This window comes from Ruegeria sp. TASC047, from assembly GCF_059612445.1.
Genome location: NZ_JBXWQP010000028.1, coordinates 1 through 54,258 on the forward strand (window position 1 = coordinate 1; position 54,258 = coordinate 54,258).

Consider the following 54,258-nt stretch of genomic DNA (forward strand, 5'->3'; position numbering starts at 1 on the left):
CCGCCAATCATGCCGGGAGGATAGCTAAAAGGAGAGTTGCCCGTCAATACGCGGGGCAAATGTCTACTCAGTCCGCATCTTACCAGTTCACGACCCGCGCGGTGAAGGTCAGCTATCACAGATTTGGGGCAAGCGTCGTGGGTCCGCTTCGGGCTGCCTGCGGCCATCTGCCAAACGGGGTTGGGTGCGATCTCGCTGCGAACCCACTGCCGCACCGCCGCAAGTCTGGTCTGAGCCCGTTGCGGACATTCTCCTATCTCTAATTTTGCAGATGCTGCAATCTTGTCGGGAAAGCCAACGGAAGAGAATTTCCCGGTCGCAGCAAGTCAAACAGCCATTGGTAGCTCGGCAGTATGCGGATTGCACGCATGTTTGCACTTCAAGTCAAAAATGCGGAACCAGTACTTCGTTCGAGAAGATCCTGGACCAAGGGGTTCGGGAACCGGCGCCGAAGCGTGATGGCGAAAAAGGTTTCCTTGATCAGAGGGCGCTCTTTGGCTTCCTTGAGCCGACCAGAGTTCAATTCATCTTTCACGACGATCGGCGCTACAAGAGCAAGCCCGATATCCTCTCGTGCCAAAAGACGCATCATGGCCATGTCGTCCACCTCGGCGGCGATTTGCGGGCGCACGGATAACCGGCTGGCCATGGCGTCAAAAGCGGTGCGCACACTGCTGTCGGTCGTGGGCAGAATGAAGGGCTGATCGAGGAGAAGTTCCCTGATCGGACGGTCCGGGTCGAGCCGTTCTGGGGTACCAACGATGCTGACGTCCTGCTCCCCAATCTGGTGCGTTTCATACGGTGTCAGGCTGTCGTCAGGTGGTGGGCGGTTCATGAGCACCAAGTCGAGATTGAGCGTTCCCAATCCTTCAAGCAATTCCGTCGGACTGCCCGAGCGCAGGATCACCTCAACATCGACGCGTGACAGAATCGGTCCCAGAAAACCGATCTGGAAGTTGCGCGACATGGTTGCGAGCGCGCCCACGCGCAACGCCTTGCGGCTTTGAACGGTGCCTGTCAGGGTGGCGACAAGTTCCTGGCCGGTCGAGAAAATCGCATCCGCGTGGTCCAACGCAATACGTCCGGCCTCGGTCAGATGAAGCTGCCGCCCACGCCGTTCGAAAAGAGCATGGCCAAGACGTTCTTCCAATTGCTTGATCTGAACCGACAAGGCCGACTGTGACAGGTTCAACCGCTGTGCCGTGCGCGTCAGGTTCCCGTCATGCGCAACCGCCCAAAAATACCGGAGGTGATGATAGTTCAATGGCATTCCGTTTTATTTAATAGAACGATAACTCAAGAACAATGAATTTTTATTGCAAGAGGTTCTATCCTAACAGGTTCCCAAAGGTCTTTGGCCGCGAAAACTAAAGGATCTCGATCATGGCTTATCTGTTTTTGCCCCTTGTCAGCCCACTCGTCCTGCTGGTGGCGGCACTTCATGCGGCGCGACATCCAGGGAAACGTCCCGGACTGGTGCCGAAATTGACCGAGGCGGCCGCATTTGCCGCCTTCGCGATCGCCGCGGTAGCTGCAACGCTTCTTGTGGTGAAAGGCCCCGGCACGTCGGCAATGATCGGGCTGTACGGTGTTGGCCTGTCCGTGCGGCTCGACGCCGTGAGCGCGGTGATGCTGGTGCTGGTCAGCTTCATCGGCTGGATCGTGCTGCGCTATTCCAGGACCTACATGGATGGAGAAGCCCGACAGGGGGCATTCACCACCTGGATGTCCGCGACGCTGGCCGCGGTCCTGCTCATCGTGATGTCTGGCAATCTGTTTCAGCTTTTCGCGGCCTGGACGCTCACCAGACTGTCACTGAACCGGCTGCTCCTTTTCTACTCCGAACGCGCAACGGCGCGGCGCGGCGCCCGCAAGAAAGCCCTCGTCGCGCGGCTGAGCGAAGGCGCACTGGCGGGGGCTGTCATCCTGCTGATCACCGCAACCGGGACCAGCGACATCGAAACCATCCTTACGACGATCGAGGCCAACTGGCTGACAATGGTGGCGGCCCTGCTGATCGCCGTCTCGGCAGTGTTGGCATCGGCACAATTCCCGGTACATGGCTGGTTGACCGAAGTGATGGAGGCGCCAACGCCGGTATCCGCCCTTCTGCATGCGGGTGTTATCAATGCGGGCGGGTTCCTCTTGATCCGGTTCGCGGACGTGATGCTTCTGGCTCCGGGGGTCATGGCGCTCCTCGTCATGCTCGGCGGTTTCACTGCGCTGTTCGGTGGTCTGGTGATGCTGACCCAGCCGGCGGTCAAGACGTCGCTGGCATGGTCGACCATCGCGCAGATGGCCTTCATGGTCATGCAATGCGGCCTGGCGCTGTTCCCGCTGGCCTTGCTGCATATCGTAGCGCACTCGCTGTACAAGGCGCACGCGTTCCTCAGTTCCGGTGAGGCCGTGCGCAATGTCGCGGCGATCCGCCGCCCCGGAGCGATTGCAGTGCCGAGTGCTCGCAACGTCTTGCAGGCCTTTGCCATTGCCATCGTGATCTACGGTCTCGTCGGCACCATTCTGGGGTTTGATGGGAAATCGATCCAGGCCATAGCCTTGGGCGTGATCCTGATCTTTGGCGTTGCCTATCTGCTGGCGCAGGGCTTTGCCGATGCGGCACCGCGCGCGTTGATGCGGCGCACGGTAATCTATGCCTTGGTGACTTCGGTGAGCTATTTCGCCCTTCAGGTCGTCGCGCAGTCTCTCACCGCCGGTAGCCTGCCCCCGACCCCGAGCCCGGGTCCCCTGGAGTGGGCCCTGATCATCCTCGCGCTTGTGAGCTTTGGCTTTGTCGCCGTGACTCAGGCGACATTTCCGCTGTGGGCATCGCACCCGGCGGCAGCCGGACTTCGCGTTCACCTGACCAACGGCCTCTATGCCAATGCGATCTTCGACAAGCTTCTGGACGGATGGTCCAAGCGCTCAGCAGCCTGAAAGGAACAAACCTCATGTTTGCAAAACTCGAGTCCTACCCCGCCGCCCTGTTGGAACTTGTCGCCGAGGCCAACACCGCCGCCAAGGCGATCCCGCCGCTTTTTCCACTTACCGCGAATGTTGCGGTGAACCCGTTCCTGGGCCAGACAGGTGAGACCCTAGCGGTCACCGCTGCGCGTCTGGCGCGGGTAGGAGGCGCCCGGATTACACCTTCGCGCGCGCACTGGGCCAGTAAATTGGACGCAGGTGAAATCGCCGAAACGGACCTGCTGGATGCATTGACTGCGGTCGAAGGGCGGTTCCATGTACTGAGCCTGCAGGACATCAAAGCCGCTCTGGAGGATGACACACCCGAGCCCAAAGCCCTTCCCACCGTGGCTGAGTTGGCGGCGGACGTTTCGGGCGTTGACTGGCCGGGGCTGATCGAAGACCGCATTGGAGCATGGGCCGCCAGTCATTTTGACCAGGGACAGGCTCTCTGGCAGCAGGCCAGCACCGGCGGACCCTTCAACGCCTGGCGGGATTTCGCCTCGCGCGATCTGACGCCCGAGATCCAAGGCCTGAAGGGCTTTTGTGCCTTTGTCGCTGAAACCAACCGGTCGCATTGGCGCGCCATAGGCCGCGCTTCGGAAAAGCTCGGAGTGACCACCGGTGCCGCGACGACCGCGTTCCACCGTTGGCTGATGACGCTGGGCGGATGGGCCCAATACGGGCGTTATCTTTTGTGGCAGGCAGAACTGGATGGCGAACAGGAAAGCACCGTGACCGAGCTTCTGGCTGTCCGCATGGTGTTCGACGAAGCGCTGTTCGAACTCTATGAAGACCAGATCGCGGCGCGTTGGGCAGAGGCTATCGCGGCCCACCAGGCCCCTGTCACCCCTTCAAGGGACCTTGTCATCGACGCGGTACTCCAGGACGCGGCAGAAAGGTCACAACAGCGTGTTCTGGCGGACAAGCTGCTTCGGGGCAAACCGCGCAAGGCCCAAGGGCGTCCGGATGTGCAAGCGGCCTTCTGTATCGACGTTCGTTCCGAAGTCTTCCGTCGCGCACTGGAAGCGCAGGACGAAAACATCGAGACTATCGGTTTTGCCGGGTTCTTTGGGCTGGCCAGCGCGCACAAGGCCGCCGGCTCGGATGTGACCGAACTGCGCGGCCCGGTGCTCCTGCAACCCGGCGTGGCATCACAGGCGGCCGAACCCAAGAAGGCCGATCTCGACCGCCGCTACACCGCACGGGCCAAGCGGGCCTGGGGCCGGTTCAAGCTGGCAGCTGTCTCGTCTTTCGCCTTTGTGGAGGCCACAGGACCGCTCTACGCCGGCAAACTGGTTCGGGATTCGCTGGGTCTTGGCAGCAAGGCCACGGTAGAACCTGCGCCTGGGATAGACCCGGCGATCGACCTTGAAACGCGTGTTGAACTGGCGAAGTCAGTGCTGACGGCCATGTCGCTTACGGACAATTTTGCACGGATCGTATTGCTAACCGGACACGGCGCCGACGTAACCAACAATCCGCACGAAAGCGCGTTGCACTGTGGCGCCTGTGGCGGTTACGCGGGGGACGTGAATGCCCGGCTTCTGGCGGGCCTTTTGAATGATCGTGACGTGCAGCTTGGGTTGCGTGAAGATGGGATCGAGATCCCTTCGGATACGGTGTTCCTGCCCGCAATGCACCATACGACGACCGACAAGGTGACCCTCTTCGACCGGGATTTGCCGCGTGGCGTAGCTACGGGCGGACTCGCACAGCTGAAAGAGTGGCTGGCCGCAGCAGGGAACCTCGCCCGTGCAGAGCGCGCGCAGCGTCTACCGCGCGCCTCTGGCGCAGCGACCGTCGCAAACCGAGCACGGGACTGGGCCGAAACACGTCCCGAATGGGGGCTGGCCGGGTGCCGTGCCTTTATCGCCGCGCCGCGCCACCGCACCGACGGCGCGGACTTGTCCGGGCAGGCATTCCTTCATGACTACGACTGGCGTCGCGATGATGGGTTCGGCGTTCTTGAATTGGTCATGACCGCCCCCGTGGTCGTCGCCAGCTGGATCAGCCTTCAGTATTACGGCTCGACCGTGGCGCCGACCCTGTTTGGTGGCGGCAACAAGCTGCTGCACAATGTGGTGGGTGGCATCGGAGTTCTGGAAGGTAACAACGGCGCCCCTCGTCCGGGTTTGCCGTGGCAGTCAGTCCATGACGGCAGCGGGTTCCAACACGATCCGCTGCGCCTGTCCGTGATCGTCGAAGCCCCGCGCGAGGCAATGTCCGAGATTCTCAGGCGCCATCCCGGTGTGTGCGAGCTTTTCGATAACGGTTGGCTTCACCTGATCGCCATGGATGACGAAGGCAAGCTGGCCTGGCGCTATCGCGGAAATCTGAAATGGACACGATTCAATGATCAATCCGATGTCACGCGCGCAATAGCAGCGGAATAGTCCGTCTTTCCGCCCGCGTGTATATGTCCGTTGTGTCCGCTGAACCGTCGTTGAGCACTCAGATTGGCTGAAAATCCTGATCGAAAGCGTCAGATGACGGGTTTGAGCCCGAAGCGGACGCACGATTTCTGAACTTGGACGTTTAATCCGACACCAGCAACTTTGGTCTTTCCCCACTATGATCATTGGATTCCGCCGCCCCTTCTGGTTACCGTGGAACGGTCTGGGGTTTTCGCTAATGAAACGTCTTCTATCTACCATTCTTGCTATCGACATGGTCGGATACTCGCGGCTGATGGCAGCAGACGAACGCGGGACGCTATCACGGCTAAAAAATCTCCGCCGCGAGATCATTGACCAGGAGATCGCAAGTGCAGGCGGCGAGATAGTCAAGCTGACTGGCGACGGCATGCTTGCATTATTCGGGTCCGTCGTCGCCGCGGTCGAGGCTGCCGCGACAATTCAAAAAAGTGTTTCTGACGCCGAGGCCGATACCAAGCCGGACACCCGAATCGAATTTCGCATGGGTCTGCACCTCGGCGACATTATCTTGGACGATGGAGATATCTATGGTGAGGGTGTGAACATAGCAGCCCGGCTCGAAGCTCAGGCCGAACCCGGCGGCATCACGCTTTCCGAAGACGCCTACCGTCAGGTCCGCGGCAAGACCGCGCTCACGTTTCAGGACCTTGATGAACTAACGCTCAAGAACATCCCCCAGCCCGTACGCGCCTACAAAGTCAACTTGAGGACGGAGAGCGCAAACGCGCTCGAAATACTCACGGGTACCAAGCCCGAGATACCGAAAAAACCTTCGGTCGCCATCTTGCCTTTCGAGAATATGTCCGCGGACCCGGAGCAAGAATACTTCGCCGACGGCATCACCGAGGATATCATCACCGAGCTCTCGCGCTTTCCCGAGTTGATGGTCATCGCCAGAAACTCGACCTTTGCCTACAAGGGCCAGGCCATCGATCTGCGCGAGCTCAGCCGCGATTTGGGTGTGCGTTTCGCGGTCGAGGGCTCTGTTCGGCGCGCGGGTGACAGGGTCCGCGTGACGGCGCAGTTGATCGATGCCACGAACGGCAACCACCTCTGGGCCGAACGTTATGACCGTGATCTCGAAGACATTTTCGCAGTCCAGGAAGAGATCACCCGCGGCATCGTTGCTTCGGTCGCACCGCAGATCGAGTTGGCCGAGACCGGTCGCGTCCTCGGAAGTTATGGCGTGGACTTCTCGTCTTACGATCTGGCGTTGAAGGCACTTGATCAATCCTACGAGGCGCTCCGGCTCGGCAATTATGAGTTGCTTTCGACCGCAGCTGAAACTGCCGCGCGGGCGATTAATGGTGATCCCCGCTGCGCACTTGCTTACGAAGTTCGCTCACAAGCATTGCTCTACATTTTTCTCTACCGATGGGGAGACGATCCGGACCAAGCGTTGCTCGAGGCAAAAAAGTGTATCGATCAAATCTTCGATGTCGGCACCTCGGACCCCAGAGCATATTCTAGAAGGGGGCTGGTGCTGCATTTTTTTGGCGACCGGGACGAGGCGCTGGGCTATCTGAGGCGTGCAGTGGAACTGAACCCGAACTATGCCCATGGACTTTTCCTGCTTGCATGGGCGGAATCAGTGGATGGGCTTTCGGATGAGGCATTCGAACACGCGCATCTGGGGTTGCGCCTGAGTCCGCGCGAACGTGAGTCGGTTCTGGGCACGGCCTATCTGGCGCTGGCCCAGGCGAGCTTTGCCAGGAGTGACAACGCTGAGACTCAGAAATGGGCACGGCTCGCCATACAGATGCATCCGCGCGCCCCAATCCGCCGGGCCCTGATGATCGCCACCTGCGGACTGGCTGGCGACCTCGGTGAAGCGGATGAACACCGCGAGTTTCTGGCGACATTTTCGCCAGATTTTCTTTCCTCGCTCATGTCGGGGAAAGTCACTCTTTACAAGAATGCTCGGGACAATGCGCGTCTGATAGAAGGGTTGAAACGCGCCTGCGGAGCTCTCGAATGATGGAAGCGAATGACCGGATGTTCAGGGCCGGTTTGCGGATACTAGTGACCAATCCAGAAATGGCCGATATGTCCGCTCTTCTTCAATTCACTTGGTGGAATTGAACGTCCGGACTACGCCGTTTGTGACATGCTGCACCAGCGAGACTGGGCAACCTGACTAACATCCGCAGAGGGCTCTCTATTGACATGCGGGTATTCTTCCGGCGCTTGAAGTATCTTCTTTCTAGTCGCTCATGCGCCGATACCAGCCCTTCATTTTGTCCCAGGGTACGACAGAGTTTTTCAGTGGGAATGTGGGAGAAAACTGGTGTTCTAACACGCAATAATGGAGCAAATCATGAACGCCAAAACGAAAAAACCCGCTGGTCTGCCCTCGAAGAAACATGGCATGAAGTCCGGAAAAAACCGCGACAACAAATCTCCCAAGCCCGGGAAAGCTTCGCGAGTGCCGATGACAACGGAAGCTGTCCGACGCATCGAACAAAGCAAGACGCTCGACAGTGGATTTGTAAACCGCGCCCAAAAAGCGGTTGCTCACGGCTGCCCGAAGCAACCGGCACGTCAGCCCTGATGCTATGACTTGAGCACAGCCTTGCTGAATTGGGATCAGAGGCAAAATTCAGCAAGGCGCTTCCTATGGTTGTCCAATGCGCTATCGTAGATCAGCGGCCAATCCTGCCAAACGTCGTGCAAGTCTTGAAGCAGTGTCGGATTGTCGAGCTTGCGACTTGCGTACTCCCACACACGCTCAATGTAACTCATGAACCCAGCGACGTGCCCGTAGATTCGCAGCCGAAGAAGCTCATTTTCCCACTTTGTATCCCCGTCGGCCGACAAAGCACTCTGAAGTGTCTCGTCGGAAGGCGAATCCTCTGCGGCTTCGATCGTTCGGCAAATGTCCTCAACGATCTTGAATGTAAGCGGTTTTTGACCGGAAAGAACTCCGTTCAACTTTCGAACAATATTTTCGCTTCCATTGGCGCCGTCCGGGTGTTTTACCAAAAGGGTGTGGATCTGGCGGGCAACGCTGGTCGGACCCCGACTGCCCGTTCGTGTAGCACCGTGGTGAACTCGCTCAAATTCAGCGAGGGCAGCAACCCAGGCTGGCCCACTTGACCATCGCTGCCCGCCACTTTCAGTCTGCTGAGGTGTCGGGTTCAGAATTGGGTTGCCCTCCTCGCCGGGCGCGGCCGCTGCCGTCGAAATGAGAGCCAGTTGCCACAGCATACCGGTCAGACACCCCAATTGCCCCAATCGTTCCGCATCGAGGCTTGTTTCGCGTTCCACATACTTTTGCAGAGCTGTTCCTTCGGGCAATCCTTCCAGGAAAGTCTTTATCAGGTTCTTTTCGGGTATCTTGCCTTGTTCCAAAGCGATGCCATTCCGCTCCGGTTCAGAAAAAGCTTCGATGAACGAGGCGGATAAAGCTTGCGACGTGTTCGAACCTGGAACCGATGTGCCAGAACGGTTGGCTGCCATACCCAAAAGAAGTGAAGTTGGTCCGCCGCACCATTTTGCGAACTCGACGAAGGACAAATCGTACTTCTCTTGGAAAGCATTGATAGTGTCATCAAGGTCAGCGAAATTGAATCTTTTTGCTTCTTTTCGACCGGCCCGGTCGGCCCAATGATCAAGGAGCTGCGTAAAAAAAGCCCGCATCTTGTTACTATCGAGGGAGACTGCCTCGGCATCGGGAATACGATCTTTCATTTTGCGGAGACGGTCGGCTTCGCGAGTTTGCGTTTCTGTTAGGTTTCTGTTGCGAGCAAGAAAAGGAACATGCTTCGGTTGAAAATTAGGCTGCGCCGCACCAAGGTCGGCGCAGTACGCATTCATCAGGGGGCCTTTGAAAGGATAACTAATCATCGTGGTAGTCGGTTTTGGGTCTTGTGTTGATTGGAGCTGTTTGGAGGGAAGAGCTATCGACTTGTTGCAGCTAGCCGCCGCTTACGGTTCTACGGACTCTTTGCGAAAACTCTACGTTTGCCCTTCGGACCAGTACTGAGCCCACCATGCAATCGGCAGCGCCGTTTGCCAGGAACTATTCGGGCCTGACATTGGCCGCCGTTACGTGTTTTTGCGCCGCACTTGGGACGTTCTGCCTTGGGCAACGGTTCACCGATCTCATTCAGACCGATCTCTGCCATCCGTTTGCAGTTTGCACCGCGGCACTGTGAGCAATCCCTCCGATAATTTGGGTGCTTGTGCGCCTCTGCTGGGCACGGCCGCCAACGTAATCGAATTTCACGCCAATCAATGGGGTCACCTTGAAAGCGCGCACGGAATTTCTTCTCAAAATTGGTCGGTCGCCCCATCAGAAAACACCAACATTTGTTAACATAGTTGGCAAACCCCATGATGGGCGCGAGGCGAAGGGGGTGCCGCCGGTCCCCTTGCTTTCCATAGAGGCTAGTTTTGACATTGCGCTCATGCTGCACCTTCCCATTTGTGTCTGGGTATTATCTTGGGCTGCGGCTTGGGCAAGGCGCGCGGCTCTGAGGGCTCATGCGCAGCGGCCTCCGCGGCGGCATGGCGGGCTTCGAACTCGGCAACTTTCGCCAACGCAATTGGTTCATCGTAGGTGTCTTTGAGCCAAAAGATAAACGCCGCGCGATAGCGGCGCATTTGGGCTTCACTGACTTTCCCACTTGCCACCAATTCGACAGAAAGACGCCCATAGAGATAGCCATCAGACACCCGCTCACCGGCATGCACTCGGTTTGCGTTCACATCCAGAGGGTCAAACTCGTTGCCCTCGGCAATGCGCCGGGAGGACGGGCCGGTGATTGCCATTGCCGCCGCCTTAATTTCTCCGGCGGTGGGCCATGCGCGGGTCTTGGCGTCCTCGTCAAGCCGATCCTCGAAGTTCGGCCACCAATCCTCGTAACCGTCTTTCGGGGCAAAACGCATGAAACAACGAACCAGTGAGGCCATCTCGTCGGCCTGAGCTTGAGCCCCGAGGCTGCGAGGCGGGGCCTTGCGGTCGAGATAGCCGGTGATCTTGTCGGTCAAGAAGGTTTCCCGCCGCTTGCGGTCGAACATGGTCATCGTCTTGCATTTACCTCCTTCGCCATCGCCATGAGTTCAGCCGTGGTAGGCTGTGCAGGCTTGCCGAGAATTGCGGTGATGTAGGGGATCGGGTCTGCGGTTTTGGCGTGGTAGGCGTCAATGAAGGCCGCCCGAACCTCGCTAACTGAACTCCTCTTCAGCCACTTGCCAATGACACTACGGGCCTGGCGGTCATCGACACCTTGCGAAACCAGCCAATCCTTGCACTTCGACCAAACGACGTCTGTCGCATCGACGGCGTTGCCGTCCATTCCGTCAGGAATGGTAATATTTGGGTTGTTGGGTAGTTGGGTAGGTTTGTCCGTGGGGGTATCCACGGTTGCAACCTCGGATTTTCCCTCGGTTGATAGTGTTCCTTTATTTCCCAATGGGTTACCCGTTTTTTTCCCCGATTTCCGGTCGGATTGAGTCTTGCAATGGCGTTCGACGTAAGCAGCTTCTTTTCGCAACCGGCGGGAAATTAGGACGCCATTGTCGGTTTCAAGGAACTCCCTGATGGCAGGCCCGATGCGTGACCTCCAGAGGCGGAAAGATACCCTGGAGACCGCCGCTAGACGGCGGTCATCATCAGGGAAATCACATGTTTCGCGCACCCACATCGCCATGAGAATAAGCATGTAGGCGCCAACTTCATCGGCTGCGAGGGGTTGAGTATCACGCTGGAATGCGTCTACCCAAAGTGGGCAGGGACGTTTTGTGCGGGCACGTTTGGCGTTGAAATTACTCATCGTGAGTAACCTGCCGCAGCTTTCCAAGTTCCCTTGGGCTTACAGCGTCACAAGTGATGTTAGCTATTGTCGATGTATCGAAGCGATCGACCATAATGGATCCTCCACTGCGCGCGATTAGCATATGTCGCCATCGCGCAGAGCGCGGAGGTGGGAATCGATTTCCTCTTCGATCCACAACAAACGACCACCCAGTTTGACGGGTTTGGGAAGCCGCTCTGCAGCCAGGTCGGCATAAATGGATGAACGAGAACGGTTCCCGAGCTTCTCGCGAAGTTCCATTAGGGTCAGGTATTTTGCGGAAGTTGCCGTGAATGTGCTCATTGTGACAGTCGTCCTTTCTTACTCGGGACGAAAGCCAGAATGATCGCAAACGGCCGCTCGTCCCACCAATGGGTGCCCCGTGTCGGGGAAGACGAGCTGCACATCTTGCGCAGCAACAGTTCCAATGTTAGCGGACTAATTGGTGCAATTCAATATGTAGCTGTTTAGATTTGCTCAGCCACTGTATTTAGAGTGGTCATGGCTAGCGTTAATTACCGTGTTGAGAGGCAAGACACGACTTCCCTAGTTCCACCGCACACGTAGCTCGCCCATTGCTCGCTCAACACCCTACGCTGCTCAAGAAAATCTGTGCGTCTGTAAGCTCGAACGACACCAGAGTCAGTTACGTGTCCCAGCATTGCTTCCGCTACTTCGTGAGGTGCGTCGGTGGCTTCAGCCAGCCAGTCGCGAAGACTGCTGCGGAAGCCATGCGGGCGGGCGTCCAATTTGCGGCGCTCCATCATCCTTGAGAGCGTCATATCAGAGATCACGCCCTGCCGTGTATTCGGAAAAAGGAAACCATTTCTGGAATGCGGTAGGGCAAGGTCGATAACGCGTTGCGCTTCCTGCGAAAGCGGCACACGGAAATCACTTGTTGCCCCTTTTCGACCTTTCATGGCCTCACCGGGTATAGTCCAAACGTGTCCCTCAATCTGTTCGAGCCTGATAAAGCGCAAAGGTTTAGAGCGAACGCCGGTTAGGATGAGCAACCTCATTGCCAAGTTCGAGATAGACGGTTCCTCTAAGCTTGAGTAGAAGACAGGGACATCGCTCCACAGCATCGCTGGGATGTGTTTCGGCTTGTGACGTGACTTTCCCAACAACGCTTTGGCTTTTTCTGTTGCCTGGAGGTCAACGTCCAATCCAAGCGCGGCCGCGTGGCGAAAGACAATGTTTAGCCGGTTCATTGCTTTGCGCGCTGTGTCGGCTTTTGTGTGCCAGATTGGAGCCAGGGTGTCGCGAATGTCGCGCTGGTCAATGTCTGTTATTGGCACCTTTCCAAGCTTGGGCAGTACATGCCCATTTAGCGGTGAGAGCCAACGCCCTGCTTTTCCATCGCCTTTGAGTTCAGCCTTTCGCGCTTCGAATGCATCTGCAGTCAGAACCGCAAGTGAAACATCTTCCCGCCGCGCCGCACGTGCCTCTGCTTCACGCTCCTTGACCGGATCACGGCCTTCCGCAGCGACCGTACGCCATCGCTGTGCAACACTTCGAGCACTTGCAAGAGAAAGAGTTGGATAGCCGCCTAAGCCCATTTCGCGCCTTCGGCCATGCACAGTCACACGAAGCATCCACTGCGCGCCACCGTCGTCTCGTTTAATAAACCAAAGCCCAGCTCCATCGCAGTGTTTACCGACCGGTGCAGATTTTACAAAGGAAGCCGAAAGTCTGTTCGTTGCCCGCATTATTATCCACCCCAATATCCACCTTAACTTATTGGATAGCGCCAAACACGGCAAGACAAGCCCGGACAGTTTATTCACCTAAAACATCGTAATTGAATGGAAATCTGAACAAGAACGAACAACCTCATACAGGTTGCCTGTGCCTCTCCTGGGCACCATTTCTTCCCCAAAAATATATAAATTCCAAGAACTTAGCGGAAAGTTCAGACCTGTAAAGGTGACACAAGAGGTGACGCAATGCCTCTAATCATCTTTGAAGCAGAAGCGATTCTGATCATGGCTAGATACACTGAACAAAAGAACTCCAATGGTGTTTGGTAATTTCGTGGGCGTGTTCCCCAAGACGTTCGAAAGCACTACCCCAAGCTAAGCAAGCGAAACAAACTCAATTTTGCTCTCCAAACGAAAGACCCCAAGGAGGCGACTGTTCTGGCTCAGAGAAAAGTCACCGAACAAGATGGGTTCTGGAAAAGTGTCAGAAGGGCCGAAAGAGTATTTCAGGTTGATGGGAAAAGACCCCGAAAGCAGGCAGGAAATGGTCGCGCTCGAATAGTCTGCCTGACGTCAGACAGAGGTTGAAAATGCCCAGTCCGAGAACAAAAGGAGGCACCATCATGGCGATGGCGGCGGGATTATCGATAAGGGCGGATATATCTTTGATGGCAAAAAGCGGAAACTTTCTTCTCCGTTGTTTTGCGACGGAAAAGTGTGCTCCTCAGCAACAGGTACTTTTGAGCACTGTCATTGGAATGAATGCATACCCGGCAACATTGCAGATCGTTCAGACCTGAGTGGGCAACGCAGAGGTTCGAAATCTGGCAGGCGGTTGCCCGATCTCTTTCTTGAACGCGCGACTGAACGCTGCTTCCGAGGAATACCCACTCAGATCCGCGGCCTCGGCAACACTGACACCTTTCTCTACTAACGCGCTGCGGGCAATCTGCATACGCCATGCAGTCACATATTGCATCGGTGTGATCCCAAGCTTCTCGGAAAACCGCATTGCGAAACTTGTCCGAGACAATGCCGCCCTGTTGGCCAAAGAATCGACACTCCACTGCGCTGTCGGGTCATTGTGGAACGCCGTCAATGCGCGGGTAAGATGAACATCGGCGAAACCTGCGAGTTTTCCCCCTGTTCTGGCGGTATCTTCGATATGGCACCGGATAGCCTGCGCAAAAATCGCCTCTGACATCTTCAGCGCTATCAAATCACCTCCAAAACGGCCGAACCCTGCCTCGGACCCTATCACGCGCAACGTCGCTTCCAGCCAATCGCTGGCCTCGGCGCCATAATCCCGGATGACAATGCTTGGCGGCAATCGGTCAAGCAACAGATGTCTTGATCCTTCGGCTAGTGAAAAATGACCACAAATCAGCTGGTTCTCCATGTTGGGGTCGTTACCGCCATACACCAGAACACCCTTACCATCATAGCCGGACCTTTCCAGCACGTCATCCAGCGGCAAGGCGTCTTCCGGGCCCGAAACACGACAATTCAACGTATGCGCCGCCCCGTGTGGAACCAGGACAAGATCGCCTTTGGTAAGGCGTAGCGCCCGATCTTCTCCTGCGACGCGCACCACGCACTCACCGCGATGTACATAGTGGAACCGGGCCACGTTCTGAAACGCCGGCACCTGGATCCCCCAGGGCTGTTCGCTAAGGCTGGTGCGGAAATACAGTGTCCCCTTGAGCGACAGGCGGGTCAGAATATCACTTAGCAGATCAAGCATGGTTGCTGATATTACCAAGAGTTCGATATCTGTCTACATGTTCGAACGATAGGGCATGTCTTCTGGACGGCAGGTAATTCAAAGACAAGACAAACTGTACGCATATCAGGGCTTCAATCAACTTTGGAGATTCCAGATGAAAACCGCTTTCCTTTCTGCTGCTCTTGTCGTCGTCGGCTATGCTGCTGTTGCAGATGAGAACAAGATGAACGATCTTGAAATCGCGCATACAGCGTATACTGCCGGTGAAATCGACATCCGCTATGCGCATCTTGCTCTTGCTGTGTCCGACAATAACGACGTTCGGGATTTTGCAAACACAATGATCCGTGATCATGCGGCCGTGAACCAAGCTGCAGGGGCGTTGATCCAACAACTGAATGTAACGCCCCAGGACAACGCCCTCAGCCAGGCCCTGGTTAAAGGTTCGGTCGAGAAACGCGATGAGCTGAGCGGGCTGCGCGGCAAAGCCTTTGATTGCGCCTACGCTCAGAATGAGCTCGCCTATCATCAGATCGTGAACAAAACGGTTGAGGACGAGTTCATCCCCAACACCACCGTTGAGCCGCTCACCAACCTGCTGCAGGATGCTCTTGCAACATTCAAACAGCATGAAGGCCACGCCGAACAGATGGTGTCTGGGCTGGATTGCGGCTGATGGCTGTACTGTCACGCAGAAAGTTTGGTGCCGTACTGGGTGCGGCACCGCTTACTCTTCTGGCTGGCGCACAGGTTGCGTCCGCCGGGGCAACCAGCCATCAGGTTTCCATTCGCAAATTCAAGTTCGCGCCTGAGAAACTCGAAGTTTCGGTCGGTGATGAGGTGATCTGGACCAATCTGGACATCGCGCCTCACACCGCAACGGAACAAAAGATGCAAGACTGGGACACCGGACCGCTAGAGCGGAACGAAAAGGCAGCCGTGGTATTCGACAAACCCGGGGTTTATACCTATTTCTGCGTGTTTCACTTGCATATGAAGGGGACTATCATAGTGAAAGATTAATCGGCGGCTACACGCAGGGAACTGAGCGTCGCCGTGCTTTGATTTCTTCATCAGAGTCACCTCATTCATCCGTTAAAAAAACTACTTCCAAACGCCCCAAGTTTTCGGTGAGATTACCACCCCGCGCGTTTGGTGATACGATTACAACAACATCAGACCACACTCATCACTCAGCAATCAGACACCCGCAGAAACGTGCCAGGCAATTGAGTATTTCAATGGCTTTACACCCGGCGCGTCTGCTCAACCCGCGGCCGAATAATACGAAAATCACACCCGCAAGAACGAGGGAGTGTCAGAGGCAGAGTATACGCGCGAAGTTGTCGTGATATTCGGCGGCGGACCAATTCCATTCCTATGATCCTGCTGTTTTGTCACGTTTTCCTTTTGGATTGAAATAACGCGTCGCACCCGAAGAAATCGCACGCCATTATGCACGGCGTTTTCAGTTGCACTGGTTGGTCACCGCAGGGCTATTGTGTTGAATTCGGGCCTTCAGGATGTTTTCTGCTTTGGCCTTCATAAGAGGATTACGGGTCTATTTCCCGGCGATCAGCTGGTGGGTGCGGTCTCTGAAATCACAGATTTGAATCGATGTTTCTGGATGCGTTTTTGCGAAAAACGGCCAAAAGTTCACGGTTGTTTACTCCACCAGCTTGGAACGCGTTGCCGACTTTGGCCCCAAGATTGTGGCCGGAATTGGAGTAAATTTGGTTTATATCTGCGTTTATGCCTCAATTTTGGCGACGGAGAGCGGCCGCTATTCAACTTGTTGTTATATTGAAGAGAAATGTCGATCATAAAGGCGTTATATTTCCGATTTCCGTGGCGGCACCCTTGGTACCTTACGCCCTGTTCAGTGATGTGAATTGTGGCACGGCTTTGAAGCCCAAGCCGTCTATGGCATTTGCCAAGCGAATCCCTATGCCGCCCGCATTCCGAGGAGTGATGGTGTTCGCAAAAGGGCCATTACGGTTCATTCGCCGCAGTTACGTCAGATGGGCCATAAATGCCTCGACCACACGCTCATACACATCGCGCTTGAAGGGCACGATTTCCGCGATCAACCGGTCGGGCTCTTGCCATTTCCAGCGGGTAAATTCCGGGTGATCAGTTTCAATGTTGATCTGATCGTCGGCACCGGTGAAGCGCAGCAGGAACCATTTCTGTTCCTGCCCGCGATAGCGACCTTTCCAAATGTGGGGCACGATGTCATGGGGCAGGTCATAGGGCAGCCAGCCCTCGGTTTCGGCGATGATTTCGACCAGATCAGCCGTGACCCCGGTTTCTTCCCACAGCTCGCGCAGGGCTGCGTCGCGGGGATCTTCGCCCTTGTCCACACCGCCCTGCGGCATTTGCCAGGCGTCCGCATGGCGGTCATTGCGCTGGCCCACGAAGATCTTGCCCTCGGCATTCATCAGCATCAGCCCGACGCAGGGGCGATAGGGCAGTTTGGCGATTTCTTCGGGGGTCATGCGCGGCCTCATCGGGTTGTTCCGCCCACCTCTAGCAATCACCGGCGCCACAGCAAAGAGGGTGACGTGGGGTTTCGCGTGACAAAGTTGACGCGAACGTCAATCTAGCGGGCAAATTCAGGAGGGAGAGTTCCGCCATGACTGCGTACCCGAATATGCTGGCCCCGCTGGATCTGGGCTTTACCACGTTGAAAAACCGCGTGCTGATGGGCTCGATGCATACGGGGCTTGAGGAAACCGGCGACTGGAACCGGGTGGCCGAGTTCTATGCGGATCGGGCGCGGGGCGGCGTAGCCTTGATGGTGACAGGCGGGATAGGTCCGAACCTTGAAGGCTCGGTCCTGCCGGGGGCCTCGATGATGGTGAGTGAAAAGGACGTGGCGCACCATTCCATCGTGACGCAGCGCGTACATGACGCAGGCGGCAAGATCGCGATGCAGATCCTGCACGCAGGTCGTTATGCCTATGGGCCGAAATGCGTGGCACCCAGCCCGGTGAAATCGCCGATCTCTCCGTTCCCGCCCACTGAGCTGGATGAAGAGGGCATCGAGAAGCAGATCAGCGATATCGTCAACGCCGCCGTACTGGCGCAAAAGGCAGGTTATGACGGGGTCGAGATCATGGGGTCGGAAGGGTACTTCCTGAACCAGTTCCTTGTGACCCATACCAACAAGCGCACCGACCGCTGGGGCGGGTCTTATGAGAACCGGATGCGTCTGCCGATCGAAGTTGTGCGCCGCACGCGCGAGGCGGTGGGCACCGATTTCATCATCATCTACCGGCTGTCGATGATCGATCTGGTACCCAACGGATCGACCCATGACGAGGTGGTGCAACTGGCGCAGGAGATCGAAAAGGCCGGGGCCACGATCATCAACACCGGCATTGGCTGGCACGAGGCGCGAATCCCGACCATTGCCACCAGCGTGCCGCGCGCGGCCTTTGCCTGGGTGACCAAGAAGCTTATGGGCAAGGTGGGGATACCGGTGATCACATCGAACCGGATCAACACCCCCGAGGTGGCCGAAGAGGTTCTGTCGACCGGTTGCGCCGACATGGTCTCGCTGGCCCGCCCGATGCTGGCGGATGCGGATTTCGTGGCCAAGGCGATTGCGGGTGAGGCCGCGAAGATCGCTCCCTGCATTGCCTGCAACCAGGCCTGTCTGGATCACACGTTCAGCGGCAAGCTGACCTCGTGCCTCGTGAACCCGCGCGCCTGTCATGAGACCGAACTGGTGATTGAACCGGCCAAAACGCGCAAATCCATTGCCATTGTGGGCGCTGGTCCTGCCGGACTGTCGACCGCAATGATTGCGGCCCAGCGCGGCCACGATGTTACCCTGTTCGACCGCGCTGATGAGGTCGGCGGGCAGCTGAACATGGCCAAGCAGGTGCCGGGGAAAGAGGAATTCTGGGGCCTTGTCGACTGGTACCGTACCATGATGGATGATCTGGGCGTGACTGTCGAACTGAACCGCGAGGTAGGCGCAGATGACCTGACCGGCTTTGACGAGGTGGTCATCGCCACCGGTGTCAGCCCGCGTGATCCGCAGATACTGGGGCAGGATCGGGACAACGTCCTGAGTTACATCGACGTGCTGCGCGGCAAGGCCGTGGTTGGCAAGTCTGCTGCCGTGATCGGGGCCGGTGGCATCGGCTTTGATGTGTCCGAGTTCCTTCTGGAAGAGGGTCACAGCGCCACGACCGACCTGCCGCTATGGATGAAGGAATGGGGCGTGACGGACCCGGCTGAACACCGCGCAGGGTTAGCGCCCGAGGGGCCGCAACCCAGCGCACCCGCGCGGCAGGTCACCCTGTTGCAGCGCAAGAAGCAGGCACATGGCAAGGGTTTGGGCAAAACCACTGGCTGGATTCACCGGGCAACACTAAAGATGAAGAACGTCAATTTCGTGGGCGGCGTGAATTATGAGCGCATCGACGATGACGGTCTGCATGTCAGCTTTGGCGAAGAGCGCGCAGACCCGACGGTGATCGCGGCCGATACCATCGTGTTGTGTGCCGGTCAGGTGTCCGAACGGTCACTGGCGGACGCGCTGATCGAGCGGGGCATCACCCCCCATGTGATTGGGGGTGCGGATGTCGCCGCCGAGCTGGACGCCAAGCGCGCGATCAATCAGGGCACGCGGCTGGCGGCGGAATTCTGATCGCCAAGTTTAGCGTTTCCTAATCGGACAGCGCGAGTTTTGCACCCAGTGCGCCAAAGGCCGTTGCAAAACTCCGCCTGATCCACTTCATCACCGTTGGACGGCTGATCACATAGTCGCGGGCCAGCGCTGCGCAGGCCCCGTATCCGACGAAGACAACAAAGGTCATGGCCATAAAGGCCAGGGCCAGCTGGATCAGCGCACCTCCTGCGTTCGCCGTGTCGGCTGGCAGAAACTGCGGCAGAAACGCCAGAAAGAACAGCGACAGCTTGGGGTTCAGCACGTTGATGAGCGTTCCGGTGATGGCAATCTTGAAACTGCTTTTCGCGGTCTTGTCGGCGGTGACATCCAAGGCGCCGCCACTCCTGAGAATGCCCCACGCCATGTAGAAAAGGTAAATGACACCAAGGTATTTCACGAGCTGAAACGCCACGGCACTGGTGTGCAGCAATGCGGCAAGCCCGATGATACTGGCCACGGCAGCGGGAACGATTCCCACTGTGCATCCGACCGCGGCGGCAACGCTGGCCCGGATACCGCGGCCCAGGCCAACGGCCAGTGTGTAGATGACACCGGTGCCCGGCAGCAGCACGACGATCATGGAAGTGATGAAGAATTCCAGTGACATTCAAACCCCCTGCAAATGCGCGCAGGGTCGCGAACATCCGCGAAGATGTAAATACCGATCGGTCAGGGAACAGGGGTTACGGCCCGGTGTTGCCGTCGGACGGGGTGGTGAAACATGGCTTTGCAAAGGGTTTTCGGGGTTCCGCGCTCCCGGCCAAAAGACCGACAAGGACGGAGACGGAGAAAACGGATTTCCTGACCCCTTCTGTGGTCACAAAAATGCCATTCTAAGATGAACAGAAACGAACGATTGCGCGGAAAATGCAGTATCGCAGGGTTCGGGGCCGGTTTGGAAACCACTGTTTCTGCGTTTCTCATACGCAAACGATCCGATTCAAATCCCTGATATTATCCCATGTATGCCCCGATTCCGCCCAGATTCAGAGCGATAGTCGGGTTGGAAATCAAGATCTGGGGAACGAGAATGGACCGACTGACCGAAATGGAAGCCTTCGCCAATGTGGTGGACCAGGGTGGCTTCACCGATGCGGCCAAGAAGATGGGCATCTCCAAATCGGCCGTGTCCAAACACGTCTCGAGCCTCGAAGCGCGTCTGGGAGCCCGGCTGCTGAACCGCACCACGCGCCGGGTGTCGCCGACAGAAATCGGCCTGGCCTATTATGACCGCGCGCGTCGCGTTCTGAATGATGCGGGTGAAGCGGATTCGCTGGTCACATCGATGCAATCGGCTCCGTCCGGTCTGCTGCGCATCAGCGTTGCCACGGATTTCGGCGTAAATCACCTGTCGCCGGTCCTGTCCGATTTCCTGGCCGTCTACCCCGACATCACCGTGAACATGGTTCTGAACAACCGCTATGTCGAACTGATTTCCGAAGGATTTGACGTGGCCGTGCGCATCGGAGAGCTGGAAGACAGCACGTTGCGCGCCCGCAAGCTGACCGAAACGGTCAAACGCATGGTCGCCGCGCCCAGCTATATCGAACGGTTCGGGCGCCCGCAGAAGATCGACGATCTGAACGAACACAAGTTGCTGCACTATTCCAGCCAGTCGTCAGGCAATGTCTGGAAGCTGACCGCACCGTCCGGTGAAAAGCGTCAGGTGCGCACCGCGGGCTGGCTAAGCGTGAATGACGGCCAGTCGCTGCTGAACGCAGCCATCTCGGGGCTGGGGATCGCATATCTGCCCAGCTATCTTTATGCCGAAGCGTTGAAATCGGGGCGGGTTGTCGATGCCATGCCGTCCCTGCCGGACGAGGTACAGGGCATTTACGCAGTTTATCCGCCCGGCCGCTTCACACAACCCAAAGTACGGGCCTTCATCGATTTTCTGGTCGATGCATTCGAAGACAAAAGCCCGATGGATTGGTAGTTTCTCCCTGAAGACCAACCTTTGGCCCGCATGTCAAAGTGCGGGCCTTTTTTATGAACCGATCACCGTCAGGCCGATGGATCGCGCGGAAGAGCGTAGGCTTTCCATCAACACGTTCTGACCCGGCGGCGGCGTTTCGGCATTGCGCGCCAGCAATGCGATATCGCGATTGGCATTGGGAATGGACAGCGGGCGCAGCCGCACTTCGTCGCGGTAAATGCCCTGTCTGCGGGCAAACAGATCCGGCAGAACCGCAACCCCAACCCCAGAGGCCGCCATCAGGACAATGGAATCAAGCGTTGTGCCTTCATATTCATCCGAAACCACACCGCCGCATTCCGCTGCCAGCGCATAGACGATGCGCGACAGGCGGTGGCTTTGGTCAAGGGTCAGGAACAGCCGGTTCTGCAAGTCGGCGGCACTGACGCCTTGTGGGTCCTGCGCCAGAACGTCGTCAACGGCCACCGCGACCCAGAGGGGTTCGTTGAACAAGCGGTGCTGCACGGTATTAGGGTGATCCTCGGGCGTTGACAGGATCAGGTCAAACCGACCGGATTTCAGGCCCTGTTCCAGATCGCGGGTGTTTTCCTCGCGCACGACAATGCGTAATCCGGGGCGCAGGCGGTGCACCTCTTTGATGGCTTGCGGCAGGAGGTACGGCCCGATCGAAGGCAAAACGCCCAGTCGCAACCTTCCTCCGACAGGCATATCGTTGGTCATGGCGTGGCGCAGGTCCTTGACCTCGGCAAGGATCTTTTGCGCGCGCGAGATGAACTCTTCCCCCTTTGTCGTCACCTGAATTCCGCCGCGGTTGCGGTCAAAGATCCGAACGCCAAGCTCTTGTTCTACGGTTGCAATTTGCGCCGACAGGCTGGGTTGGCTGACATTCAGCACCTCGGCGGCCAAACTGAACCGCCCGAGGCGGCTGACCGTGACGATGTATTCCAATTGGCGCAAGGTTGGACGCATTTCATAGCCTAAAACTATATTAAACTTAAAAAGATAGTATTTGGCCAAATCTATTTTGCAAGGCACCAAGCCCTGAAACGAGGGATCAGGAGTCAAGTATGCCCGGAGTGATCGAGACGCTGTCCAGCAACCTGCTGGTGCCCACCATATTGTTTTTTGCCCTAGGGCTTCTGGCGGCTTTTGTGCGCAGTGATTTGTCTATCCCGGCGGGCGCGGCCAAGTTCATGTCGCTCTACCTGCTGCTGGCCATCGGGTTCAAAGGCGGTGCCAGCCTGGCCGCGCATGGCATCCACCTGCAATTGTTCCTGACCCTGCTGGGCGGCGTGGCCCTGTCCTTTACCATCCCCTTCGTGGCCTTTGCCCTGCTGAGGATGATGACACGGTTGGATGCGTTGAACGCTGCGGCGGTAGCGGGGCATTACGGCTCGATTTCGATTGTCACCTTTGTCACCGCCACCAGCCTGCTGGATCTGATGGGATTGACCCATGACGGGTTCATGGTGGCGGTTGCGGCAGCGATGGAGGTGCCGGCCATTCTGTCGGCGCTGTGGCTGGCACACAAGACCGGCGGCAATGGCGTCAAGGATGACAAGCTGTGGCGTGATCTGCTGGCCAATGGATCGATTGTGCTGTTGACCGGGGCGTTCCTGATCGGGGCCATTACCGGGGGTGAAGGTATGCAGATGATCGCGCCTTTCATCGTCACGCCTTTCACCGGCATCCTGTGTCTGTTTCTGCTGGATATGGGGCTTTCGGCGGGGCGCAGCCTGATCAGCAATCGCGACAAACTGTCGGTTGGCCTGTTCGCATTTGGCGTATTGATGCCCCTGATCGGCGCGCTGATGGCCTGGGCCGTCGGTGCGGTGATCGGATTGCCGCAAGGCAGCCTGTTCCTGTTCATGGTGCTGTCAGCCTCGGCGTCTTATATCGCGGTTCCGGCCGCTATGAAAATTGCACTACCGAAGGCCGAGGCCGGGATTTATCTGACCCTGTCGCTGGGTGTGTCGTTTCCGTTCAACATCACGGTCGGACTGCCGCTGTACCTGTGGTGGGTCAGTTGACGAGCAAGACCGCCTCGACCCGGCGGTTCAGCTCGCGCCCTTCGGGAGTTGCGTTCGAGGTGAGCGGGGACAGATAGCCGACACCCTGCGCCTCGATCCGGTCGGCGGCCACGCCATGCGCATCGATTAGACGGGTGCGGACCGACTCGGCCCGACCTTTGCTGACCGCGATATTGGCCTGCAACGCGCCGGTGTCATCGGTATGCCCCACCAGCGCCAGTCGCATCTTAGGATTTTCGGCCAGATACCCTGCCAGCAGGGTCAGTGAGGCATAAGTCCCCTCGTCCAACGCAACCTCACCGGTTGGAAAATGCAGATCGTCCAGTATCACGTGACCCGATGTTGCCAGCGCCTCAAGCAGCCCGCCCGACCCTTCGACTGCCTGTTCGATCACGACCGGAACAGGGTCCGGTGCATTCTGGGGTGTGACGCGGATCATCTGGACATACCCGTCCGGGGGGTTGCGGCTGACCAGCAGGCTGAGGGCAACAGGCCCCTTGGTGGCCGACAGGAAACGGTAATCCTGAATGGCGACATACATGTCCGGGGTCGGAACGACCTCGGTGCCAAAGCGGAAATCGAAGCCGCCACAGGCGCGGGCATCACATTCGAACAGAATCTTGTAGCCCTGTGCCTCGATCTGGTCGCGCAGCGGGGTCAGAAGCTGGAGAGTTGTGCTTGAGCCCGCCTGAAGCCGCCACGTGTAGCGTTCAACCCGGCCTTCGAGGGTGTCAGCAGGCACCGCGCCATTCGCATAAGGCCCCGTTGGCAGGTCATAGCTGTCCAGCGGCGAGGTACGGTCGCTGATCTGGCGGGCGCTGGCTGGCAGGGTCAGGTCCTGCGCCAGAACCGGCCCCGCCAGCAGCGTGGCGATAAGGGCGGCTGATCGGATCATCGAAACTGCGCGTGATACTCGGGGTTGGGTACCATTGCCGTGGCACTGGCCACCCGGTTGGACATGTTGAAGAACCCGGCAACATTGGCGATGTCCCAGATGTCGCGGTCGGAAAAGCCTGCGTCGCGCAGGTTCTGGCGGTCGGGCTCTTCGATCTCGGCGCTGGCGGTTGTCATTTTGGCGGCAAAGTCCAGCATTGCGCGCTGCCGGGGCTCGATCGGGGCAACACGGTAATTCATCACCAGCATCTCGCCCAGTTGCGGGTTGCCCGAAAGCTGCCGGACCGCCGCGCCGTGTGCGACCAGACAGTAGAAGCACTTGTTGATCGACGATACGACCACGGCAATCATCTCGCGCTCCAGCTTGGACAGGCCGCTGTTGGCCAGCATCAGATCATTATACATCGCCGTGAACGTGTTCAGCTTGTCGATATCGAAGGCGTTTGCCTTTAGCACATTCGGCACCATGCCCAGCTTTTCGACACAGATATCGAAATATTTCTGCGTTTCCGGCGGCAGTGGATCGACCATGGGCAGGTTCAGCGCGGTGGGCATGTCTTTCTGTGTCATGGCGACCCCTTTTGTTCAGACAAGGTGACGGTAATGGTATTCACTGGCGATCTCCATCCCGAGGGCGCAATAGAGACCGTTGGCACCTTCATTGGCCTTGGTGCAGATCACACTGAAGGTTTGAGCACCGTTGTCACCTGCCCAAATCGCCGCGGCGCGCATGGTCCACTGACCCAGCCCCTGACGGCGGTGCGCGGGCAGGATTTCAAGCGCATGCAGCATCGCGACATCGCCATGCATCGCCACGAAGGCTGCCCCGCTGGGTTGGTCGTTGTGGCGCAGCAGCAGACCGGTTTTGGGACCCTTCGCGCGCTCCATCACCGCCAGACGTTCGGGCCCGATCCCACCAGCCGCCCAGATTTCGCGCATGATTTCAAGCGGCTCCCAGACCGAAAACACCATGACCGGAGGGATCGGCTGATCGGTGAGGTGAGAGACGGGGCACGTATAGATGTTGACCGGATCAAGGATGTCATATCCCCGTTGCGCCAGCTTTGCATCCAGCGCCTCATCACCCGGGCGCAGGCAGAAGATGGATTTCTGCCCCATGGCCTGCATCGCGGCCTCGGCCGCGTCGATATCTGCATCGCTGGCCGGGGCCAGCGCATTGGCCGCAGAAACACGCGAGCCGCCGCCCTGCCCTTCGCGCAGCTGAAACGGCCCCAGCCTGCGATACCGCGCGGCAGGCCATGTGCCGTCGACGATGTCCGCCCAATCGCTGCTCAAAGCCCAAGCTCTTTCGCCAGACGGGTCATGGCCGCGTCAATCCGACTACCATTGGTGCCGCGCACCACCACGTTGGCCCCGAAGGCCCCGTTGATCTGAAACGGATAGCAGCCGATGGACAGATCGCTGAAATCCTCGGCCAGCGCAGACAGGTTTGCGGCGATATCGCCTTCGCCCCGGTCCACGCGCAGGGTTTGCGACAACAGGGGGCTGCCACCGGTCAGTGTGGGCAGGACGCTGGCGACCATAGCCTGAAACACCAGCGGCACCCCGGCCATCACATGTACGTTCTTCAGGGTGAAACCCGGCGCTGTCGAGACCGGATTGTCGATCAATGTCGCGCCCTCCGGGATACGCGCCATGCGCAGGCGGGCGGCGTTCAGTTCCAGCCCGGATTTGTCGTAATGCGCCTGCAACAGCGCGCGCGCGTCGTCGCGAATGTCAATCGGGGCGTCGAAGGCGCGCGCAATGCAATCGGCGGTGATATCGTCATGGGTCGGGCCGATGCCGCCGCTGGTAAAGACGGTGTCGTGGCTGTCAGACAGCGCTTTGACCGCCGCTTCGATGGCGGGGGCGTCATCGCTGACGATGCGAACCTCTTTTAGGTCGATGCCGTGTTTTGCCAGCTCCTGCGCCAGATAATGCATGTTTGCATCGCGGGTGCGGCCCGACAGGATTTCATCCCCGATCACCAGCATTGCTGCGGTTGGATTGGCCATGGCGCGGACTCCTCTTGATCGTCTTCAGGGGCAGGTATAGGCCGTGAGACATGCGTTTTGGAACCCCTCTTGTCCCCGCCCGCCTGATCCGTCGCTACAAACGCTTTCTGGCCGATTGCCGTTTGGAAGACGGGCGCGAAGTGACCGCCCATTGCGCCAATCCGGGATCCATGATGGGGCTGGCCGAACCGGGCCATTTGATCTGGCTTGAGCCCAATGACGACCCGAAGAAAAAGCTGAAATTCGGCTTGCGGCTGGTGGATCACGAAAACGGGCATTTCACCGGGGTCGATACTTCCGTCCCGAACCGCGCCCTGCGGGCAGCGCTTGCGGCGCGCGAGATCCCCGAGCTGGCCGCTTATGACACCGTCCGGCCCGAGGTGAAATACGGGCAAAACAGCCGTATCGATTTCCTGCTGAGCGGCCCCGGCCTGCCAGATGCCTATATCGAGGTCAAAAGCGTGACGCTGTCCCGCCAGCCCGGTCTGGCCGAGTTCCCCGACAGCGTCACCGCCCGCGGCACCAAACATCTGGGCGAGCTGGCACAGATGGCAGCGCAGGGGCACCGGGCGATCATGCTGTACCTGGTGCAACGCACCGATTGCGACCGGTTCGCGCTGGCCACGGATATTGACCCGGCCTATGCGGCAGCGTTCGAGGCGGCGCAGGCGATGGGGGTGGAACGGTTGGTGTATGGGACAGAGATTTCACCAGAGGGGATCGCAGTCTTACCCAAACCGATCTAAAGGCTATTCAGCAGCACGTACCAGAATCAAGAAAGCCTGGCATCTCGGGTCAAACCTAAAGCTAACTATAAATATTCTTAAAGTATTATTTGTTGATTCATATCAATGTTAATCAGCACATAAAAAGCTTTGCTATTCAGCACGATAATTTCGGGGGGGAGATTTGTCATGCTATACAAAACAATCGGTATAACCGTTCTGTGCGCCGCACTCCTGTACACGGCCTCTTGCTCGGGCATGAGTTACGCGATGAAGACATATGGCGACGTCGACCCAATAAACTTCGAAGCGTATGGCAGAACCTGGCGCGTCTTCGACAAGCCTGAAAGCGGCTTGATTATGCTGACGCCCAGCCTGGCAGATTCCGCCTTGGCCGGTGCAGCCGAAGGTGCAACATTCGGCTTGGCTGGCAGTATGGACCCCACGCAGTTGGTCTTTCAATCGGCGGCGACAGAATACCTGAAGTCAACCGGCAGAACATGTGACATCCGTTCTGCCAGACTGGTCCTCGACCCTCAGTGGGAGTTCACCTATACCTGCTGAGCCTCCGCGAAACTGTCGCCTTATGTCAGAAGCCACGGAGTTCAGCATGCCAAAAATTCTAATCACATTGGCCGCCATTCTCGCCGTCACAGCATGTGCGGAACAACCAAGTTCGATCGCACCGGTTCCAATCGGGGATGTCTATAGCAACGTATCCTGCGCAAAGGCACGACAACTCTACCAACAAGAGGTCGCCAGAGTGCCCGCCTTGATTTCCGCCCAGAAACAAGCAGTTGCCGGTGACGCTGTCGGCGTGCTATTGATCGGAGTTCCTGTATCCAGTTTATCAGGGGATGATCTGGAGGGCGAAATAGCCGCAACCAAGGGCAAATTGATTGCACTGTCCGCTCGTTTGGAAGTTTGCGGTATTCCGCCCCCCAGAATAGCGTGGGATTGAGCCTGTTTCGGCATAGGGTCGTAGTGCCAGCATGAGAGAGCGGCTGTTGAAAGTTATGAGCCGTCGAACTACTTCGCTGAGTGAGTGTAACCCCGCACCCTCTGGTACTTTCTGCACAAGCAGCGTAAAAGAAGTGCCGCGCGTAACAATTGGAGCTTTGCGTCGATGAAAGAGCATCGTGGCCGTCTGACCAAGGACGGTATCCGCATCTATGAACAGGGTGATTTTGCCGGGATGCACGCGGCGGGCGCTCTGGCGGCGCGGATATTGGATGATATCGCCGCGCATGTCTTTCCCGGTCAGACCACGGGTGCGCTTGACGGGCTGATCACGCAGATGGTCGAGGATGCGGGCGCGACCTCGGCCACGATCGGCTATAAGGGATATGAACACGCCAGCTGCATCAGTGTGAACCATGTGGTCTGCCACGGTATTCCCGGTGACAAGAAGCTGAAGGATGGCGATATCCTGAACATCGATGTGACCGTCATCGTGGATGGCTGGTTCGGTGACACCTCGCGCATGTATGTGGCGGGCAAACTGCCGCGCAAGGCCGAGCGTCTGATCCAGGTAACCCATAACGCACTGTTCAAGGGCATCGAGATGGTCAAGCCGGGCAACACGTTCGGCGATATCGGCCATGCCATTCAGGCCTATGTCGAAGCGCATCGGATGAGTGTTGTTCGCGACTTTTGCGGGCACGGTCTGGGCCGCGTGTTCCACGCGCCGCCGAATGTGCTGCATTATGGCCGCCCCGGCACAGGCGCGGTTCTTGAGGAAGGCATGTTCTTTACCATTGAACCGATGGTCAATCTGGGCCGCCCCGAAACCAAGACGCTGGCCGATGACTGGACCGCCGTGACCCGCGACAAGTCGCTGTCGGCACAGTTCGAGCATTCGGTGGGCGTAACGGCAGATGGGGTCGATATCTTTACCCTGTCGCCAGGCGGCAAGTTTCACCCGACCTATTCGTCCTGATCGGCGGCCTGTTCGCGCAGGAGTTTAAGCAGCATCGTCTCAGCCCCCCAAGGGGTAACCGCATCGTGGATGAACACCGGCGCGCGCAGGGGCTTGGGGTCAGGTTTCGCCATGACCTCGGCGTCGCGGGAGACTGTCCAGACAAAGGGTGTTAGAGCATGATCCATGGCTGCACCCTAACACAGTTGGGGGTCAGAGTCCCAACAGCGGGTGCGCCTGTGACATATCCGTGATCACCTCGGCCCCAAGATCGGCCAGCCTGTCACCAACGCCATGCGGCGCGTAGGCCAGACAGCGCATATTGGCCCGGATTGCGGCTGTAACGCCATTGTGGCTGTCTTCGATGACCACCGGGGCCTGTGCGCCAAAATTCTCGGCCGCCAGTTGGAACATCTTTGGATCAGGCTTGCCGGTGCCAAGCACATGGGCCGAGAACATCACATCTTTGAACCGGTCCCAAAGCCCGTTCTGGCCCAGCGTGATCTGCATCTTGTCCGGGCTGCCGTTTGAGGCCACGCAACAGGGGATGCCCCGCTGATCCAGCGCCGCAAGCAGGTCCGCGACACCCGGCACCAAAGGCACACCGGCGCGCAGGCGGTCGTAGGTTTCGGCATAGACCTGATCAATCCAGTCTTCGGGAAGATCAGCGCCCATCGCACGCGCCTTGTCGCGCACCCCGACCATGGTTCCGCCCACAAACAGGGACATGCATTCGGGCAAGGTCAGGTGCAGGCCATAGCCCGCCAGATTGTCCGCCAGCACCTGGTTCGAGATCACCTCGCTGTCGACCAGAACGCCATCGCAATCGAAAATGACCAGATCATGCACTTTGATCACCGTTCCGCATCAATGAAATATACGTGTCGCCATATTTTCGGCTGTCGTGCAACGTGAACCCGGCCGGAGCCTGCATCCGTGAGTTTTCTTCCCAAACCAGCAGCGCATCATCCGCGATCCAGCCATTGGACAGCGCGGCAATGGCTTTCTGACCCATGGCCTTGCCATAGGGCGGGTCCAGAAAGATCAGATCATAGGGTGCGCCCGGATTTTCGCCCAACCGGGTTGCATCGCGGCGGATCAGGTCTGTGCGCCCGGTACTGCGGGTCAGGTCGATATTCTTGCGGATCAAACCCTGCGCCACGCGCCCGTCATCGACGAAGGTGACATGCGCCGCGCCGCGTGACAGCGCTTCGAGCCCGAGCGCCCCGGTGCCAGCAAACAGGTCCAGCACGCGCAGGCCGTCGAAATCGATCTGATGGGCCAGCACGTTGAACAGGCTTTCGCGCACCCGGTCGGTGGTCGGGCGCAGATGTGCACCCGCATCGCCCTTGCCGATGGGGGTCAGGGCGCGACCGCGGAACTCTCCGGCGATGATCCTCATGCCTTGAGCAGCGGTTTAAGGTCTGCATCCGGGTCAGCCACGACAGCCGGGTCGGCCGTTTTTCCCATCTCGATCAGGCGCTTGCCAACCATATAGGCGCGCGGATCGTTCATCGCGTCGACCGCAATCAGCTTGTCACCGTTGTAATACCAGAAGGATACGGTCTGCCCTTCGCCCTGCCGCGTCACCACGCGGTCATATCCGGTGTTCAGGCCCGCGATCTGAAGCTTGACGTCGTATTGATCCGACCAGAACCACGGGGTTGCCACATAATCCTTGGCCGCGCCCAGCATGTTCTGGGCCACGATCTCGGCCTGATCAATGGCGTTGGGGACGCTTTCCAGACGGATGCGGCCTTCGCCATGGGGAAAGGAGGCGCAATCGCCAGCCGCCCAGATCGACGGGTCAGATGTGCGACCATGGGCGTCGGTCCTGATGCCGTTGTCCAGGTCCAGCCCCGCCATCTCAGCCAGTTGGGTTGCGGGTGCAATACCGACGCCAACCACGACGAAATCGACCTCGAGTTTTGTACCGTCAGTCAGAACCGCGCCGGTGACCTTGCCGTTTTCGCCGATCAGATGATCCAGCCCGACGCCTTCGCGGATGTCAGCGCCGTATGCACTGTGCAACGCGCGGAAATAATCGCTGGTCTCGGGCGCTGCGACCCGTTGCAGGATACGGTCGGCCATTTCAACCAGAGTGACCTTGACGCCACGCTTGGCACAGACGGCGGCGGCCTCAAGCCCGATATACCCGCCGCCGACGATCAGCGCGCGGGCACCTTCGGTCACTTTGGGCTCCATCTCGTCGATATGGGCCAGATCGCGCACCACATGCACACCGTCCAGATCGCCACCAATCGCGGCGGGCAGGCGGCGCGGGTCCGATCCGGTGGTCAGCGCCAGTTCGTCGTAAGAGATAACCTCATCCCCCAGCGTGACCGTTTTGGCCTTGGGGTCGATACCGGTGACGCGCTGACCCAGACGCAGGGTGATGTTGTTTTCCGTATAAAAACTTTCAGGCCGCAGGAACAGACGCTCAAGCTCCATCTCGCCCAGCAGATAGGCTTTGGACAGGGGCGGGCGCTGATAAGGCAGATGCGGCTCGGCCCCGACCAGAGTGATCTCACCCGCAAACCCGTCCTTGCGCAGACGGGCCACCAAAGACGCGCCTGCCTGTCCCGCGCCGATCACGACAATATGGCTCATGCTTTGCCTACCCCGCAGTTTTCAAGTGGTCACCGTGTTCAGACCACCTATATTGCGGCTAAGCCCATTTCTGCAAATCCAAACGACAGGAGCTGAATAATGATTTCAACAGGAGATACCCTGCCCGAAGCAACGCTGATCCAGATGGGTGCGAACGGGCCAGAAGAGGTGCGGATTTCAGACAAGACCAAAGGCCGCAAGGTGGTGATCTTTGCCGTGCCGGGGGCCTATACCGGCACCTGCACGACCGCCCATGTGCCCAGTTTTATCCGCACGAAGAAACAGTTTGATGCCAAGGGCGTGGACGAGATCCTGTGCCTTTCGGTCAATGATCCGTTTGTGATGCAGGCGTGGGGGCAATCCACGGGTGCGACCGAGGCAGGGCTGACCATGGTATCGGATGCGGCGGCAGAGTTCACCAAGGCCATCGGCATGGATTTCGATGCGCCGCCCGTGGGGCTTTTCACGCGGTCCAAGCGATATGCAATGCTGGTCGAGGATGGCAAGGTCACGGTGCTGAATATGGAAGAAAACCCCGGCGCCTGCGAAATTTCCGCCGGAGAAGGCCTGCTGGATGTGATCTGATTTTGATCTGCCCCGGTCCGACCGGGGCCTTTCGCCGCCAATTTAACTTGAAGCACCGCCCCAGAGCGCGAATACTTGGCGTATTCATACGGGGAGTTTTTTCATGAAACTTAACGCGTTCTACCTATTACTGTCCGGCGCGGCCCTTTTGGCGGCCTGCGGACCGGCCCCGACCCCGCAACAGCAAGCCGCACGCCAGCACGAAATCGCCTGTCTGGGCGGAACGTTGGGCGGGGCGCTGATCGGGGGTGCAATCGGCAACCAGTTTGGTGGCGGATCGGGCAAGACGATCCTGACCGCAGCGGGCGCTGCCGCTGGTGGCATCGAAGGTCAGAGATTCGCGTGCTGAGGAGGTCGATATGAAACAGTTAAGCCTGGTGATATTCATGGTGGCTTTGGCCGGTTCGGGTCACGCCGAAAGCGTGGCTGAGCTGCACGAAAACGAGTTGAGGGCCATCGACGCCAACAATGACGGGTTCCTGTCCAAAGACGAGTTCGATGCTTTCTCGGATTACGCCTTTCAGACGATGGACGAAGACAGGAACGGCACTCTGGGTCAGGCCGAGGCCAAACCGTTCATGGACATCAAACTGTTCCGCAACGCTGACCGAAACGGCGACAATGTAATCTCAAGACCTGAATTTGACACCCAGATGGGTGAGGATTTCCTGTCTGCCGATCAGGACAGGAATGGTCAGCTTGATTAATGGCAGGAGCATGAGATGAACAAATGGCTCGGTTTGACAGCGCTGGCGCTGGTTGCGGCCTGTGACGTGCCGCAGGCCCCGTTGGTGACAGGCCCGGACGGACAGGCCCGCATTCAGATCAACCTGTCTGGCCTGACCTGCTATGAAACCAAGTGTTTGGATATCAACCCGGCCGCGCGCAGTGTGCGCCAGATCGGAAACAAGACCACGGGTATTCCAAGGGCGATTGACGTCAGCGACGGCACTGTCACGCCTGCCGAGTTCCGGCAGATGGGCACTGCCGCATCGCTGGCTGGCGGTGAAGGGTCAGGCCGCAACGACCGCTAGCACAGACTGTCCATCTTGCGGGCCAGTTTGGCATCCAGCGAGGACAGGCCGCCCACATCATGGGTGGACAAGACAACCTCGACCGTGCGGTAGACATTGAACCATTCGGGGTGATGGTTCCACTTCTCGGCCCAGATTGCCACCTGTGTCATCCAGCCGAAGGCATGGACGAAATTGTCGAAAATGAAAGTCTTGGTGATCGCATCGCGGCCTTCAACCATGGTCCAACCGTTTTTGAACAGCGGATCCAGCAGCGGGCCACGGGTTTCGGTCGACAAGAGTTCGGTCATTGCTGTTCCTCCGGGTTCGATTTCCTGAACGGGCCGTAATCCGTCAGAATCTCGATCTCTTCTTCCACTGCGTGGCCTTCGGCGTCCAGATATTTCTTGACCGCATCAGCAAAACCCGGATCGCCGACCCAATGCAAGCTATGCGTGCGTGTTGGCAGGTACCCTCGCGCCAGCTTATGTTCGCCCTGTGCGCCTGCCTCGACCCGGGCCAGACCGTGAGCAATGGCAAAGTCGATTGCCCTATAATAGCACAGTTCGAAATGCAGGCAGGGATGATGTTCGATGCAGCCCCAATAGCGCCCAAAAAGGGTTTCCCGGCCGATAAAGTTCAACGCACCCGCAATGGGAAAGCCATTCCGTTCTGCCATCACAAGGGCCATGTCATCTGCCATTGTGTCCTGTGCAATATCAAAGAACTTCCGCGTCAGGTAGGGTGAGCCCCATTTGCGCGATCCGGTGTCCTGATAGAACCGCCAGAACGCGTCCCAGTGTTCGGGGCGCAGCTGGTCACCGGTCAGAGTGTGGATCTCGCCGCCAAATCCACAGGCCTGCGTGCGTTCTTTCCGGATAGTTTTGCGCTTGCGCGACGACAGCGCGCTCAGGAAGTCGTCGAAATCTGAATAGTTATCGTTCAGCCAGTGAAACTGCTGCGATCGGCGCAGCATCAGGCCCATCTGTTCGCCAGCAAGGGCTTCGTCTTCGGTACAGAAGGTCGCGTGAAGGGACGAGACCCGGTTGTCAGCTGCAAGCTGCACCGCCCCCTGAACCAGCGCCGTCATGCCGATCCGTTCATAGCCCGGACGCACCAGAAACCGCCGCCCGGTTGCCGGGGTGAACGGCACCGCGATTTGCAGCTTGGGGTAATACCGCCCGCCCGCGCTTTCATAGGCATGGGCCCAGCTGTGATCGAAGATATATTCACCCTGGCTGTGCGATTTGGCATACATCGGGGCCGCCGCGATCAGCATCCCGTCAAGATAGGCGGTCAGGTATTGCGGCTGCCAGCCGGTGCCACGCCCGACCGAGCCGCTGTCTTCCAGCGCCAGCAAAAAGCGATGTGTGGTAAAGGGATCAAGCGGCCGCCCGCCATCGGCAACTTCGGGGCAGGCGCAGGCATCCCACTCTGCCGCTGGAATCTGCGACAGAGCGCCCAGTACCTGAACCTCGATCTGTGCCTGATCCATATGTCCTCCGCGCCTGTCCTTTATCTGTGACCACGCGGAGGGGGTTCAAGTCGAATGCGCAGCCAAATAGCCTTCGAAGGTCACATTGTCGGCAACCCTGCGGGCTTCTGCCTCTTGTTCGGGCGACCGGATTGTCCAACACAGGATCGGCACGCCCCGCGCCTTGAGTTCCGCCACGCGGGGGCGCGACAGGTCTGCGGCTTCGTGGCTGATGAAACTGGCACCGACACGGTCGAAATCCGGGATATCGCGCAGGTGATCGCAGATGCTTTGCGGCAAAAGCTCGACACTGGGTTCATAGGCGCAGGTCGTGATCCCGCGCGGCAGATGCGGGGCGAGCCGCGCCAGTTCAGCGACCGAGTTGGGATTGAAGGACATCAGGGCCACCGGGCCTTTGTAACCCTGCAACGCGCGCACCGTGTCGAGCTCAAGCGCGCCCACATTCGTGCCCATCGCCCCGTCCTGATCCTTTAATTCGATCAGCAACGGCACCCGGCCCGCGACAATTTCCAGCACATCATCCAGTGTCGGAATGCCGTCATCCCCATGCTGAAGCGGCGTGCCAGAGGCGGCAAGTGCCGTGACCTGCTGAATGGGCCCCGACTGCCCGGTCAGGCGGGTCATGTCATAATCGTGAAAGACCATTGCCTGGTCATCCGATGTCAGCTGAAGATCGATCTCGATCCCGTATCCAGCTTCAATCGCGGCACGAATGGCCGCCCGGCTGTTTTCCGGGCGGTTCTTGGTAATGTCATGCAGCGCCCGATGCGCAATCGGGGCCTGCAAAAACACATCTGGTAGGGGCGGCGTCATTCGATTTCGAAGATGCCTTCGATCTCGACCGCAACACCCAGCGGAAGCGACGCCGCGCTGACGGCGGAACGCGAGTGGCGACCGGCATCGCCCAGCGCCTCGACCAGAAAATCGGACGCGCCGTTGATTACCTGGGGCTGTGCCGTGAAATCAGCGGTCGAGTTCACGAATCCGGTCAGTTTGATCACGCGGACCAGCTTTTCAATATCTCCGTCGCAGGCCGCCTTGACCTGTGCCAGCAGGTTGATCGCGCAGACACGCGCCGCCGCAGCCCCGGCTTCGACATCCAAGTCATCGCCCAGTTTACCGGTGATCAGCTTATCAGTCTTCGAGATCTGGCCGGATACATACAGGATATTGCCGACACGCACGAAAGGCACATAGTTAGCCGCAGGCGCGGGCGCTTCTTCCAGCGTTACACCGAGGCTTTCAAGTTTGGCAGCGATGCTCATTGCGAGGGTCCTTCCCTAAATTCAACTCTGCGGGACGCTAACCGGGAAGCACGGATTGGGAAAGACGGAAACCGGCAAATTTCGGCCTTCCTGCGATCTGAGCGTATCTTTACTGAAAATTCACTGTTGATCGACGGTCACTTTACCCCACCGTGATGAACAGGTTACACGCAAGGTGTTTCATTTAAGACCTGAAACGACTATGTGACTGCAACTTGTGCCGCCCCGGCACGTGGATTTTGGTGGATTATTGATTGAATGTCCGGCAGGCGCATGTGCCGGGCCATTTAGGAGAGACAAAGATCGTGTCGAGCAGATTTCGCCTGAAACACCTTGTTTTACTGTCGCTCATGGCCGTTGTGTCCGCCTGTGCAACCACGCCACCCGAGGGTGCCTCGCGCACTGACGTGTTTGATCCGTATGAAAATGCGAACCGGGGAATTCACAAGTTCAATCTGGGTGTTGACCGGTTTCTGTTCCGGCCGGCCTCGAAAGGCTATGTCAAAATCGTTCCTGACCCGATGGTCACCAGTTTCAGCACTTTTGCCGAAAACATCTCGCTGCCCGGTCAAGCGGTTGACTACCTGCTTCAGGGCAACCCGAAACAGATGGGCAACGCCCTGCTGCGCTTTGTGATCAACATGACCGTAGGTGGCTTTGGCCTGTCTTCGCCCGCTGATGAGCTGAACCTGCCACCGGTGGACACGGATTTCGGTGAGACCCTGCATGTCTGGGGAGTGGGTGAAGGCGCTTATATCGAGCTGCCATTCTATGGCCCGTCAACCCAAAGGGATGCAATTGGGGTTGTGGTCAACCTGTTCTCGAACCCGATCAATTTCAGCCCGACCCGACCCGCCGACAACCTTGGCGTCTACGCCGAAATCGTGCGGCGCATGGGGGATCGGGGCCGGTTCTCAGATACTGTCGATTCCATTCTTTACGAAAGTGCCGACAGCTATGCGCAGGCTCGCCTGATCTATCTGCAAAACCGCCGCTTCGAACTGGCAAGAGATGACGAAGACGCCTATCTGGACTTGTATTCTGACCCCTATGCCGAAACCGGGACGGACCCGGTCAGGGACCCCTATCTTGACCCCTACGAGGACCCCTATGCTGAATAACGCGCTGAACCGTCGTCATTTTATCGCAGCCGGACTTGCGCTGGCAGTGCTGCCCGTACCTGCCTTTTCCCAGACCGAGGCCGCCGCCAAGGCGCTTGTGACCAGCGTGGTTACCGACATCAACCGGGTGATCGAGTCGGGCAAGTCCGAAAAAGCGATGCTGCGCGATTTCGAAAAGATCTTCGCTCAATATGCCGACGTGCCGATCATGGCGCGCTATGCGCTGGGTGCGGATGCCCGCTCAGCCAGCCCGACCCAGCTGAAACAGTTCACCGCTGCCTTTCAGGGTTATATCTCGCGCAAATACGGCCGCCGTTTCCGCGAGTTCATCGGCGGTGAGGTCGATGTTCGCAATGCCCGCAAGATCAGGGCCGGGTTCGAGGTTCGCACGATGGTCAAGCTGCGCGGATCAGCCCCGTTCGATGTGACGTTCCTTGTTTCCGACAAATCCGGCCGCGACAAGTTCTACAACATGTTCATCGAAGGCGTGAATCTGTTGCTGACCGAACGCACCGAGATTGGCGCAATGCTGGATGCCCGCAAAGGCAACCTGAATCAGCTGATCACGGACCTGAAAAAGACGGGTTAAGCCGTTTCCGGCGCAAATGAGCTCGGAAAACGCGTTTTCTGTGCAAATCTGAAGGGCCAGGCTTGTCTGGCCCTTTTTCGTGAGGTCCCTTTGGAGAGATCTAGGGCATATAGCTGCGCACCAGCGCGCCTGCGATCAAGGCCCACCCGTCAGCGACCACGAAAAACGCCAGCTTGAACGGCAGTGACACGATGGCAGGTGGCACCATCATCATGCCCATCGACATCAATACCGCCGCAACCACAAGATCGATGATCAGAAAGGGCAGGAAGATCAGGAACCCGATCTGAAAGGCACGCGCGATCTCGGACAGCATGAAAGAGGGCATCAACACCGATAACGGGGCCTGGGCGGACAGCTCGATCGCGTCACCGCCGGGGCGCAGGGCCGCCATTGCATAAAACGTATCTGAATCCAGCCGGTTGGCCATGAAGGCGCGAAAAGGCTCTAACGCGCGTTCCAGCGCGGGCTCGACCGCCATGGTTTCTTCCATCATCGGGCGTATTCCTGCGGTCCAGGCCTCGGTGAACACCGGGTCCATGATGAAATAGGTCAGAAACAGCGCAAGACTGACCAAAAGCATATTCGGCGGCGATTGCTGCAGGCCGACACCCTGCCGCAGGATCGAAAGCACGGTGATCAGGAACGGGAAACAGGTGATCATGATCGCCAGACCCGGAGCAACGCTGAGCACCGTGATCAACAGGATCAGCTGGATGGTGCGGGCCGAGATCGAACCGCCTTCGCCCAGCGACAGGGTCACATCCTGAGCTGCCGCCATCGACGGCAGTGACACCACTACAGCCAGACCCAGCCAGATCACATAGCGCATCAGCCGATTCCGTTTTGCAGATCCGCAATCTCGGTCAGGCGCACGGCCAGTTGCCCCGCCTGATCGCCCTCCATCTCCTCAAGCACCCCGCGTGCCACCAGCTGATCCCCGACATAAAGGTCGACCGGGTCCTCGATCCGCTTGTCCAGGGTTAGCACCGCGTTCTCACCCATGTTCAGCAAATCCCGGATCAACGGGCGGGCGCGGCCAACCGAAACGGTCACTTCAATCGGGACCGTTTCGAAAGGATTGGGTTTTTCGGTTTTCGGGAACTGGGTGTCATTCATTGGACAAAGCCTTTCTTGCCTCAAAGACGTATGCGTCAAATGCCTGTGCAATGATGGACAGCAGGGCCGCGCAATCAATCTCACGCCGGCTTGTGCCGACCTGCAATCGCGCCTGTCCGGGGGCCAGGCCAGGGTCTTCGATGACGCGCGGTGCGGAGTTCAGGGTCTGCGGCAGCAGGGATTGCACGGCTTGCGCGCACCTTTCCGGCACCATGATCTGCATCGGTTGTTCGATTTCGACGCGCGCCATCTCGCAAAGCTGTTCGACGATCCGGGCGGCCAGCCCGCGTTCGACCATGTCAGGCAATACGGTCTGAACCAGGCTTTCGAACATCGGTTCCAGAGACAATGTCATCCGGTTAAGCGCCTCGTGATAGGTGAAGGACATATCCTCAAGCGAACCCGCTAGTTCATCCGAAACGCGGCCGCGGTTCTGTTCCTGCGCCTGCGCGGCATCCTCCCAACCGGCACCGTACCCGCTTTCGAACGCGGCAAGGCGTTGTTCCTCAAGCGTTTCCTCGTCCAGATACAGAACGGCTCCGGCGCTGGTCCGGGTGGTGAAATCCTCAAGCAGATGAGCGATGGACATCACACGCGCTCCTCACCTTCTTCAAGCCAACTGCGCAGGATCTCGACCGTTTCTTCCTGCTTGTCGCCGATCATTGCGCGCAACCGATCAACCGGGTCCCCGATGGCACTGACCCCAAGCACGGGAACGGTCCCTTGTTGGGGCAGCGGCGTGAACTCTGCCGTTCCGTCCGCCGCGATTTCACCGGTCAGGACCGACGGGGGCGGAGCCCTCCCCTCCGCAGCTGGCAACAGCGCCGGGACCATCGCAGGTTTCATCAGGATCGGACGGATCACGAACAACGCCAGCACCAGCGACACCAGCGCCAACGCTGCCATCTGGATCAGTGACATGGCGTCCAGATGGATGTTTTGCCAAAGCGAAGAGGAAACCAGCGTGCCTTGTGGCGCGACCGTCGGTAAATCCAGCGATTTCAGAGTGATGACATCCCCGCGCGCGGCGTCAAATCCCACAGCCGAGGCCACCAGCTCTTCAAGTGCGTCGAGTTCCGTCTGCGGCAGCGGTGTAAAGGATTCAGCGCCCGAGGCATCCACCGCCCGCGTTCCGTTGACCAGAACGGCAACCGTCAGGCGTTTGATCGCACCGGGGGCGGTGTGCACCTCCAGCTCGGTTTCGGAAACCTCGTAATTCACCCTCTCACGTGTCTGGGTCGCGGTCGAATTCGATTCGTCCCCCCCCGCGCCATCGCCGTCGGGCAGATTTGAGGCCACGGTGACATCGGCTGACTGGTTGCGCGCGCTGTCGGAGCGTTCCTCGACATCTGTACTGATCGCCACCCTGCCCTTGGGGTCAAAGCGCCGCTCACGCAGGGATTCTGTCCTGGTTTCAGTATCGACAGAAACCTCGACAACGGCATTTCCAGTACCAACGCGTGCTTCGACCAGACGCAGAACCCGTTCCCGCAACTGCCGCGCCTTGTCATCTGCCGTATCGGCGGCCACGGCGGTGTCCTGCCCGCCAATCACGGACCCGTTCGAATCGATCACTGTCACGCTTTCAGGCGACAGACCACTAACGGCCGACGCGACAAGAAACCGGATAGCCTTGGCCTGATCGCCGGTGATCTCGCCCCCCGAGGGCACCAAATAGACCGAAGCCGTCGGTGCGACGCTGCGCTGAAACGGATTGGCAGAGCCATTGGCGATATGAACGCGGGCCTGGCTGACATGCGGGCTGCCCACGATTGTGCGCGCCAGTTCACCCTCTTTCGCGCGCCAGTAGGCGGCATCAAACATCTGGGAAGTGGTGCCGAAACCGTTCAGCGAATCAAGCAGTTCGTAGCCCTTGTTGCCGTTGGCAGGCAGACCTTCACTGGCCAAAGTCACCCGCAGCTCGTCCCGCTGTGCGCCCGAGACGTAAATTGATCCGCCCCGAATCTCGTAGGCCACACCACGCTGATCCAGCGCGTGCACGATATCCCCGGCGGCCCCGCTTTCCAGACCCGCGTAAAGCAGGGTCATCGACGGCGCTGTCGCAAGGCGCGACATTCCGAGGATCCCCAGAAACACCAGCACAACCGCACCGGCAACGACGATTTGTTTACGCCTGTCCAAACTTGCCCAGACAGTTCCGATCTGCTGCACGCTCACCTCCGACTCGCCGACATTCTGCCCGGCGCATCCTCTGTTTGGACGATTGCCCTTAACAATCGGTTAGTCCCTGCGAGGTTATGACAGGACAGATCACAGGAATGAGGACGTCATGACCGACGCAACGGCTGAACAGGCGGAAACCCCGGAAAAGAAGGGGAAAAAAGGGATCATCGTCGGGGTGATTCTGGCCATCGCCGGTGCCGCCGGTGGGTATTTCCTGACCTCATCCGGGCTGCTGCCGCTGGGGAACAAGGCCGAGAAGGCGGAAAGCCATGACGTGGAAAAGGAAGAACCGGCCAAGGCATTGGCGGATGTTGCCTTTCTCGATTTGCCGCCGGTGATCGTTTCGGTGAATTCCGGCGGCGCGCGGCATCTGAAGTTTCACGCACAGCTTGAGGTTAACGCCCCGTACATGACTGACGTGGAAAAAATGCGACCGCGAATCATGGATGTCCTGAACGGGTATCTGCGGGCCGTCGAACTAAAAGATCTTGAAGATTCACTGGCGTTGATGCGCATCCGGGGCCACCTGCTGCGCCGCATCGAGATTGTCGTTGGCGAAGGTCGCGTGCGCGATGTGCTGGTGGTGGAATTTGTTCTGAACTAGGAGGCGAAATTGGAGCTGATTGCGGATATTTTGCTGGTCGCCGGCGCCATGGGTGCGGGTCTGTATTGTTTTGTGCTGTCGCGCCGTCTCAAGCGTTTTGCCGATCTTGAAAAGGGCGTCGGCGGCGCGGTGGCGGTGCTGTCGACCCAGGCGGAAGAGCTGCGGAGATCACTGGATGATGCGCGCAATGCCTCTGATCAGTCGGGCGATCAGCTTAGGGCACTGACGGCGCGCGCCGAAACGGTGGCACAGCGGCTGGAACTCATGATGGCGTCAATGCACGACGTCGTGCCCGAAAAAGACGCTGACCCCCAACCCGAGGCAGAGGTTTCAGCGACAAGCGCCACCACCGAAGTTCCGGAGAGCGTGAAGCACGAAGGCAAACCCGAGCAGCAGGCCAGCGAAGCCGCTACGCCCGAAGAACAGACACGCGCACCTGAGGGGCTGATGTTCTTCCGGCATGACCGCAAGCAAGGCGAGGCGCAGGCATGAGCCGCCCGCGGATCAACTCTCCCAACGTGCGGTCCCGTGGAGGTGTGCTTGCCGTGATCTCATTGCTGATGATCGGCTCGGCCACCATTCGCATCGGGCTGGAAGCCGGACCGGCCTTTGCCAAACCAGCCAAACCTGAGGCGGAACACGATGAACCCGCCCCGTCCGACACCCGTGACATGCAGGTTCTGCTGACCGAGCTTCTGCGCCGGGAAGAGCGTGTCAAACAAAAGGAAGACATGCTGCGCGAGCAGGAAAACGCTTTGGAAATCGCGGGTCAAGCTATCGAGATGCGCATGGCCGCGCTTGAGGAGGCCGAAGAGGCGTTGCGCACCACTCTGGCGCTGTCGGACAGGGCGGCGGAAAACGACCTGACGCGCCTGACCGATGTCTATCAGAACATGAAGCCGAAAGACGCGGCCGCGCTGTTCGAATCCATGGACCCGACCTTTGCCGCCGGGTTTCTGTCACGCATGTCACCGGATGCGGCAGCCGGGGTTCTGGCGGGGCTCAGCCCCGAAGCGGCCTATACGATCAGCGTTGTCATGGCGGGTCGAAACGCCTCGACCCCGCAGGAATAGCTGCCCGTGTTCCCCGCGGTTGCAACACACATAGCCGGAGATCTCAGATGATTGGAATTGTTGGAATTGTCGTCATTTTCGTGATGGTCTTCGGCGGCTATTTGGCCGCTGGCGGCAAGATGACAATCATTCTAAAGTCGCTTCCGTTTGAAATGATGATGATCGGTGGTGCCGCGGTTGGTGCCTTTTTGATCAGCAACGACATCGGCGGCGTGAAACACACGATCAAGGACATGGGGAAGGTCTTTAAAGGCCCGAAATGGAAGCCCGAGGATTACCGCGACCTGTTGTGCCTGCTGTTTTCCCTCATCCGCATTGCCCGCGCCAATCCGGTAGAGGTGGAACAGCATATCGAAGACCCCGGCAGCTCGGACCTGTTTTCGTCCTACCCCAGAATTCAGGCCGACAAGGAAGCGGTTGATCTGATTTGCGACACGATGCGGTCCGCGGCGATGAATTACGACGATCCGCATCAGGTCGAAGAGGTTCTGGAGAAACGGATGGAAGCGAATTTCCACCATGCCCTGCATTCGAGCCACGCCTTGCAAACCGTGGCCGACGGCCTGCCCGCGCTTGGAATTGTCGCCGCCGTTCTGGGGGTAATCAAGACAATGGGGTCCATTGATCAGCCACCGGAAGTTCTGGGAAAACTGATCGGCGGCGCCCTTGTGGGTACGTTTCTGGGTGTCTTTCTGGCCTACGGTCTGGTTGGTCCCTTTGCGGCCAAGCTGAAATCCGTTGTCGAGGAAGACAACCACTTCTATCAGTTGATCAAGGAAGTTTTGGTTGCAAACCTGCACAACCACAATGCTGCCATGTGCATTGAGGTCGGACGCCAGAACACACCAACGCATAACCGCCCCGGTTTCTCTGAGCTTGAGGATGCGTTGAAAGAGCTCAAACGGGCCGCGGCATGAGGCAAATCGGGATATTGGTTGCAGCACTGATCACGCTTGCAACGGCCGCAACCTCTGAAGAGGTGACTGTGCGGTCCGGTGAACATGACGGCTACACCCGGCTGGTTTTCACCGTTCCACCGGATACGAGCTGGGTTCTGAGCCAACGCAAGAACGGCGCCAAGCTGGCAATTGACCTGAAGGGTGTCACATTTCGGACGGGTTCGGTGTTCGGGCGGTTGACATCAGATCGGCTGGCCGCGCTGTCGCAGGCGCAACCCGGTGGCGCGCTTGAGCTAGAATTCGGGTGCGACTGCACGGCGTCGGCGTTCCTGTTTCGAAACTCGATGATCGTTTTGGACATTGCACCAGCAATAGCCCTGCCGCCCTTGCTTGCGGAAATCCCTCCGCCGACCCGAAAAAAACCGGCAGCGCCGAAAGCTTCTCCCCCGGAACACAAGCTTCTTTCCCAGCTGGACCTGCCGCTTCTGACCGGGAAGACGCACGGGATCAGGGATCAGTTGTCGACCCGTCTGGTGCAAGGGGCGGATCGTGAGCTGCTGGACCTGAAACTGGCACCTGTCGGGCCGCGCCGTTCTGCCTCGTCCGAGGCCGTGACGCTGTTACCCGGATTGACGTCGAACATCCGCGTGACCTCGGTTCTGGATGATCTGCAGGACATTCTGAACTCTGGTTTGCAGCAGATAGATAACAACCCGGTTTGTATCTCAACGGCTGAACTGGGCTTCACGACATGGTCCGGGACGCGCCCGTTTCCAGAACAGGTGTCCGTCCTGCGCACCGCCCTGTACAAAGAGTTCGACCGTCTTGACGCGGAAAGCGCGCTGAAATTGGCAAAGCTCTATGCCTATAACGGCTTTGGGGCCGAGGCGCTGAAGGTTTTGCAGTTATTGCCCCCCCCATCGGATGAGATTGGCCGTGTTGAAGGGATTGCACGGCTGGTGGATGAGCGGCCAGCACAGGTTTCAAATCCATTCAGGGGCCAGCAACGGTGCAACAGCGACGTCGCACTTTGGGCCGTGCTCTCTGAGGGAAAGCTGGCACCTGATGCACATCTTGAAGCCATCGAACACAGCTTTGCAAAGCTGCCAGAGCATCTTCGCCGCCACCTTGGCGCGCGACTTTCGGATATCCTGACAGACGCGCAGGAACTGGAGGCCGCGCGCAGGATCATGCGTTCGGTCGACCGGGTTGAACAGAAGCCGTCCCCGAACACCACGCTGGCCCGGGCTGGCGTCGCCGAAGCCGAAGGCGACAGCGCCCTTGAAGAAGCGCTGTTGACCGAGGTCGCGACCTCGGCCGGGGCCAAGTCCGAGGCGCCTTTGGCTTTGGCGCGGCTGGTGGAAAAGCGGTGGTCCGACCGCAAGACTGTGTCTTCAAGGGAACTTGAACTGGCCGCGTCTTACGCGATCGAGTTCCGGCGATCTGAACTGGGCCCGATGATGAACCGCACCCATGCGATTGCCCTGGGTCTGAGCCAGGATTTCGACAGCGCATTCGATGTGATCCAGTCTTTGCCAGACGGTTCGGACAGCAACAGCGCTTTCAACCGTCACCTGCAATTGCTGGCAGAACGCTCAGACGACCTTACCTTTTTGCGTCAGGTCACATTGGTGCAGCAGTCGGGCCGGGCGGCGGCGCTATCCACGGATACCGCGATTGCACTGGCCGAACGCCTGGCCGTGCTTGGCTTTGCCGATCAGGCCGTTGCGCTGGCAAACAGGCCTGAAGATCGGGCCCGGCGGTCAGAGCGTGCCCGTCTGCGCGCCCGTGCGGCGTTGCTGTCGGACCGCCCGCAAAAGGCCATGCTTGAGCTGGCCAATGATACCTCGGACGAGGCGCTCGTCCTGCGGGCGCAAGCGTTGGACAAGGTGCAGGACTATGCGGCGGTGGCCGAACTCATGCAGAGCCGCGGGCAACAGGAAGAAGCAAACCGATACCTATGGCTGGCCGGGTTACCGGAGGAAAGGATTGGGCCCTCTGACGGAAAGTACGCAAGCCTCAACCAAACCTCCGAGGCCCTTTTGGCCCCGCCGGTTCGCGTGTCAGGCAAGCCGTTGGCGGATGCGGGAAGCCTGCTGGAGGACAGTCTGGCAACGCGGCAGAGGATCGTCGAAATGCTGAACACGGTCAGGGGGGAGTGAGGTTTCCCAGCCGACCGGTCCAGTTGCCCGGATCGTTGCAGGCGGGACGGGTACAGTTCACGGTTCTGGTGGATCAAAAATCAGCGGTGTCAGGTCTGCATACCGCGCGCTTTTGTCCGGCCAGCCAAGTATCACACGACGGATGCGGTCGGCACGATCCTGTCCAAGCACAGGGGCCGCAAACTGCGTATACTTGGCGGTGACATTGTCCCGTGACATGGGGGCCTCGGGGCCGCCACGGGCATTTATATCCCCGGATTTCAGAACTCGGCCATCCGTTGTCGTGATCGTGACATCTGCCCATCGCCCTTCGGGAAACCGGGCGCTGTGGTGTTCGCTTTCCGCGACTGTGATGCGGGACATCAGATTGGCAACCACGGGATCAGACAGGCCAGACCCTGAGATATGTTCAACGCCAATGCGCCCGTAAACGGCCTGAACTGCCACGGCAAATGACAGGGAATACTGCGCTTGCGAGGTTGTTTCGGGCAGTCCCGCAAAAAGGCAGGCCGCCTGACGAAAGCTATTGATATGCAAAGTTTCGATCTGCGCGCTGGTCAGGTCATGCGCGATCATGACAGCGCGCACGCCATCAATCGCGGCATGGGCCCAGCGACAGATCGGATAGGGTTTCACGTATTGATGTTCGACCTGCCAAAAGGTGCCCAGATCCTCCCAGTAGGGTGTGACCTCTTCCGCCTCGATGGTGATGGCGGGCGCGCCGGTAAAGCCGCGTTCGGCCAGAACAGCGGCGGACAGCCCCACCATCGCGCCCCAGCCCGACCCGTCATGCAGCATTGTGGGGTTGGCAATCTCGCGCATCATCTGGCTGCGTGGACCGTGATATTCGGCGATCCCCATCGCCTGCTGCATCTGGTCGGCAGATAATCCGCGCAGGCGCGCCGCCATCGCAACCACGCCCAGCGCGTTCCAGGCACCGGATGTGTGGTAATCGCTGACACTGGCGTGCAGCGATAGGCCCGCGCGCCCGGCCACCTCGTACCCGGTAACGACCGCCGCCAAAGCCTCGGGTCCGGTCAGGTTCGGGCAATGTTCGGCCAGTGCGGTCAGCGTTGGCAACACAACCACCCCGATATGGCCCTTGGTTGGGTTGTATCCATCGTGACCATCTAGATTGTCGGTTTGCGTGGCGGCAGCATAGGCGGCACCCGCCATGCTGACAGTGCGGCCATCGAACAGCATCCGTGCGCCATATGCAGGAATTGTGCTGGCATAAAGCAATGCCGCCGTGTCCCGCGCGATCACACCTGCCTGCATCGGGCCGGATGCGATCAGGATCCCCATCGTGTCGAGCATCATCAGCGCCGCAGCCTCTAGTGCGCTTTCAGGCATGTCCGAGGCCGCGCGGGTCAGCGTGAAATCGGCAACCCTGGAAAATGTATTTGTCTGCGGGTTATGCGTCATGAGAGCTCTCCTGTCGGGCGGGGCCGGTACAGGAAAGTCAGCCACAGGTAAGGGCGGGCTTGTACTCTGTCCCCGACGCCAAATGTCGGGAACAGAGGAAAACGAACGAAGAAAAGACCCTAGTAAGGGGCTTCGACGTCATTCATGGAAACGTAGACTGTTTTCATTTCCGAAAAATGGTTGATCGCCAGCTTCGAGTTCTCGCGTCCGACACCCGACATTTTCGATCCCCCAAACGGGGCTTCGACCGGGGCAAGGTTATAGGTATTGATATAACAGGTTCCCGCCTCGAACCCGGCCACAACACGGTGCGCGCGGGTCAGGTCATTGGTGAACACGCCTGCGGCCAGACCAAATTCAGTGTTATTGGCACGGGCCATGACCTCGGATTCCGTGTCGAAATCCAGCACCGACATGACGGGGCCAAAAATTTCCTCGCGCGCGATGGTCATGTCATCGGTCACATCCGCAAAAACGGTTGGCTGCATGTAGAAACCGTCGCCTTCGATCCGGTTGCCGCCGAAGACCAGCCTTGCGCCCTCGGCCCTGGCTTTGTCGACATAGCTCAGCGCGATGTTCAACTGGTTTTCGCTGACCATCGGGCCAAAGCTGACGTCCTCGTCCATCGGATCACCGATTTTGGCGTTGGCCAGACGTTCGGACAGGCGTTTCAGGAAGGCATCCTTGATACCTTTTTGCACAAAGACGCGGGTACCGTTGGAACAGACCTGGCCCGATGAATAGAAGTTGCCAAGGATCGCGCCGGACACCGCGTTTTCGATGTCGGCATCGTCAAAGACGATCATCGGAGATTTGCCGCCCAGTTCCATGGTCACGTGCTTCATACCGTCAGCTGCCGCGGCATAAACCTTGCGGCCTGTCGGCACCGATCCGGTCAGCGAGACCTTGGCCACACGCGGATCGGTGACCAGCGCGGCGCCTACGTCGCCATAGCCCTGAATCACGTTGTAGACACCCTTGGGCGCACCGGCCTCGACAAGAATCTCGGCCACTTTCAACGCCGAAAGAGGCGTGGTTTCCGAAGGCTTGAAGACCATCGTATTGCCGCAGGCCAGCGCCGGGGCACCTTTCCAGCAGGCAATCTGCGTGGGATAATTCCACGCGCCGATGCCGACGCAAACGCCCAGCGCCTGACGGATGGTGTAGACGAAATCGCCACCGCCCAGCGGAATATGCTCGCCGGTCAGAGAGGCGGCCAACCCGCCGAAATATTCCAGCGCATCCGCACCTGATGTGGCATCTGCCACCGTGGTTTCCTGAAGCGGTTTGCCGGTGTCATGGGTTTCCAGAACCGACAGGTCGTAGTTGCGGTCGCGCATGATGTCAGCCGCGCGGCGCAGAACGCGGCCGCGTTCTGTTCCGGTCAGTGCGGCCCATGCTGCCTGAGCGGTTTTCGCGCTGTTCAAAGCCTTTTCCACAATCGCCGGCGTCGCCGAATGCAGACGGGCAATCACCTCGCCGGTAGCGGGGTAGATCACGTCAATGGCCGCGCCTTCGGTATCCTCGACATAGGTGCCGTCAATGAAATGGCTGGCCTTGGGCTGAAACTTCATACCGTGTCCTTTTCGCTCGACCCCGTCCGGACGGGGCATTTGGTCGTCTGGAATCGGCCCTAAAGGTTATTGATTCGCCAGTCAATAAAATCATCCAAGCGGCAAGATAACGCCTGCCATCGCTCACAAACCTTGAAATTTTTGGTTAATGTTCTATATATGTTCCACATAGTCAGAGGACAAACCGATGACCCAGCACATGCGCCACGTGGCACTGAACGGGCCAAACAACGACTACCATCTGCTTCCGGTAACAGACCGGCAGATGCGATATGCGCGCGCCATTGCCGAGAAATCAGCGCTTGAGATCCCGGTCGAGGCGCAGCGCGACAGGCGGTTGTTGTCCGACTGGATTTCGGCCCACAAACCGCGCGGCACGTCGCAATTCGACGATTACCCGACGGGCAAGCAGGTGGCATTCGCCGAACGGATCTCACACAGCAAGCGCCGCCCGATCCCGTCCGAGTGTTTTCGGGACAAGAAAATGATGTCCCGCTGGATTGATCACAACAGATAACCCTTACTTAGGGTCTTCTGGCGCATGATTGCGGGTATAAAGCGCAACCGCCGCCGCAACAAACATACCCAGCAGAATGTAACCGGTTACAGCCTCGGACACGGCAAGCCCGCGACACAGGCCGGTCGGGGACATGTCGCCATACCCGACCGTGGTGAAGGTGACATATGAGAAATACAGGACATCCCCCGGACCCTGCGCCCCGACCACACAGTTGTCGTTGTACCCAAATGCCCCGTAGACGGCGGCGAACAGGAACGGGACGACCTGGATGAATGACACGCCCATTAGGAACAAAAGCCGTCGCGGCGATTTCACCTGTGTCATGTAGTACCAGGATTGCGACACCAGCCAGATCAGCAGGCCAACCGACGCGATTGTTCCGATCATGTCACCCGCAGCGGTTTCGTTCAGGCGCGACAACCCGAACCAGGCAAGAAAACTTGTCAGAACCAGCCCCAATGCCGCAATCAGGGTCGATTTCCATTCTTCCAGAGTTGTGGGTTTGCGATGCATGAACGCTCTCTCAGCCTAGTCTGAGGGTGATCATCCGACCTAAAGCAAGGGCCTGCAACCCGCTTTCAGTCCTGACGCAAATGCGGCTCGCCCCGCTTGCGCGCAAGCACTATCTGTTTTTGCCGTTCACGAAAGCGTATCTTGTCGGCCTCGGAGGTTTCGTCGACGCATTGGTGACAGGACACGCCATGTTCATATTCGGGGCGTTTCATATCCTCGGGCAGGATCGGGCGACGGCAGCCATGGCACAGCTTGTGCGGTCCTTCAACAAGGCCGTGCCCTACCGAGACACGATTGTCGAACACAAAACATTCACCCTGCCACGAGCTGTCTTCGGATGGCATCTCTTCAAGATAGCGCAGGATGCCACCTTTGAGGTGATAGACATCATCGACCCCCTGCCCCAGCAGGTAATTGGTGGACTTCTCGCACCGGATGCCGCCGGTGCAGAACATGGCAACGCGCTTGTTGTGAAAGCGGTCCTTGTTCGCCTCCCACCAGGCAGGAAATTCGCGGAAACTGGCTGTTTCAGGGTCTATTGCGCCTTCAAACGTGCCGATCGCCACTTCGTAGTCATTGCGGGTGTCGATCACCACGACATCGTCCGAACGGATCAGATCATTCCAGTCCTGCGGGTCAACATAGTTGCCGACACGGGCGCGCGGATCGACATCCGGCTGACCCATGGTCACGATCTCTTTCTTCAGCCGCACCTTCATCTTGCCGAAAGGCGGATGGTCCGAGGTCGCCTCTTTCCACTCCAGATCCGAGCAACCGGGCAAAGCCCGGATATGCGCAAGAACCGCATCGATTCCGGCGCGTGGACCTGCGATGGTGCCGTTGATACCTTCCTGCGCCAGCAACAGCGTTCCCGTGACGGACTGCGCGCGGCACAGATCAAGCAACGGTTCGCGCAGTGTGACGGGGTCTGGGAATCGGGTAAAGTGATAGAGGGCAGCGATCGTGTACATATGCGCGATCTACCCCCGCAAACCCGGAGTCGCAAGGGATTGCATTGACGCCCCGCCCCCAGCCCCCTACCGATAAGGCAGTTACACGGAGGCCGCAATGACCCATGCCCTGCTTGTCATCGATGTCCAGAACGATTTCTGCCCCGGCGGTGCCTTGGCAGTGGCTGGAGGAGACGAAATCGTCGCGTCTATCAATGCCATGATGGAGGAGTTCGACGCCGTGATCCTGACGCAAGACTGGCATCCGGCGGGGCATTCTTCCTTTGCCAGCTCGCACAAAGGCAAAAACCCGTTCGAGCTGATCGACATGCCTTATGGCCCGCAGGTGCTGTGGCCGGACCATTGCGTTCAGGGCTCAAATGGTGCTTCGTTTCACCCCGAGTTGCGCACTGATGGTGATTTGATCCTGCGCAAGGGGTTCCGCAGTGGCATCGACAGTTATTCCGCTTTTTTCGAAAATGACCATCAGACGCCAACAGGCCTGAAAGGCTATCTTGAGACCCGAGGCATCACCCGTTTGACACTGGTTGGATTGGCGACCGATTTCTGCGTTCACTATACGGCTGTAGACGCTGCCCGGTTGCGCTTTGATGTCACAGTCCGGATGGATGCCTGCCGCGCGATTGACATGGACGGATCGCTGGCTGCCGCCGAGCAGGCCATGCGCGACGCCGGTGTTACGCTGGCCTAAGGTGTTGCCCCGGCAGCTGCCAGCAGCTTGATCGTCACAAACAGAACAACGGCCAGCCCAAACGCCAGCCCGATACGCGCAGAAATTGAACGCCGACGGTCCGAAACAGGCTGCTGTGGCTGTGGCGGCGGTTTTCGCACCTGACGCGTACGCACAATCCCGGCCATGGGCTGCGCCATCCGAATGTAATGCAGAAAATCCCACAGGTTGAACTCGCCGCAATATTCCCCCTGAACACCGCGCGATTTTATGTTCTCAAACAGAGAACGCAGAATCCTGACCCGGTCCACCTGATCTTCGGCCGGAAACACACCGGGCACGATGCCGCTGTTCCGCGACTCGAGGCTGAACCCGGCATCCAGGAAAATCTTGCGGATTTTCGGCGATGTTCCCCGTAGCGCATCTGCCGTTCTGATGTCACGAAACACCGCACACACCTGGCGTTCCACATCAGAGTCTGACCCCAGCTTCTCCGGGTCAATTTCGTTCAGTGCTACATTAACAATATCAAAATCGTACTCGAGACCCATTCACAAACTCAGTTTCGTCTTTCCATCCCCTTCTCTCACTAACCGGCGAAAACAATGCACAATATGCCCGTATTGTGACGTCATGCTGGCATTGTCACCAAATCAGCGACTCTTGCCATTCCCGTTGTCGATTGATCTAACTACGGAAATCGCAGGAGTTCCCCATGGTCGACATCGCGACCCGCGTCTACAATCATAAATGGAAGATTGACCCGATTGTCCGGTCTTTAATCGATACAGACTTCTACAAACTGCTGATGTGCCAGTCAGTGTTTCGAAACAAGCCCCAAACAAATGTGGTGTTTTCCCTGATCAACCGGTCGAATCACGTGCCTTTGGCCCGTTTGATCGATGAAGGCGAGCTGCGGGAACAGCTGGATCATATCCGCTCGCTTAGTCTCAGCCGGGGGGAAAGCACCTGGCTACGGGGCAACATGTTCTATGGAAAACGCCAGATGTTCCGTTCCGATTTCATGGAATGGTTCGAGAATATGCGCCTGCCGCCCTACCACCTTGAACGCAAAGGCGATCAGTATGAACTGACCTTCGAAGGTAAATGGCACGAGGTCATGTTGTGGGAAATTCCGGCGCTGGCGGTGCTGATGGAACTGCGATCGCGTGCGGTGCTGAACGACATGCGCCGGTTTGCGCTACAGGTGCTATATGCCCGCGCGATGACCCGCGTATGGGAAAAGATCGAAAAGCTGAGCACGATCAACGGTCTTGGGATTGCCGATTTCGGCACACGACGACGGCATTCCTTCCTGTGGCAGGACTGGTGCGTGCAGGCAATGATCGAAGGGCTTGGCCCCGCGTTTACCGGAACCTCAAACTGCCTGATCGCGATGCGGCGTGAGGTTGAGGCCATCGGCACCAACGCGCATGAGCTGCCGATGGTCTATTCCGCGCTGGCCGACACCGATGCCGAACTGGCGCAGGCCCCTTATGACGTTCTCAGCGATTGGCATGACGAACATGACGGCAATCTGCGCATCATTTTGCCCGATACCTACGGCACCAAGGGCTTTCTGGACAACGCACCCGACTGGCTGGCGGGCTGGACCGGTATTCGCATCGACAGCGGTGATCCGGCCACCGCCGCCGAGGTGGCCATCGACTGGTGGAAAGCGCGCGGTGAAGACCCGACCCAGAAACGGATCATTTTCTCGGACGGGTTGGATGTGGACAAAATCCAGGAATTGCATGCGCAGTTTGCTGACCGCACCAAAGTATCCTTTGGCTGGGGTACCTTGCTGACCAACGATTTCCGCGGTCTGGTTCCAAATGACTCGCTGGCACCGTTCTCATTGGTCTGCAAAGCCGTATCCGCCAATGGACGCCCGACGGTAAAGCTGTCGGACAACCCGGAAAAGGCGATGGGCCCGAAGGACCAGATCGAACGCTATAAGCGGGTGTTTGGCGTTGGCGCTCAGGAGGCGATCGAGGTGATTGTCTAAGCCAAGGCACAATATCAAACACTTATCCTCAATTCATATGATGCCGGGACTAAACGACTACAGACTGGCGTCGGCAGGATCGGCGATATTGTTTTCGAGGTATTGCAGCACGATGTTCTCGGTGATGGCGCCGTTGGTGGTTGAGAAATACCCCCTGCCCCAGAACCGGCGTCCATAGTAGCGGCTGCGTAGCGCGGGAATTTCCCGTTGCACCTTGTGAGACGAACGGCCCTTCATCTTGCGCACCAGACCCGAGATGGCAATCTTCGGCGGCACCGACACGAACAAATGCACGGGATCGCTCGACAACACCCCGCGCAAGATGTCGACCTCGTTCTCGTGGCAGACCTGACGGACGATGGCGCGCACCCGCAGGCGCACCGCACCGGTCAGCACCTTATAGCGATACTTGGTCGACCAGACGATATGGTGCGGTGATAGAAAACGCAGTGCTTGCCAACATCATAACACGATTCTCCGCATTGAAGCGGGCCCGGCCGGAAGTCGAAGGGTTTGCATCAAAGCGTGGATACTGAAACTTGTGGTGCCGCTGAAGGGACTCGAACCCCCGACCCCATCATTACGAATGACGTGCTCTACCAGCTGAGCTACAGCGGCGCCTTGAGTCATCCGAAACTGGTCTCTTCCGGATGAGATGGCTCATTTAAACTGTCAGCCTGAAGCCTGCAAGACCAGTTGTGTCCGTTCGGGCCTTTCCTCTCTTCTCACAAGATGTTGTCGTCGAGGTATTGGGCCAATGATAAATCTAATGGGGCGAGCTTCCAGTTTGTGAAATTTTTGTAACTACGCAAAAGGCGTTTTGACTTCATACCTATAATTCCATATTTCATGAAATATGACAGAAAAGATAACCAACCAGCTGGCCATCCTTGGCCACCCACAACGTATCACCGTTTTTCGCATGTTGATGCGAAGGTACCCCGACACTGTTCCGGCGGGCGAAATGGCGTCGGAATTGGGGATCAAACCCAGCACCTTATCGAACTATCTCAACGCGTTGCAGCGGTCTGGG

At 58.4% G+C, this 54,258-nt stretch carries 60 protein-coding genes, 1 tRNA gene and 3 pseudogenes (1 of these 64 only partly in view); 30 read left to right on the forward strand and 34 right to left on the reverse strand.

Features of this window, described 5'->3' with window-relative positions:
• Positions 1–379: 379 nt before the first annotated feature.
• Complete coding sequence (locus tag AC2FLO_RS06720) at positions 380–1,270, reverse strand: LysR family transcriptional regulator (RefSeq protein ID WP_496811655.1); 891 nt, start codon at positions 1,268–1,270, stop codon at positions 380–382.
• A 113-nt stretch (positions 1,271–1,383) separates the two neighbouring features.
• Between AC2FLO_RS06720 and AC2FLO_RS06725 the strand changes: the two genes are divergently transcribed.
• The 4 genes from AC2FLO_RS06725 (at position 1,384) to AC2FLO_RS06740 (ending at position 7,950) form a co-directional block, all read left to right on the forward strand.
• Positions 1,384–2,934: a proton-conducting transporter transmembrane domain-containing protein gene (locus AC2FLO_RS06725; RefSeq protein ID WP_496811656.1), complete on the forward strand. Its 1,551-nt coding sequence runs from the start codon at positions 1,384–1,386 to the stop codon at positions 2,932–2,934.
• Between the two features lie 14 nt (positions 2,935–2,948).
• Positions 2,949–5,357 (forward strand): YbcC family protein, encoded by a 2,409-nt coding sequence (locus AC2FLO_RS06730; protein ID WP_496811657.1) that lies wholly within the window; start codon positions 2,949–2,951, stop codon positions 5,355–5,357.
• Positions 5,358–5,595: 238 nt separating this feature from the next.
• The gene (locus AC2FLO_RS06735) at positions 5,596–7,377 is read left to right on the forward strand and encodes an adenylate/guanylate cyclase domain-containing protein (protein ID WP_496811658.1); all 1,782 of its coding nucleotides are present in this window, start codon (positions 5,596–5,598) and stop codon (positions 7,375–7,377) included.
• A gap of 339 nt (positions 7,378–7,716) precedes the next feature.
• The gene (locus AC2FLO_RS06740) at positions 7,717–7,950 is read left to right on the forward strand and encodes a hypothetical protein (RefSeq protein WP_496811659.1); all 234 of its coding nucleotides are present in this window, start codon (positions 7,717–7,719) and stop codon (positions 7,948–7,950) included.
• 35 nt (positions 7,951–7,985) lie between these two features.
• Here AC2FLO_RS06740 and AC2FLO_RS06745 read toward each other — a convergent pair whose 3' ends face one another.
• The 6 genes from AC2FLO_RS06745 to AC2FLO_RS06770 all read right to left on the reverse strand — a co-directional run bounded on the left by AC2FLO_RS06745 (position 7,986) and on the right by AC2FLO_RS06770 (position 12,906).
• Positions 7,986–9,215: a hypothetical protein gene (locus tag AC2FLO_RS06745; protein WP_496811660.1), complete on the reverse strand. Its 1,230-nt coding sequence runs from the start codon at positions 9,213–9,215 to the stop codon at positions 7,986–7,988.
• A 119-nt stretch (positions 9,216–9,334) separates the two neighbouring features.
• Entirely contained in the window at positions 9,335–9,736 is a 402-nt protein-coding gene (locus AC2FLO_RS06750) for an HGGxSTG domain-containing protein (RefSeq protein WP_496811661.1), read from the reverse strand.
• Between the two features lie 70 nt (positions 9,737–9,806).
• Positions 9,807–10,427 carry a hypothetical protein gene (locus AC2FLO_RS06755; RefSeq protein ID WP_496811662.1) on the reverse strand — a complete coding sequence of 207 codons (621 nt, stop codon included), beginning with the start codon at positions 10,425–10,427 and terminating at the stop codon, positions 9,807–9,809.
• Positions 10,424–11,176, reverse strand: coding sequence for a DUF1376 domain-containing protein (locus tag AC2FLO_RS06760; RefSeq protein WP_496811663.1), 753 nt, complete (start codon positions 11,174–11,176; stop codon positions 10,424–10,426). Before AC2FLO_RS06760 ends, AC2FLO_RS06755 begins: the two co-directional genes overlap by 4 nt.
• 117 nt (positions 11,177–11,293) lie before the next feature.
• Positions 11,294–11,500 (reverse strand): helix-turn-helix transcriptional regulator, encoded by a 207-nt coding sequence (locus AC2FLO_RS06765; protein WP_170780027.1) that lies wholly within the window; start codon positions 11,498–11,500, stop codon positions 11,294–11,296.
• Positions 11,501–11,712: 212 nt separating this feature from the next.
• Entirely contained in the window at positions 11,713–12,906 is a 1,194-nt protein-coding gene (locus AC2FLO_RS06770) for a tyrosine-type recombinase/integrase (RefSeq protein ID WP_496811664.1), read from the reverse strand.
• 333 nt (positions 12,907–13,239) lie between these two features.
• Here AC2FLO_RS06770 and AC2FLO_RS06775 point away from each other — a divergent pair.
• Positions 13,240–13,485: pseudogene (locus AC2FLO_RS06775) on the forward strand (DUF6538 domain-containing protein); the annotation flags it as partial.
• A 202-nt stretch (positions 13,486–13,687) separates the two neighbouring features.
• Here AC2FLO_RS06775 and AC2FLO_RS06780 read toward each other — a convergent pair.
• Complete coding sequence (locus tag AC2FLO_RS06780; protein ID WP_480495906.1) at positions 13,688–14,641, reverse strand: AraC family transcriptional regulator; 954 nt, start codon at positions 14,639–14,641, stop codon at positions 13,688–13,690.
• Between the two features lie 136 nt (positions 14,642–14,777).
• On the opposite strand from AC2FLO_RS06780, the gene AC2FLO_RS06785 reads away from it, so the two are divergent.
• The 3 genes and pseudogenes from AC2FLO_RS06785 to AC2FLO_RS06795 form a co-directional block, all read left to right on the forward strand.
• A complete protein-coding gene (locus tag AC2FLO_RS06785) occupies positions 14,778–15,299 on the forward strand; it encodes a DUF4142 domain-containing protein (RefSeq protein WP_480556396.1) in 522 nt (173 codons plus the stop codon).
• Positions 15,299–15,646, forward strand: a complete 348-nt coding sequence (locus AC2FLO_RS06790) for a cupredoxin domain-containing protein (protein ID WP_496753153.1) — start codon at positions 15,299–15,301, stop codon at positions 15,644–15,646. The genes AC2FLO_RS06785 and AC2FLO_RS06790 overlap by 1 nt, the downstream gene beginning before the upstream one ends.
• Positions 15,647–15,782: 136 nt before the next feature.
• A pseudogene (locus tag AC2FLO_RS06795) lies at positions 15,783–15,908 on the forward strand (IS3 family transposase); the annotation flags it as partial.
• Positions 15,909–16,635: 727 nt separating this feature from the next.
• Here the strand turns inward: AC2FLO_RS06795 and AC2FLO_RS06800 are convergent.
• On the reverse strand, positions 16,636–17,121 hold the full coding sequence (locus tag AC2FLO_RS06800) for an RNA pyrophosphohydrolase (protein ID WP_496753154.1): 486 nt from the start codon (positions 17,119–17,121) through the stop codon (positions 16,636–16,638).
• Between the two features lie 137 nt (positions 17,122–17,258).
• Between AC2FLO_RS06800 and AC2FLO_RS06805 the strand changes: the two genes are divergently transcribed.
• Positions 17,259–19,286, forward strand: coding sequence for an FAD-dependent oxidoreductase (locus tag AC2FLO_RS06805; protein WP_496753155.1), 2,028 nt, complete (start codon positions 17,259–17,261; stop codon positions 19,284–19,286).
• Between the two features lie 19 nt (positions 19,287–19,305).
• Here the strand turns inward: AC2FLO_RS06805 and AC2FLO_RS06810 are convergent, their stop codons facing one another.
• Complete coding sequence (locus AC2FLO_RS06810) at positions 19,306–19,914, reverse strand: LysE family translocator (RefSeq protein ID WP_496753156.1); 609 nt, start codon at positions 19,912–19,914, stop codon at positions 19,306–19,308.
• 423 nt (positions 19,915–20,337) lie between these two features.
• Here AC2FLO_RS06810 and AC2FLO_RS06815 point away from each other — a divergent pair, with 423 nt between their 5' ends.
• Positions 20,338–21,243, forward strand: a complete 906-nt coding sequence (locus AC2FLO_RS06815; protein ID WP_209505110.1) for a LysR family transcriptional regulator — start codon at positions 20,338–20,340, stop codon at positions 21,241–21,243.
• 51 nt (positions 21,244–21,294) lie between these two features.
• On the opposite strand, the gene AC2FLO_RS06820 is transcribed toward AC2FLO_RS06815, so the two are convergent.
• Complete coding sequence (locus AC2FLO_RS06820) at positions 21,295–22,212, reverse strand: LysR family transcriptional regulator (protein WP_267365933.1); 918 nt, start codon at positions 22,210–22,212, stop codon at positions 21,295–21,297.
• A 98-nt stretch (positions 22,213–22,310) separates the two neighbouring features.
• Here AC2FLO_RS06820 and AC2FLO_RS06825 point away from each other — a divergent pair, with 98 nt between their 5' ends.
• Positions 22,311–23,273 (forward strand): sodium-dependent bicarbonate transport family permease, encoded by a 963-nt coding sequence (locus tag AC2FLO_RS06825; protein WP_480586796.1) that lies wholly within the window; start codon positions 22,311–22,313, stop codon positions 23,271–23,273.
• On the opposite strand, the gene AC2FLO_RS06830 is transcribed toward AC2FLO_RS06825, so the two are convergent.
• The 4 genes from AC2FLO_RS06830 to AC2FLO_RS06845 are packed head-to-tail and all read right to left on the reverse strand — an operon-like array spanning position 23,266 to position 26,182.
• The gene (locus AC2FLO_RS06830; protein ID WP_480484575.1) at positions 23,266–24,168 is read right to left on the reverse strand and encodes an OmpA family protein; all 903 of its coding nucleotides are present in this window, start codon (positions 24,166–24,168) and stop codon (positions 23,266–23,268) included. The two genes, AC2FLO_RS06825 and AC2FLO_RS06830, sit on opposite strands and share 8 nt — an antisense overlap.
• Entirely contained in the window at positions 24,165–24,737 is a 573-nt protein-coding gene (locus AC2FLO_RS06835; RefSeq protein WP_267365930.1) for a peroxidase-related enzyme, read from the reverse strand. The genes AC2FLO_RS06830 and AC2FLO_RS06835 overlap by 4 nt, the downstream gene beginning before the upstream one ends.
• Positions 24,738–24,752: 15 nt before the next feature.
• Complete coding sequence (locus tag AC2FLO_RS06840; protein ID WP_496753157.1) at positions 24,753–25,463, reverse strand: GNAT family N-acetyltransferase; 711 nt, start codon at positions 25,461–25,463, stop codon at positions 24,753–24,755.
• Positions 25,460–26,182 carry a competence/damage-inducible protein A gene (locus tag AC2FLO_RS06845; RefSeq protein WP_496753158.1) on the reverse strand — a complete coding sequence of 241 codons (723 nt, stop codon included), beginning with the start codon at positions 26,180–26,182 and terminating at the stop codon, positions 25,460–25,462. The genes AC2FLO_RS06840 and AC2FLO_RS06845 overlap by 4 nt, the downstream gene beginning before the upstream one ends.
• 50 nt (positions 26,183–26,232) lie before the next feature.
• On the opposite strand from AC2FLO_RS06845, the gene sfsA reads away from it, so the two are divergent.
• From sfsA to map, 4 genes are all read left to right on the forward strand, one after another.
• Positions 26,233–26,928, forward strand: coding sequence for a DNA/RNA nuclease SfsA (sfsA, locus tag AC2FLO_RS06850; protein ID WP_496753159.1), 696 nt, complete (start codon positions 26,233–26,235; stop codon positions 26,926–26,928).
• Between the two features lie 168 nt (positions 26,929–27,096).
• On the forward strand, positions 27,097–27,471 hold the full coding sequence (locus AC2FLO_RS06855) for a hypothetical protein (protein WP_496753160.1): 375 nt from the start codon (positions 27,097–27,099) through the stop codon (positions 27,469–27,471).
• A 46-nt stretch (positions 27,472–27,517) separates the two neighbouring features.
• Positions 27,518–27,868: a hypothetical protein gene (locus AC2FLO_RS06860; RefSeq protein ID WP_496806696.1), complete on the forward strand. Its 351-nt coding sequence runs from the start codon at positions 27,518–27,520 to the stop codon at positions 27,866–27,868.
• Positions 27,869–28,033: 165 nt separating this feature from the next.
• Positions 28,034–28,846 (forward strand): type I methionyl aminopeptidase, encoded by an 813-nt coding sequence (gene map / locus AC2FLO_RS06865; RefSeq protein ID WP_496753161.1) that lies wholly within the window; start codon positions 28,034–28,036, stop codon positions 28,844–28,846.
• Here the strand turns inward: map and AC2FLO_RS06870 are convergent.
• Genes AC2FLO_RS06870 through AC2FLO_RS06885 form a run of 4 tightly spaced genes read right to left on the reverse strand, consistent with a single transcriptional unit; the run spans position 28,834 to position 31,435 of the window.
• On the reverse strand, positions 28,834–29,013 hold the full coding sequence (locus AC2FLO_RS06870) for a hypothetical protein (RefSeq protein ID WP_267364635.1): 180 nt from the start codon (positions 29,011–29,013) through the stop codon (positions 28,834–28,836). The two genes, map and AC2FLO_RS06870, sit on opposite strands and share 13 nt — an antisense overlap.
• A 25-nt stretch (positions 29,014–29,038) precedes the next feature.
• Entirely contained in the window at positions 29,039–29,674 is a 636-nt protein-coding gene (locus AC2FLO_RS06875) for an HAD family hydrolase (RefSeq protein ID WP_496753162.1), read from the reverse strand.
• The gene (gene rsmD, locus AC2FLO_RS06880; RefSeq protein ID WP_496753163.1) at positions 29,667–30,227 is read right to left on the reverse strand and encodes a 16S rRNA (guanine(966)-N(2))-methyltransferase RsmD; all 561 of its coding nucleotides are present in this window, start codon (positions 30,225–30,227) and stop codon (positions 29,667–29,669) included. The genes AC2FLO_RS06875 and rsmD overlap by 8 nt, the downstream gene beginning before the upstream one ends.
• On the reverse strand, positions 30,224–31,435 hold the full coding sequence (locus AC2FLO_RS06885; RefSeq protein ID WP_496753164.1) for an NAD(P)/FAD-dependent oxidoreductase: 1,212 nt from the start codon (positions 31,433–31,435) through the stop codon (positions 30,224–30,226). Before AC2FLO_RS06885 ends, rsmD begins: the two co-directional genes overlap by 4 nt.
• A gap of 99 nt (positions 31,436–31,534) precedes the next feature.
• On the opposite strand from AC2FLO_RS06885, the gene AC2FLO_RS06890 reads away from it, so the two are divergent.
• The 4 genes from AC2FLO_RS06890 (at position 31,535) to AC2FLO_RS06905 (ending at position 33,054) form a co-directional block, all read left to right on the forward strand.
• A complete protein-coding gene (locus AC2FLO_RS06890) occupies positions 31,535–32,020 on the forward strand; it encodes a peroxiredoxin (RefSeq protein WP_480586831.1) in 486 nt (161 codons plus the stop codon).
• Positions 32,021–32,123: 103 nt separating this feature from the next.
• The gene (locus AC2FLO_RS06895; RefSeq protein ID WP_209598444.1) at positions 32,124–32,369 is read left to right on the forward strand and encodes a YMGG-like glycine zipper-containing protein; all 246 of its coding nucleotides are present in this window, start codon (positions 32,124–32,126) and stop codon (positions 32,367–32,369) included.
• A 10-nt stretch (positions 32,370–32,379) separates the two neighbouring features.
• Positions 32,380–32,727 carry an EF-hand domain-containing protein gene (locus tag AC2FLO_RS06900; protein WP_480586834.1) on the forward strand — a complete coding sequence of 116 codons (348 nt, stop codon included), beginning with the start codon at positions 32,380–32,382 and terminating at the stop codon, positions 32,725–32,727.
• A 15-nt stretch (positions 32,728–32,742) separates the two neighbouring features.
• On the forward strand, positions 32,743–33,054 hold the full coding sequence (locus tag AC2FLO_RS06905; protein ID WP_480538291.1) for a hypothetical protein: 312 nt from the start codon (positions 32,743–32,745) through the stop codon (positions 33,052–33,054).
• Here AC2FLO_RS06905 and AC2FLO_RS06910 read toward each other — a convergent pair.
• Genes AC2FLO_RS06910 through AC2FLO_RS06925 form a run of 4 tightly spaced genes read right to left on the reverse strand, consistent with a single transcriptional unit; the run spans position 33,051 to position 35,793 of the window.
• A complete protein-coding gene (locus AC2FLO_RS06910) occupies positions 33,051–33,344 on the reverse strand; it encodes a 4a-hydroxytetrahydrobiopterin dehydratase (protein WP_209505128.1) in 294 nt (97 codons plus the stop codon). The two genes, AC2FLO_RS06905 and AC2FLO_RS06910, sit on opposite strands and share 4 nt — an antisense overlap.
• Positions 33,341–34,528 carry a GNAT family N-acetyltransferase gene (locus AC2FLO_RS06915; protein WP_496753165.1) on the reverse strand — a complete coding sequence of 396 codons (1,188 nt, stop codon included), beginning with the start codon at positions 34,526–34,528 and terminating at the stop codon, positions 33,341–33,343. The genes AC2FLO_RS06910 and AC2FLO_RS06915 overlap by 4 nt, the downstream gene beginning before the upstream one ends.
• 45 nt (positions 34,529–34,573) lie before the next feature.
• Entirely contained in the window at positions 34,574–35,341 is a 768-nt protein-coding gene (locus tag AC2FLO_RS06920; RefSeq protein ID WP_496753166.1) for a glycerophosphodiester phosphodiesterase family protein, read from the reverse strand.
• Positions 35,338–35,793: a RidA family protein gene (locus AC2FLO_RS06925; RefSeq protein ID WP_496753167.1), complete on the reverse strand. Its 456-nt coding sequence runs from the start codon at positions 35,791–35,793 to the stop codon at positions 35,338–35,340. Before AC2FLO_RS06925 ends, AC2FLO_RS06920 begins: the two co-directional genes overlap by 4 nt.
• Before the next feature lie 350 nt (positions 35,794–36,143).
• Between AC2FLO_RS06925 and AC2FLO_RS06930 the strand changes: the two genes are divergently transcribed.
• Both AC2FLO_RS06930 and AC2FLO_RS06935 read left to right on the forward strand, forming a co-directional pair.
• Positions 36,144–36,914 carry an MlaA family lipoprotein gene (locus tag AC2FLO_RS06930; protein ID WP_496753282.1) on the forward strand — a complete coding sequence of 257 codons (771 nt, stop codon included), beginning with the start codon at positions 36,144–36,146 and terminating at the stop codon, positions 36,912–36,914.
• The gene (locus AC2FLO_RS06935; RefSeq protein WP_496753168.1) at positions 36,904–37,503 is read left to right on the forward strand and encodes an MlaC/ttg2D family ABC transporter substrate-binding protein; all 600 of its coding nucleotides are present in this window, start codon (positions 36,904–36,906) and stop codon (positions 37,501–37,503) included. Before AC2FLO_RS06930 ends, AC2FLO_RS06935 begins: the two co-directional genes overlap by 11 nt.
• Before the next feature lie 100 nt (positions 37,504–37,603).
• Here the strand turns inward: AC2FLO_RS06935 and fliP are convergent, their stop codons facing one another.
• From fliP to fliF, 4 genes are read right to left on the reverse strand one after another with little or no spacing between them, the layout of a single operon-like run.
• Positions 37,604–38,335: a flagellar type III secretion system pore protein FliP gene (fliP, locus tag AC2FLO_RS06940; protein ID WP_496753169.1), complete on the reverse strand. Its 732-nt coding sequence runs from the start codon at positions 38,333–38,335 to the stop codon at positions 37,604–37,606.
• Positions 38,335–38,622, reverse strand: a complete 288-nt coding sequence (locus AC2FLO_RS06945; protein WP_267364617.1) for a FliM/FliN family flagellar motor switch protein — start codon at positions 38,620–38,622, stop codon at positions 38,335–38,337. Before AC2FLO_RS06945 ends, fliP begins: the two co-directional genes overlap by 1 nt.
• Complete coding sequence (locus AC2FLO_RS06950; RefSeq protein WP_496753170.1) at positions 38,615–39,211, reverse strand: FliH/SctL family protein; 597 nt, start codon at positions 39,209–39,211, stop codon at positions 38,615–38,617. Before AC2FLO_RS06950 ends, AC2FLO_RS06945 begins: the two co-directional genes overlap by 8 nt.
• Positions 39,211–40,794 (reverse strand): flagellar basal-body MS-ring/collar protein FliF, encoded by a 1,584-nt coding sequence (gene fliF, locus AC2FLO_RS06955; protein ID WP_496753171.1) that lies wholly within the window; start codon positions 40,792–40,794, stop codon positions 39,211–39,213. Before fliF ends, AC2FLO_RS06950 begins: the two co-directional genes overlap by 1 nt.
• Positions 40,795–40,912: 118 nt before the next feature.
• Here fliF and AC2FLO_RS06960 point away from each other — a divergent pair, with 118 nt between their 5' ends.
• The 5 genes from AC2FLO_RS06960 to AC2FLO_RS06980 are packed head-to-tail and all read left to right on the forward strand — an operon-like array spanning position 40,913 to position 45,544.
• On the forward strand, positions 40,913–41,410 hold the full coding sequence (locus AC2FLO_RS06960) for a flagellar basal body-associated FliL family protein (protein WP_496753172.1): 498 nt from the start codon (positions 40,913–40,915) through the stop codon (positions 41,408–41,410).
• Between the two features lie 9 nt (positions 41,411–41,419).
• Positions 41,420–41,902, forward strand: a complete 483-nt coding sequence (locus AC2FLO_RS06965; protein ID WP_496753173.1) for a DUF6468 domain-containing protein — start codon at positions 41,420–41,422, stop codon at positions 41,900–41,902.
• Positions 41,899–42,483, forward strand: a complete 585-nt coding sequence (locus tag AC2FLO_RS06970) for a MotE family protein (protein ID WP_496753174.1) — start codon at positions 41,899–41,901, stop codon at positions 42,481–42,483. Before AC2FLO_RS06965 ends, AC2FLO_RS06970 begins: the two co-directional genes overlap by 4 nt.
• Positions 42,484–42,530: 47 nt before the next feature.
• Complete coding sequence (gene motA, locus AC2FLO_RS06975; RefSeq protein ID WP_209505140.1) at positions 42,531–43,400, forward strand: flagellar motor stator protein MotA; 870 nt, start codon at positions 42,531–42,533, stop codon at positions 43,398–43,400.
• Positions 43,397–45,544, forward strand: coding sequence for a hypothetical protein (locus AC2FLO_RS06980; protein ID WP_496753175.1), 2,148 nt, complete (start codon positions 43,397–43,399; stop codon positions 45,542–45,544). Before motA ends, AC2FLO_RS06980 begins: the two co-directional genes overlap by 4 nt.
• A gap of 57 nt (positions 45,545–45,601) precedes the next feature.
• Here the strand turns inward: AC2FLO_RS06980 and AC2FLO_RS06985 are convergent, their stop codons facing one another.
• Positions 45,602–46,969: an MmgE/PrpD family protein gene (locus AC2FLO_RS06985; RefSeq protein WP_496753176.1), complete on the reverse strand. Its 1,368-nt coding sequence runs from the start codon at positions 46,967–46,969 to the stop codon at positions 45,602–45,604.
• A 119-nt stretch (positions 46,970–47,088) separates the two neighbouring features.
• Entirely contained in the window at positions 47,089–48,543 is a 1,455-nt protein-coding gene (gene betB / locus AC2FLO_RS06990) for a betaine-aldehyde dehydrogenase (RefSeq protein ID WP_496753177.1), read from the reverse strand.
• A gap of 187 nt (positions 48,544–48,730) precedes the next feature.
• Between betB and AC2FLO_RS06995 the strand changes: the two genes are divergently transcribed.
• Positions 48,731–49,060: a hypothetical protein gene (locus AC2FLO_RS06995; RefSeq protein WP_496753178.1), complete on the forward strand. Its 330-nt coding sequence runs from the start codon at positions 48,731–48,733 to the stop codon at positions 49,058–49,060.
• Between the two features lie 3 nt (positions 49,061–49,063).
• Here AC2FLO_RS06995 and AC2FLO_RS07000 read toward each other — a convergent pair whose 3' ends face one another.
• On the reverse strand, positions 49,064–49,576 hold the full coding sequence (locus AC2FLO_RS07000) for a potassium channel family protein (protein ID WP_480487029.1): 513 nt from the start codon (positions 49,574–49,576) through the stop codon (positions 49,064–49,066).
• A gap of 65 nt (positions 49,577–49,641) precedes the next feature.
• Complete coding sequence (gene trhO, locus AC2FLO_RS07005; protein WP_496753179.1) at positions 49,642–50,547, reverse strand: oxygen-dependent tRNA uridine(34) hydroxylase TrhO; 906 nt, start codon at positions 50,545–50,547, stop codon at positions 49,642–49,644.
• Positions 50,548–50,644: 97 nt separating this feature from the next.
• Between trhO and pncA the strand changes: the two genes are divergently transcribed.
• The gene (gene pncA / locus AC2FLO_RS07010) at positions 50,645–51,238 is read left to right on the forward strand and encodes a bifunctional nicotinamidase/pyrazinamidase (protein ID WP_496753180.1); all 594 of its coding nucleotides are present in this window, start codon (positions 50,645–50,647) and stop codon (positions 51,236–51,238) included.
• Here the strand turns inward: pncA and AC2FLO_RS07015 are convergent.
• Complete coding sequence (locus AC2FLO_RS07015) at positions 51,235–51,768, reverse strand: hypothetical protein (RefSeq protein ID WP_496753181.1); 534 nt, start codon at positions 51,766–51,768, stop codon at positions 51,235–51,237. The two genes, pncA and AC2FLO_RS07015, sit on opposite strands and share 4 nt — an antisense overlap.
• 164 nt (positions 51,769–51,932) lie before the next feature.
• Between AC2FLO_RS07015 and pncB the strand changes: the two genes are divergently transcribed.
• Positions 51,933–53,225, forward strand: a complete 1,293-nt coding sequence (gene pncB / locus AC2FLO_RS07020; protein ID WP_480484546.1) for a nicotinate phosphoribosyltransferase — start codon at positions 51,933–51,935, stop codon at positions 53,223–53,225.
• A 57-nt stretch (positions 53,226–53,282) separates the two neighbouring features.
• Here the strand turns inward: pncB and tnpA are convergent.
• Positions 53,283–53,692, reverse strand: a pseudogene (tnpA, locus tag AC2FLO_RS07025) (IS200/IS605 family transposase); the annotation flags it as partial.
• Positions 53,693–53,767: 75 nt separating this feature from the next.
• Positions 53,768–53,843, reverse strand: a tRNA-Thr gene (locus tag AC2FLO_RS07030).
• Positions 53,844–54,081: 238 nt separating this feature from the next.
• Here AC2FLO_RS07030 and AC2FLO_RS07035 point away from each other — a divergent pair.
• A protein-coding gene (locus AC2FLO_RS07035; RefSeq protein ID WP_496753182.1) for an arsenate reductase/protein-tyrosine-phosphatase family protein crosses the window boundary here: on the forward strand, positions 54,082–54,258 show its beginning. Its footprint extends 657 nt past the window's final position; only the first 177 of its 834 coding nucleotides appear in the window; the start codon lies at positions 54,082–54,084; its stop codon lies off the right edge, out of view.

Coding starts and splice junctions, on each gene's coding strand:
- AC2FLO_RS06960 (WP_496753172.1), top strand. CDS start 40,913: ATGACCGACGCAACGGCTGAACAGGCGGAAACCCCGGAAAAGAAGGGG.
- AC2FLO_RS06930 (WP_496753282.1), top strand. CDS start 36,144: ATGGCCGTTGTGTCCGCCTGTGCAACCACGCCACCCGAGGGTGCCTCG.
- motA (WP_209505140.1), top strand. CDS start 42,531: ATGATTGGAATTGTTGGAATTGTCGTCATTTTCGTGATGGTCTTCGGC.
- AC2FLO_RS06985 (WP_496753176.1), bottom strand. CDS start 46,969: ATGACGCATAACCCGCAGACAAATACATTTTCCAGGGTTGCCGATTTC.
- AC2FLO_RS06740 (WP_496811659.1), top strand. CDS start 7,717: ATGAACGCCAAAACGAAAAAACCCGCTGGTCTGCCCTCGAAGAAACAT.
- AC2FLO_RS06825 (WP_480586796.1), top strand. CDS start 22,311: ATGCCCGGAGTGATCGAGACGCTGTCCAGCAACCTGCTGGTGCCCACC.
- AC2FLO_RS06845 (WP_496753158.1), bottom strand. CDS start 26,182: ATGGCCAATCCAACCGCAGCAATGCTGGTGATCGGGGATGAAATCCTG.
- AC2FLO_RS06900 (WP_480586834.1), top strand. CDS start 32,380: ATGAAACAGTTAAGCCTGGTGATATTCATGGTGGCTTTGGCCGGTTCG.
- AC2FLO_RS06980 (WP_496753175.1), top strand. CDS start 43,397: ATGAGGCAAATCGGGATATTGGTTGCAGCACTGATCACGCTTGCAACG.
- AC2FLO_RS07000 (WP_480487029.1), bottom strand. CDS start 49,576: ATGCATCGCAAACCCACAACTCTGGAAGAATGGAAATCGACCCTGATT.
- AC2FLO_RS06745 (WP_496811660.1), bottom strand. CDS start 9,215: ATGAATGCGTACTGCGCCGACCTTGGTGCGGCGCAGCCTAATTTTCAA.
- AC2FLO_RS06770 (WP_496811664.1), bottom strand. CDS start 12,906: ATGCGGGCAACGAACAGACTTTCGGCTTCCTTTGTAAAATCTGCACCG.
- AC2FLO_RS06780 (WP_480495906.1), bottom strand. CDS start 14,641: ATGCTTGATCTGCTAAGTGATATTCTGACCCGCCTGTCGCTCAAGGGG.
- AC2FLO_RS06935 (WP_496753168.1), top strand. CDS start 36,904: ATGCTGAATAACGCGCTGAACCGTCGTCATTTTATCGCAGCCGGACTT.
- trhO (WP_496753179.1), bottom strand. CDS start 50,547: ATGTACACGATCGCTGCCCTCTATCACTTTACCCGATTCCCAGACCCC.
- AC2FLO_RS06755 (WP_496811662.1), bottom strand. CDS start 10,427: ATGACCATGTTCGACCGCAAGCGGCGGGAAACCTTCTTGACCGACAAG.
- AC2FLO_RS06785 (WP_480556396.1), top strand. CDS start 14,778: ATGAAAACCGCTTTCCTTTCTGCTGCTCTTGTCGTCGTCGGCTATGCT.
- AC2FLO_RS06945 (WP_267364617.1), bottom strand. CDS start 38,622: ATGAATGACACCCAGTTCCCGAAAACCGAAAAACCCAATCCTTTCGAA.
- AC2FLO_RS06765 (WP_170780027.1), bottom strand. CDS start 11,500: ATGAGCACATTCACGGCAACTTCCGCAAAATACCTGACCCTAATGGAA.
- AC2FLO_RS06730 (WP_496811657.1), top strand. CDS start 2,949: ATGTTTGCAAAACTCGAGTCCTACCCCGCCGCCCTGTTGGAACTTGTC.
- AC2FLO_RS06870 (WP_267364635.1), bottom strand. CDS start 29,013: ATGGATCATGCTCTAACACCCTTTGTCTGGACAGTCTCCCGCGACGCC.
- AC2FLO_RS06925 (WP_496753167.1), bottom strand. CDS start 35,793: ATGAGCATCGCTGCCAAACTTGAAAGCCTCGGTGTAACGCTGGAAGAA.
- AC2FLO_RS06735 (WP_496811658.1), top strand. CDS start 5,596: ATGAAACGTCTTCTATCTACCATTCTTGCTATCGACATGGTCGGATAC.
- AC2FLO_RS07015 (WP_496753181.1), bottom strand. CDS start 51,768: ATGGGTCTCGAGTACGATTTTGATATTGTTAATGTAGCACTGAACGAA.
- AC2FLO_RS06750 (WP_496811661.1), bottom strand. CDS start 9,736: ATGGGGTTTGCCAACTATGTTAACAAATGTTGGTGTTTTCTGATGGGG.
- AC2FLO_RS06820 (WP_267365933.1), bottom strand. CDS start 22,212: ATGCGTCCAACCTTGCGCCAATTGGAATACATCGTCACGGTCAGCCGC.
- AC2FLO_RS06855 (WP_496753160.1), top strand. CDS start 27,097: ATGCTATACAAAACAATCGGTATAACCGTTCTGTGCGCCGCACTCCTG.
- AC2FLO_RS06860 (WP_496806696.1), top strand. CDS start 27,518: ATGCCAAAAATTCTAATCACATTGGCCGCCATTCTCGCCGTCACAGCA.
- AC2FLO_RS06760 (WP_496811663.1), bottom strand. CDS start 11,176: ATGAGTAATTTCAACGCCAAACGTGCCCGCACAAAACGTCCCTGCCCA.
- AC2FLO_RS06810 (WP_496753156.1), bottom strand. CDS start 19,914: ATGTCACTGGAATTCTTCATCACTTCCATGATCGTCGTGCTGCTGCCG.
- AC2FLO_RS06815 (WP_209505110.1), top strand. CDS start 20,338: ATGGACCGACTGACCGAAATGGAAGCCTTCGCCAATGTGGTGGACCAG.
- pncB (WP_480484546.1), top strand. CDS start 51,933: ATGGTCGACATCGCGACCCGCGTCTACAATCATAAATGGAAGATTGAC.
- AC2FLO_RS06890 (WP_480586831.1), top strand. CDS start 31,535: ATGATTTCAACAGGAGATACCCTGCCCGAAGCAACGCTGATCCAGATG.
- betB (WP_496753177.1), bottom strand. CDS start 48,543: ATGAAGTTTCAGCCCAAGGCCAGCCATTTCATTGACGGCACCTATGTC.
- AC2FLO_RS06725 (WP_496811656.1), top strand. CDS start 1,384: ATGGCTTATCTGTTTTTGCCCCTTGTCAGCCCACTCGTCCTGCTGGTG.
- AC2FLO_RS06905 (WP_480538291.1), top strand. CDS start 32,743: ATGAACAAATGGCTCGGTTTGACAGCGCTGGCGCTGGTTGCGGCCTGT.
- AC2FLO_RS06790 (WP_496753153.1), top strand. CDS start 15,299: ATGGCTGTACTGTCACGCAGAAAGTTTGGTGCCGTACTGGGTGCGGCA.
- AC2FLO_RS06720 (WP_496811655.1), bottom strand. CDS start 1,270: ATGCCATTGAACTATCATCACCTCCGGTATTTTTGGGCGGTTGCGCAT.
- AC2FLO_RS06800 (WP_496753154.1), bottom strand. CDS start 17,121: ATGACCCCCGAAGAAATCGCCAAACTGCCCTATCGCCCCTGCGTCGGG.
- AC2FLO_RS06920 (WP_496753166.1), bottom strand. CDS start 35,341: ATGACGCCGCCCCTACCAGATGTGTTTTTGCAGGCCCCGATTGCGCAT.
- AC2FLO_RS06835 (WP_267365930.1), bottom strand. CDS start 24,737: ATGACACAGAAAGACATGCCCACCGCGCTGAACCTGCCCATGGTCGAT.
- AC2FLO_RS06915 (WP_496753165.1), bottom strand. CDS start 34,528: ATGGATCAGGCACAGATCGAGGTTCAGGTACTGGGCGCTCTGTCGCAG.
- pncA (WP_496753180.1), top strand. CDS start 50,645: ATGACCCATGCCCTGCTTGTCATCGATGTCCAGAACGATTTCTGCCCC.
- AC2FLO_RS06950 (WP_496753170.1), bottom strand. CDS start 39,211: ATGTCCATCGCTCATCTGCTTGAGGATTTCACCACCCGGACCAGCGCC.
- AC2FLO_RS06805 (WP_496753155.1), top strand. CDS start 17,259: ATGACTGCGTACCCGAATATGCTGGCCCCGCTGGATCTGGGCTTTACC.
- sfsA (WP_496753159.1), top strand. CDS start 26,233: ATGCGTTTTGGAACCCCTCTTGTCCCCGCCCGCCTGATCCGTCGCTAC.
- AC2FLO_RS06995 (WP_496753178.1), top strand. CDS start 48,731: ATGACCCAGCACATGCGCCACGTGGCACTGAACGGGCCAAACAACGAC.
- AC2FLO_RS06885 (WP_496753164.1), bottom strand. CDS start 31,435: ATGAGCCATATTGTCGTGATCGGCGCGGGACAGGCAGGCGCGTCTTTG.
- AC2FLO_RS06970 (WP_496753174.1), top strand. CDS start 41,899: ATGAGCCGCCCGCGGATCAACTCTCCCAACGTGCGGTCCCGTGGAGGT.
- fliP (WP_496753169.1), bottom strand. CDS start 38,335: ATGCGCTATGTGATCTGGCTGGGTCTGGCTGTAGTGGTGTCACTGCCG.
- AC2FLO_RS06830 (WP_480484575.1), bottom strand. CDS start 24,168: ATGATCCGATCAGCCGCCCTTATCGCCACGCTGCTGGCGGGGCCGGTT.
- rsmD (WP_496753163.1), bottom strand. CDS start 30,227: ATGAGGATCATCGCCGGAGAGTTCCGCGGTCGCGCCCTGACCCCCATC.
- AC2FLO_RS06895 (WP_209598444.1), top strand. CDS start 32,124: ATGAAACTTAACGCGTTCTACCTATTACTGTCCGGCGCGGCCCTTTTG.
- map (WP_496753161.1), top strand. CDS start 28,034: ATGAAAGAGCATCGTGGCCGTCTGACCAAGGACGGTATCCGCATCTAT.
- AC2FLO_RS06910 (WP_209505128.1), bottom strand. CDS start 33,344: ATGACCGAACTCTTGTCGACCGAAACCCGTGGCCCGCTGCTGGATCCG.